48 protein-coding genes (2 of these 48 cut by a window edge) are annotated in these 56,918 nt (G+C 69.0%); 24 read left to right on the top strand and 24 right to left on the bottom strand.

What is annotated here, in order from left to right; translation table 11 throughout:
• Positions 1-675, bottom strand: the 5' portion of a protein-coding gene (locus tag ACIP5T_RS14390) for an electron transfer flavoprotein subunit beta/FixA family protein (protein ID WP_400864501.1). It extends 102 nt beyond the left edge of the window; the window shows 675 of its 777 coding nt (coding positions 1-675); the start codon lies at positions 673-675; its stop codon lies off the left edge, out of view.
• A gap of 131 nt (positions 676-806) precedes the next feature.
• Here ACIP5T_RS14390 and ACIP5T_RS14385 point away from each other — a divergent pair, with 131 nt between their 5' ends.
• From ACIP5T_RS14385 to ACIP5T_RS14375, 3 genes are read left to right on the top strand one after another with little or no spacing between them, the layout of a single operon-like run.
• Positions 807-1,343 (top strand): MarR family winged helix-turn-helix transcriptional regulator, encoded by a 537-nt coding sequence (locus ACIP5T_RS14385; protein ID WP_400864499.1) that lies wholly within the window; start codon positions 807-809, stop codon positions 1,341-1,343.
• A 1-nt stretch (position 1,344) separates the two neighbouring features.
• Positions 1,345-1,815 (top strand): SRPBCC family protein, encoded by a 471-nt coding sequence (locus ACIP5T_RS14380; RefSeq protein ID WP_400864496.1) that lies wholly within the window; start codon positions 1,345-1,347, stop codon positions 1,813-1,815.
• The gene (locus ACIP5T_RS14375) at positions 1,812-2,255 is read left to right on the top strand and encodes a YdeI/OmpD-associated family protein (RefSeq protein WP_400864493.1); all 444 of its coding nucleotides are present in this window, start codon (positions 1,812-1,814) and stop codon (positions 2,253-2,255) included. The genes ACIP5T_RS14380 and ACIP5T_RS14375 overlap by 4 nt, the downstream gene beginning before the upstream one ends.
• Before the next feature lie 43 nt (positions 2,256-2,298).
• Here ACIP5T_RS14375 and ACIP5T_RS14370 read toward each other — a convergent pair whose 3' ends face one another.
• Genes ACIP5T_RS14370 through ACIP5T_RS14355 form a run of 4 tightly spaced genes read right to left on the bottom strand, consistent with a single transcriptional unit; the run spans position 2,299 to position 6,733 of the window.
• A complete protein-coding gene (locus ACIP5T_RS14370) occupies positions 2,299-3,075 on the bottom strand; it encodes an enoyl-CoA hydratase (RefSeq protein WP_400864490.1) in 777 nt (258 codons plus the stop codon).
• 46 nt (positions 3,076-3,121) lie between these two features.
• Positions 3,122-4,024, bottom strand: coding sequence for a 3-hydroxyisobutyrate dehydrogenase (mmsB, locus tag ACIP5T_RS14365; RefSeq protein WP_400864487.1), 903 nt, complete (start codon positions 4,022-4,024; stop codon positions 3,122-3,124).
• A complete protein-coding gene (locus ACIP5T_RS14360; RefSeq protein ID WP_400864484.1) occupies positions 4,021-5,202 on the bottom strand; it encodes an acyl-CoA dehydrogenase family protein in 1,182 nt (393 codons plus the stop codon). Before ACIP5T_RS14360 ends, mmsB begins: the two co-directional genes overlap by 4 nt.
• A gap of 28 nt (positions 5,203-5,230) precedes the next feature.
• Positions 5,231-6,733 carry a CoA-acylating methylmalonate-semialdehyde dehydrogenase gene (locus tag ACIP5T_RS14355; protein ID WP_400864481.1) on the bottom strand — a complete coding sequence of 501 codons (1,503 nt, stop codon included), beginning with the start codon at positions 6,731-6,733 and terminating at the stop codon, positions 5,231-5,233.
• Positions 6,734-6,941: 208 nt separating this feature from the next.
• Here ACIP5T_RS14355 and ACIP5T_RS14350 point away from each other — a divergent pair, with 208 nt between their 5' ends.
• The 9 genes from ACIP5T_RS14350 (at position 6,942) to ACIP5T_RS14310 (ending at position 17,175) form a co-directional block, all read left to right on the top strand.
• Complete coding sequence (locus ACIP5T_RS14350) at positions 6,942-7,751, top strand: ATP-binding cassette domain-containing protein (RefSeq protein ID WP_400864478.1); 810 nt, start codon at positions 6,942-6,944, stop codon at positions 7,749-7,751.
• A gap of 78 nt (positions 7,752-7,829) precedes the next feature.
• Entirely contained in the window at positions 7,830-8,912 is a 1,083-nt protein-coding gene (locus ACIP5T_RS14345) for a sugar ABC transporter substrate-binding protein (RefSeq protein WP_400864475.1), read from the top strand.
• Between the two features lie 40 nt (positions 8,913-8,952).
• Entirely contained in the window at positions 8,953-9,963 is a 1,011-nt protein-coding gene (locus ACIP5T_RS14340) for an ABC transporter permease (RefSeq protein ID WP_400864472.1), read from the top strand.
• On the top strand, positions 9,960-10,964 hold the full coding sequence (locus tag ACIP5T_RS14335) for an ABC transporter permease (protein WP_400864469.1): 1,005 nt from the start codon (positions 9,960-9,962) through the stop codon (positions 10,962-10,964). Before ACIP5T_RS14340 ends, ACIP5T_RS14335 begins: the two co-directional genes overlap by 4 nt.
• Positions 10,961-11,926, top strand: a complete 966-nt coding sequence (locus ACIP5T_RS14330) for an aldo/keto reductase (protein WP_400864466.1) — start codon at positions 10,961-10,963, stop codon at positions 11,924-11,926. The genes ACIP5T_RS14335 and ACIP5T_RS14330 overlap by 4 nt, the downstream gene beginning before the upstream one ends.
• Positions 11,919-13,058: a ThuA domain-containing protein gene (locus tag ACIP5T_RS14325; RefSeq protein ID WP_400864463.1), complete on the top strand. Its 1,140-nt coding sequence runs from the start codon at positions 11,919-11,921 to the stop codon at positions 13,056-13,058. Before ACIP5T_RS14330 ends, ACIP5T_RS14325 begins: the two co-directional genes overlap by 8 nt.
• Positions 13,051-14,052 (top strand): LacI family DNA-binding transcriptional regulator, encoded by a 1,002-nt coding sequence (locus tag ACIP5T_RS14320; protein ID WP_400864461.1) that lies wholly within the window; start codon positions 13,051-13,053, stop codon positions 14,050-14,052. The genes ACIP5T_RS14325 and ACIP5T_RS14320 overlap by 8 nt, the downstream gene beginning before the upstream one ends.
• A 58-nt stretch (positions 14,053-14,110) precedes the next feature.
• Positions 14,111-16,195, top strand: coding sequence for a beta-galactosidase (locus ACIP5T_RS14315; RefSeq protein WP_400864458.1), 2,085 nt, complete (start codon positions 14,111-14,113; stop codon positions 16,193-16,195).
• A gap of 14 nt (positions 16,196-16,209) precedes the next feature.
• The gene (locus tag ACIP5T_RS14310) at positions 16,210-17,175 is read left to right on the top strand and encodes an aldo/keto reductase (RefSeq protein ID WP_400864456.1); all 966 of its coding nucleotides are present in this window, start codon (positions 16,210-16,212) and stop codon (positions 17,173-17,175) included.
• A gap of 59 nt (positions 17,176-17,234) precedes the next feature.
• Here the strand turns inward: ACIP5T_RS14310 and pulA are convergent, their stop codons facing one another.
• Together pulA and ACIP5T_RS14300 are read right to left on the bottom strand one after the other, a co-directional pair.
• Positions 17,235-23,264: a pullulanase-type alpha-1,6-glucosidase gene (pulA, locus tag ACIP5T_RS14305; RefSeq protein WP_400864453.1), complete on the bottom strand. Its 6,030-nt coding sequence runs from the start codon at positions 23,262-23,264 to the stop codon at positions 17,235-17,237.
• Positions 23,265-23,895: 631 nt separating this feature from the next.
• Positions 23,896-25,080, bottom strand: a complete 1,185-nt coding sequence (locus ACIP5T_RS14300) for a thiolase family protein (protein WP_400864450.1) — start codon at positions 25,078-25,080, stop codon at positions 23,896-23,898.
• A 403-nt stretch (positions 25,081-25,483) separates the two neighbouring features.
• On the opposite strand from ACIP5T_RS14300, the gene ACIP5T_RS14295 reads away from it, so the two are divergent.
• Positions 25,484-26,071: an antibiotic biosynthesis monooxygenase gene (locus ACIP5T_RS14295; protein WP_042541421.1), complete on the top strand. Its 588-nt coding sequence runs from the start codon at positions 25,484-25,486 to the stop codon at positions 26,069-26,071.
• A 418-nt stretch (positions 26,072-26,489) separates the two neighbouring features.
• Here the strand turns inward: ACIP5T_RS14295 and ACIP5T_RS14290 are convergent, their stop codons facing one another.
• A complete protein-coding gene (locus tag ACIP5T_RS14290; RefSeq protein WP_400864447.1) occupies positions 26,490-27,389 on the bottom strand; it encodes a LysR family transcriptional regulator in 900 nt (299 codons plus the stop codon).
• 93 nt (positions 27,390-27,482) lie between these two features.
• On the opposite strand from ACIP5T_RS14290, the gene ACIP5T_RS14285 reads away from it, so the two are divergent.
• Entirely contained in the window at positions 27,483-28,148 is a 666-nt protein-coding gene (locus ACIP5T_RS14285) for a type 1 glutamine amidotransferase domain-containing protein (protein WP_400864444.1), read from the top strand.
• A 601-nt stretch (positions 28,149-28,749) separates the two neighbouring features.
• On the opposite strand, the gene ACIP5T_RS14280 is transcribed toward ACIP5T_RS14285, so the two are convergent.
• The 5 genes from ACIP5T_RS14280 to ACIP5T_RS14260 all read right to left on the bottom strand — a co-directional run bounded on the left by ACIP5T_RS14280 (position 28,750) and on the right by ACIP5T_RS14260 (position 34,873).
• Positions 28,750-29,709 (bottom strand): aldose 1-epimerase family protein, encoded by a 960-nt coding sequence (locus tag ACIP5T_RS14280; protein WP_400864441.1) that lies wholly within the window; start codon positions 29,707-29,709, stop codon positions 28,750-28,752.
• Entirely contained in the window at positions 29,709-31,232 is a 1,524-nt protein-coding gene (gene araA, locus ACIP5T_RS14275; RefSeq protein ID WP_400864439.1) for an L-arabinose isomerase, read from the bottom strand. Before araA ends, ACIP5T_RS14280 begins: the two co-directional genes overlap by 1 nt.
• Positions 31,233-31,260: 28 nt before the next feature.
• A complete protein-coding gene (locus tag ACIP5T_RS14270; RefSeq protein ID WP_400864437.1) occupies positions 31,261-32,880 on the bottom strand; it encodes a xylulokinase in 1,620 nt (539 codons plus the stop codon).
• Entirely contained in the window at positions 32,877-33,614 is a 738-nt protein-coding gene (locus ACIP5T_RS14265; RefSeq protein WP_400864434.1) for an L-ribulose-5-phosphate 4-epimerase, read from the bottom strand. Before ACIP5T_RS14265 ends, ACIP5T_RS14270 begins: the two co-directional genes overlap by 4 nt.
• Before the next feature lie 245 nt (positions 33,615-33,859).
• The gene (locus ACIP5T_RS14260) at positions 33,860-34,873 is read right to left on the bottom strand and encodes a LacI family DNA-binding transcriptional regulator (protein ID WP_400864431.1); all 1,014 of its coding nucleotides are present in this window, start codon (positions 34,871-34,873) and stop codon (positions 33,860-33,862) included.
• Positions 34,874-34,930: 57 nt separating this feature from the next.
• On the opposite strand from ACIP5T_RS14260, the gene ACIP5T_RS14255 reads away from it, so the two are divergent.
• Positions 34,931-35,776: an NAD-dependent epimerase/dehydratase family protein gene (locus ACIP5T_RS14255; protein WP_400864428.1), complete on the top strand. Its 846-nt coding sequence runs from the start codon at positions 34,931-34,933 to the stop codon at positions 35,774-35,776.
• 22 nt (positions 35,777-35,798) lie between these two features.
• Here ACIP5T_RS14255 and ACIP5T_RS14250 read toward each other — a convergent pair whose 3' ends face one another.
• Entirely contained in the window at positions 35,799-36,821 is a 1,023-nt protein-coding gene (locus ACIP5T_RS14250) for a LacI family DNA-binding transcriptional regulator (protein ID WP_400864424.1), read from the bottom strand.
• A 188-nt stretch (positions 36,822-37,009) separates the two neighbouring features.
• On the opposite strand from ACIP5T_RS14250, the gene ACIP5T_RS14245 reads away from it, so the two are divergent.
• The 4 genes from ACIP5T_RS14245 (at position 37,010) to ACIP5T_RS14230 (ending at position 42,055) form a co-directional block, all read left to right on the top strand.
• On the top strand, positions 37,010-38,305 hold the full coding sequence (locus tag ACIP5T_RS14245; RefSeq protein ID WP_400864422.1) for an ABC transporter substrate-binding protein: 1,296 nt from the start codon (positions 37,010-37,012) through the stop codon (positions 38,303-38,305).
• Positions 38,306-38,376: 71 nt separating this feature from the next.
• Entirely contained in the window at positions 38,377-39,282 is a 906-nt protein-coding gene (locus tag ACIP5T_RS14240; RefSeq protein WP_400864419.1) for a carbohydrate ABC transporter permease, read from the top strand.
• A 17-nt stretch (positions 39,283-39,299) separates the two neighbouring features.
• A complete protein-coding gene (locus tag ACIP5T_RS14235) occupies positions 39,300-40,190 on the top strand; it encodes a carbohydrate ABC transporter permease (protein ID WP_082477973.1) in 891 nt (296 codons plus the stop codon).
• Positions 40,187-42,055 (top strand): glycoside hydrolase family 127 protein, encoded by a 1,869-nt coding sequence (locus tag ACIP5T_RS14230; RefSeq protein WP_400864417.1) that lies wholly within the window; start codon positions 40,187-40,189, stop codon positions 42,053-42,055. The genes ACIP5T_RS14235 and ACIP5T_RS14230 overlap by 4 nt, the downstream gene beginning before the upstream one ends.
• 23 nt (positions 42,056-42,078) lie before the next feature.
• Here the strand turns inward: ACIP5T_RS14230 and ACIP5T_RS14225 are convergent, their stop codons facing one another.
• On the bottom strand, positions 42,079-42,492 hold the full coding sequence (locus ACIP5T_RS14225; protein ID WP_400864414.1) for a hypothetical protein: 414 nt from the start codon (positions 42,490-42,492) through the stop codon (positions 42,079-42,081).
• Positions 42,489-43,109: a hypothetical protein gene (locus tag ACIP5T_RS14220; protein WP_400864412.1), complete on the bottom strand. Its 621-nt coding sequence runs from the start codon at positions 43,107-43,109 to the stop codon at positions 42,489-42,491. The genes ACIP5T_RS14225 and ACIP5T_RS14220 overlap by 4 nt, the downstream gene beginning before the upstream one ends.
• 117 nt (positions 43,110-43,226) lie before the next feature.
• Between ACIP5T_RS14220 and ACIP5T_RS14215 the strand changes: the two genes are divergently transcribed.
• Positions 43,227-43,565: a hypothetical protein gene (locus ACIP5T_RS14215; RefSeq protein WP_400864410.1), complete on the top strand. Its 339-nt coding sequence runs from the start codon at positions 43,227-43,229 to the stop codon at positions 43,563-43,565.
• Positions 43,566-43,612: 47 nt separating this feature from the next.
• Here ACIP5T_RS14215 and ACIP5T_RS14210 read toward each other — a convergent pair whose 3' ends face one another.
• From ACIP5T_RS14210 to ACIP5T_RS14175, 8 genes are all read right to left on the bottom strand, one after another.
• Complete coding sequence (locus ACIP5T_RS14210) at positions 43,613-43,873, bottom strand: hypothetical protein (protein ID WP_400864408.1); 261 nt, start codon at positions 43,871-43,873, stop codon at positions 43,613-43,615.
• 201 nt (positions 43,874-44,074) lie between these two features.
• Positions 44,075-45,112, bottom strand: a complete 1,038-nt coding sequence (locus ACIP5T_RS14205; RefSeq protein ID WP_400864405.1) for an ABC transporter permease — start codon at positions 45,110-45,112, stop codon at positions 44,075-44,077.
• Positions 45,109-46,176 (bottom strand): ABC transporter permease, encoded by a 1,068-nt coding sequence (locus ACIP5T_RS14200; RefSeq protein WP_400864403.1) that lies wholly within the window; start codon positions 46,174-46,176, stop codon positions 45,109-45,111. Before ACIP5T_RS14200 ends, ACIP5T_RS14205 begins: the two co-directional genes overlap by 4 nt.
• Entirely contained in the window at positions 46,173-47,780 is a 1,608-nt protein-coding gene (locus ACIP5T_RS14195; RefSeq protein ID WP_400864401.1) for a sugar ABC transporter ATP-binding protein, read from the bottom strand. The genes ACIP5T_RS14200 and ACIP5T_RS14195 overlap by 4 nt, the downstream gene beginning before the upstream one ends.
• Positions 47,781-47,875: 95 nt before the next feature.
• The gene (locus tag ACIP5T_RS14190; RefSeq protein WP_400864398.1) at positions 47,876-48,871 is read right to left on the bottom strand and encodes a substrate-binding domain-containing protein; all 996 of its coding nucleotides are present in this window, start codon (positions 48,869-48,871) and stop codon (positions 47,876-47,878) included.
• Positions 48,872-49,051: 180 nt separating this feature from the next.
• Complete coding sequence (locus tag ACIP5T_RS14185) at positions 49,052-50,599, bottom strand: sugar ABC transporter ATP-binding protein (RefSeq protein WP_400864394.1); 1,548 nt, start codon at positions 50,597-50,599, stop codon at positions 49,052-49,054.
• Positions 50,596-51,615 carry a LacI family DNA-binding transcriptional regulator gene (locus ACIP5T_RS14180; protein ID WP_400864392.1) on the bottom strand — a complete coding sequence of 340 codons (1,020 nt, stop codon included), beginning with the start codon at positions 51,613-51,615 and terminating at the stop codon, positions 50,596-50,598. The genes ACIP5T_RS14185 and ACIP5T_RS14180 overlap by 4 nt, the downstream gene beginning before the upstream one ends.
• A 69-nt stretch (positions 51,616-51,684) precedes the next feature.
• Positions 51,685-52,944: a D-arabinono-1,4-lactone oxidase gene (locus ACIP5T_RS14175; protein WP_400864390.1), complete on the bottom strand. Its 1,260-nt coding sequence runs from the start codon at positions 52,942-52,944 to the stop codon at positions 51,685-51,687.
• Positions 52,945-53,023: 79 nt separating this feature from the next.
• On the opposite strand from ACIP5T_RS14175, the gene ACIP5T_RS14170 reads away from it, so the two are divergent.
• The 4 genes from ACIP5T_RS14170 to ACIP5T_RS14155 all read left to right on the top strand — a co-directional run.
• Positions 53,024-54,070, top strand: a complete 1,047-nt coding sequence (locus ACIP5T_RS14170) for a LacI family DNA-binding transcriptional regulator (RefSeq protein WP_400864388.1) — start codon at positions 53,024-53,026, stop codon at positions 54,068-54,070.
• A 98-nt stretch (positions 54,071-54,168) separates the two neighbouring features.
• Positions 54,169-55,506: an extracellular solute-binding protein gene (locus ACIP5T_RS14165; protein ID WP_400864387.1), complete on the top strand. Its 1,338-nt coding sequence runs from the start codon at positions 54,169-54,171 to the stop codon at positions 55,504-55,506.
• A complete protein-coding gene (locus ACIP5T_RS14160) occupies positions 55,503-56,453 on the top strand; it encodes a carbohydrate ABC transporter permease (RefSeq protein WP_400864384.1) in 951 nt (316 codons plus the stop codon). Before ACIP5T_RS14165 ends, ACIP5T_RS14160 begins: the two co-directional genes overlap by 4 nt.
• Positions 56,453-56,918 carry the 5' portion of a carbohydrate ABC transporter permease gene (locus ACIP5T_RS14155; RefSeq protein WP_400864382.1) on the top strand. Its footprint extends 440 nt past the window's final position, so the window shows 466 of its 906 coding nt (coding positions 1-466); it begins with the start codon at positions 56,453-56,455; its stop codon lies off the right edge, out of view. Before ACIP5T_RS14160 ends, ACIP5T_RS14155 begins: the two co-directional genes overlap by 1 nt.

The raw sequence follows: 56,918 nt of genomic DNA, 5'->3' as shown, positions 1-56,918 counted from the left end.
GGAGGTCAGGATCGTGCGGGGAGCCGCAGCGGGGTCGGCCGAGACACCGAGGTCGTCGAGGGTCAGGACCTCGAGCGGCTTCTTCTTCGCCGCCATGATGCCCTTGAAGTTTGGGAAGCGCGCGTCGGGCAGCGCTTCGGTGATCGAGATGACGGCCGGGAGGGATGCCGAGATCGGCTGCGCTCCGGCATCCGCCCCTCGCGTGCCCGTGACGCCCTCGGCCGTGATCTCGACAGAGGTCAGCGCGGTCGCGTGCGCCCAGCCGAGGTGCTCGGCGATCATCGCGGGGATGACGCCGCCCGAGCCGTCGGTCGAGAGGTTGCCGGTGATCACCAGGTCTGGTTCGCCGCGGCGGATCGCGGCGGCCAGCGTCTCGGCCGTGAGCCCGAGGTCAGCGCCCGCGAGCTGCTCGTCGGCGATGTGCAAGGCAGATCCTGCGCCGATCGCCAGCGCCCGTCGCACCGATGCCGTCGAACCGCCGGGAGCCATCGCCACAGCGACGACCTCGGTGCCCTCGTTCTTGTCGGCGTGACTGAGAGCGACCTCGAGTGCTCGCTCGGTGATCTCATCGAGCACCACGTCGCCGGCACCGCGGTCGGCGAGGCCCGTCTCGAGGTTCAGCTTGCGATCGCCATAGGTGTCGGGCACCTCTTTGACCAGGACGAAGATCTTCATCGATTGCTCCTCACGACTGCCTTGATTCTAGTCCCTTGATACTGAGTCCCAACCATCGAGCGACTGAGACCCAGACGCCGTTCCGGTCGGCGCATCCCCGGAGTCCGGACCCGATGCCCTACCGTAGAACCGTGGTCCGACCCCGCCCTCTGCCTGTCGATCCGCTCGCTGAGGCGAAGCGGCAGTGGCTCGCGCACGGCTGGACGGATGCCGCCGACGGCATGACCGTCGTCACCTCGGTGATGCGGGCCCAGCAGCTGCTGCTCGCGAGAGTGGACGCCGCGCTGAAGCCGTTCGCGCTCAGCTTCGCCCGCTACGAGATGCTGCGGCTGCTGGCATTCAGCCGCTCGGGTCGCCTGCCGCTGTCGAGCGTGGTCGCGCGGCTCCAGGTGCACGCGACGACCGTCACCAGCACGGCCGAGCGCCTGGTGCGCGACGGGCTGATCGTGCGCGAGCCGCATCCGCACGACGGCCGTGCGGCCCTGCTCTCTCTGACGGACGCCGGCCGCGAACTCGTCGAACGCGCCACCTCCGCACTCAACGCCGATGTCTTCGCCGACCCCGGCGTGAGCAGGGAGGACGCGACCGAGCTCGTCGCGATCGTGGCGCGGATGCGCAAGGCGGCCGGAGACTTCAGCGACCCGAAGCCGCAGCCGGACGCGCTCTGACGTGGTCGAGTTCGTGCTGGAGCGCGTGATCGCCGCCCCGCGCGCCACGGTCTTCGCTCTGGCGCTCGACCCGGGGCTGCATCTGCGGTCGATGGCTCGATACGGCGAGACGATGGTCGAGGCTCCGGCGGGCGGCGTGTTCACCGAAGGATCGACCGTGACCTGGCGCGCGCGGCACTTCGGCATCCCGTTCCGGCTGCGCACGATCGTGTACGACGTCGACGCTCCACACGGGTTCCGCGATCGGCAGCTCTCAGGGCCCTTCGGCGCGTTCCTGCACGAGCATGTCTTCGAGGAGCATCCGCAGGGGACGCTGGCGCGCGACACGATCGTCTTCCACTCGCCGTTCGGTCCGATCGGGCGCCTCGTCGACCGCGTGTTCATGCGCGAGTACATGCGCACGCTGATCGAAGAGCGCAACGACCACCTGGCATCCGAGGCCGAGGGGCGCGGGCGTACACTGCCCGCATGAGCGAACTGCGCCTGCACACGATCCTCGAAGGCCGCGGCCCCGCCGCCGCGATCATCCTCACCGACGAGCAGGTCTCCTCGTTCGGTGCGGGGAAGACGTTCCCCGTCGCGGTGACGATCGATGGCCGCACCTCCCGTCTGCGCCTCGCCCGCATGGGAGGGCAGAACATGATCGGCTTCAGCAAAGCCGTCCGAGCCGAACTCGGGGTCGAGATCGACCAGGAGGTCGATGCCGCCATCCGTCTGGATTCCGCCGAGCGCGAGGTCGAGATCCCGCCCGCCCTCGCCGAAGCCCTGGGTGCCGACGCCGCACTGCGCACAGCCTTCGACGCCCTCTCGTACTCGGTGCGCAAGGAGCACGCCCGCACCGTGGCCGAGGCCAAGCAGGAGGCGACCCGCGACCGCCGCGTCGAGAAGATCGTCGAGGCGCTGCGCGGCTGAGGCACCCGCGCCGCTCCGGTTCTCCGGAGTTGTGGGGCGGAAGTCAGCGGTGCCGGAAGTCGGGCGCACGCTTCTCCCGGAAGGCCGACATGCCCTCCTTCTGGTCTTCGGTGTCGAACAGCTCGGCGAACGCGCGCTTCTCGTGGGCCAGACCGTCGGCGAGAGTCGTCTCCATCGCGGCATCGAGCGCGGCCTTCGCAGCGAACACCGACGGCAGCGACTTCGATGCGATCGTCTCGGCGAGCTTCGCGGCCTCGTCCAGCAGATCGGACGCCGGCACGACGCGCGATACGAGGCCGGAGCGTTCCGCCTCTTCGGCGCCCATGAACCGGCCGGTCAGCACGAGCTCGGCCGCCTTGTAGTACCCGACCGCTCGGATCAGGCGCTGCGTTCCGCCCATGCCGGGGATGACGCCGAGATTGATCTCGGGCTGACCGAACTTCGCGGTGTCGGCCGCCAGGATGATGTCGCACATCATCGCGAGCTCGCATCCTCCCCCGAGTGCGAAGCCCGAGACGGCGGCGATCAAAGGCGTGCGCACTGCCGCGAACTCGTGCCAGACGCCGAAGTGATCCGTCTCGACCATCTCGGCCGCCGACATGCCCTCCATCTCCTTGATGTCGGCGCCTGCGGCGAACGCCTTCTCGGACCCGGTGACGACGATCGCACCGACCCCGTCATCGAGATCGAAGGCCACGGCCGCGGCGGTGACCTCGTCGGCCAGGCGACTGTTCAGCGCGTTCAGCGCCTCGGGTCGATTGAGCGTGATCCACCCGACTCGTCCGCGCTGCTCGACCAGGATCGTCTCGTACTCGGTCATCGTGAGGGCCTCTCCGTCGTGGTCATCTCAGTATGTCGCGGGTGCGTCACGCGGACCCGTCCCGGATGTCGGTGATGATGCCCGAGAAGTCCCGCGCCGCGCCCTCGCCCGCGGCGAAGTCGGCATAGAGCTGCTGGGCGAGGCGCCCCATCTTCGCGTCGGTGGACGTCTGCTCGATCGCCTGCAGCGCGAGGCCGAGGTCCTTGGCCATCAGAGCCCCGGCGAATCCCGGCTGGTAGTCGCGGTTCGCGGGGCTCGTCGGCACCGGCCCCGGCACCGGGCAGTTCGTCGTGATCGACCAGCACTGACCGGACGCCTGCGAGACGACGTCGAAGAGCGCCTGATGCTCGAGTCCGAGCCGCTCCCCCAGCACGAACGCCTCGGCGACCGCGATCTGCGACACGGCCAGCACCATGTTGTTGCAGACTTTCGCCGCTTGCCCGAGCCCCGGACCGCCGCAGTGCACGATGCGCTTTCCCATGACCTCCAGCAGCGGCAGCGCCGCAGCGAAGTCCTCGTCCGTCCCGCCGACCATGAAGGCGAGTGTGCCGTTCTCCGCGCCCACGACTCCGCCCGAGACGGGGGCGTCGACGTTGCGATGCCCGGCGGCGAGCGCCAGCGCGTGCGCAGCGCGCGCTTCGTCGACCGCGATCGTCGACGACTCGATGAACAGCGTGTCCGGGCGAGCGGCGGCGAGCAGCTCGGTGCGGTACGCGTCGATCACATGCCTGCCCGCGGGGAACATCGTGATCACGACATCGGCCTCGGCGACGGCATCCGCTCCGCTGGCTGCGATCGGGATGCCGGCGGCCTGCGCCGCCTCGATCGCCGCCGGCACGAGGTCGAAGCCGTGCACCTCGTGCCCGGCCGCGACCAGGTTCTTCGCCATCGGCAGACCCATGTGGCCGAGTCCGAGGAACGCGACGCGGGTCTTCAGCGGCTCGGTCATGACGCGCTCCGCATCGACGCCGAGCCTGCCGGTCGCAGCATCTCGCGGCCGACGATCAGTCTCATGATCTCGTTCGTGCCTTCGAGGATCTGATGCACCCGCAGATCGCGGACGACCCGCTCGATGCCGTAGTCCTGCAGGTACCCGTAGCCGCCGTGCAGCTGCAGCGCCCGGTTGGCGACGTCGAATCCGGCATCCGTCGCGAAGCGCTTGGCCATGGCGCAGCGCATCGTCGCATCCGGAGCGTGCTCGTCGACCGCCAGCGCGCCGTCCCTGACCATGAGGCGAGCGGCCTGCAGGTCGGTGCGCATGTCGGCGATCGCGAACAGGATCGACTGCTTCTCGGCCAGCGGCTCGCCGAACGCCACGCGCTCGTGCACGTACTGCACCGCGCGGTCGAGTGCCCACTGAGCGCCGCCGAGCGAGCAGGCGGCGATGTTGAGGCGGCCGCCGTTGAGCGCCGACATCGCGATCGCGAAGCCCCTGCCCTCGTCGCCCAGCATTCCGGATGCCGGGATGCGCACGCCATCGAGGATGACCTGGCGGGTCGGCTGCGCGTGCCAGCCCATCTTCTTCTCGGGGGCGCCGAAACTCAGCCCGTCGGCGTCGCCCGGCACGAGGAACGCGCTGATGCCGCGCGCTCCCGGCTCGCCCGTGCGCGCCATGACCACGTAGACCGCGGCCTCGCCCGCGCCCGAGATGAACTGCTTCACACCCGTGAGCAGGTAGTCGTCTCCGTCCCGCACCGCGCTCGTCGCGACGTTCGCGGCATCCGATCCGACGCCCGGCTCGGTCAGGCAGTATCCGCCGAACTCCTGCATCGCGGTGAGCTCGGGCAGCCAACGGCCGCGCTGCGCGTCATCGCCGTACGTGTCGATCATCCAGACCACCATGTTGTGGATCGAGATGTACGCGGCGACGGCGGGGTCGCCCTTGGCGAGCTCCTCGAAGATCGCGACGGTGTCGGAGCGGCTGAGCCCTGTGCCGCCGAAGTCCTCGCGCACGTAGATGCCGCCGAGCCCGAGTTCGCCGGCCTTGCCGAGCGATTCCCGCGGAAAGATGTGCTTCTCGTCACGCTCGGCAGCGAACGGTGCGAGCTCGGTGTCGGCGAACTCGCGCACCGCGTCGAGAATCGCCTCGCGCTCTTCGGCGGTGGTGGTGACAGTGGTCATGGTCATCATGGTTCCTTGTGGATGTCGCGGCGGATCAGTGCATGGTCGGGATGACGAAGCTCGCGCCGTCACGGATGCCCGCCGACGGCCAGCGGCTCGTGACCGTCTTGGTCTTCGTGTAGAAGCGGAAGGCGTCGGCGCCGTGCTGGTTGAGGTCCCCGAACCCGCTGCGCTTCCACCCGCCGAACGTGTAATACGCGATCGGCACGGGGATCGGCACATTGACGCCGACCATCCCCACCTCGACCCGAGCGGCGAAGTCGCGGGCGGCATCGCCGTCGCGCGTGAAGATCGCCACGCCGTTGCCGTATTCGTGCTCGGATGCCATGCGCAGCGCCTCTTCGTAGTCGGCGGCGCGTGCGATCACGAGCACCGGTCCGAAGATCTCCTCACGGTAGATCGCCATGTCGGTGGTGACGTGGTCGAACAGCGTCGGCCCGAGGTAGAAGCCCTGCTCGTGCCCCTCGACGGTGAACCCGCGGCCGTCGGCGAGCAGCGTCGCGCCCTCGTCGACTCCCTGCTGGATGTATCCCTCGACCCGCTCGACGGCAGCCCGCGTGACCAGCGGCCCGTAGTCGACGTCGGCCGCGAGCGAGGGACCGATCCGCAGCTGTGCCACGCGCTCGGTGAGCTTGGCGGCGAGAGCATCCGCCGTCTCCTGCCCCACCGGCACTGCGACCGAGATCGCCATGCAGCGCTCGCCCGCCGAGCCGTAGCCCGAGCCGATGAGCGCATCGACGGCCAGGTCGAGGTCGGCATCGGGCATGACGATCATGTGGTTCTTGGCCCCGCCGAAGCACTGCGCCCGCTTGCCGTGCGCGGCTGCCGTCGAGTAGATGTACTCGGCGATCGGGGTCGAGCCGACGAAGCCGACGGCGCGGATGCGGTCGTCGGTCAGCAGCGCATCGACGGCCTCCTTGTCTCCGTGCACGACGTTGAGGACGCCGGCCGGAAGCCCTGCCTCGAGGAACAGCTCGGCGATGCGCACCGGCACCGAGGGGTCGCGCTCGCTGGGCTTGAGCACCACGGCGTTGCCGGCGGCGAGCGCGGGGCCCGCCTTCCACAGCGGGATCATGGCGGGGAAGTTGAAGGGGGTGATCGCGGCGACCACTCCGAGCGGCTGACGCATCGAGTAGACGTCGATCCCGGCTCCGGCACCAGTCGAGTACTCGCCCTTGAGCAGGTGCGGAGCGCCGGCGGAGAACTCGATGACCTCGAGTCCGCGCTGGATGTCGCCCTTCGCATCGTCGACGGTCTTGCCGTGCTCGCTCGCGAGCAGTTCGGCGAGCTCGGTCATCTCGCGCTGCACCAGATCGAGGAACCGCAGCAGCACCCGCGCGCGCTTCTGCGGGTTCGTCGCCGCCCACTCGATCTGAGCCGCCTCGGCGTTCGCGACGACCGCCGCGACCTCGTCGGCGGAGGCGAGCGGCACGCGCGCCTGCACCGATCCGGTGCTCGGGTCGAAGACGTCGGCGAAGCGTCCGCCGTCGGGGATGAGGTGCTTTCCGCCTACGAAATGGGGAATGGTACGAGTCATTGTGCGATGTCCCTTCGCGCCGTCGTTGGCACTATGACGATGGTACTTCGCCCCCCGCACATTTACTAGGGCGTCCTTGTAGTTGTCTGATCGGGGCCACGGAGAAAAGTTCTTGCTCGTCGGCGAGATCGCGATGTAGAGTCTGAAACGTTTTAAACACCTGAAACGTTTAAAGTCACGTTTCGGCCCTTCGACAATGAGGTTGATCATGGCACTCGCTGCTGACCAGGATCTGGTTCTCCACGCTCGCAACATCTCGCGCCGGTACGGCGCGGTCACGGCTCTCGCCGACGCATCGCTCACCCTGCGCCGCGGCGAGGTCATGGGTCTGGTCGGCGACAACGGCGCCGGCAAGTCGACACTGCTGAAGGTGCTCTCGGGCGCGGTGGTGCCGGACGGCGGCACCATCGAGGTCGAGGGCAAGCCGGTCGACTTCCGCCGCCCGACCGACGCCCTGGCCGCCGGCATCGAGACGGTCTACCAGGACCTGGCGCTCGTCGACACGATGTCGGCCGTGCAGAACGTGTACCTCGGTCGCGAAGAGCTGTCGAGCAATCCGATCCTCAAGGCGCTGAACATCGTGAACGACCGCGGCATGCGTGCCCGGTCGCGCGAGGTGCTCGCCGAGCTCGGCGTCGGCATCCAGTCGGTCAACGTGTCGGTCAAGGGCATGTCGGGCGGACAGCGGCAGTGCCTCGCGATCGCCCGCGCGCTGCTCTGGGGCCGCAGCATCGTGATCCTCGACGAGCCGACCGCGGCGCTCGGCGTGCGCGAGTCGCAGCAGGTGCTCGATCTCATCGGTCGCCTGCGCGAGCACGGAGTCAGCGTGATCCTCGTCAGCCACAACATGCAGCAGCTGCACACCGTCGCCGACCGCGTCACCGTCATGCGCCTCGGCCGGTCGGTCGCCGTGCGCGACATCGCCGACGTCACCGCGCAGGACATCGTCGGCCTCATCACCGGGGCACTCCCCGCAGACGTCCCCACTCCGGAGGACACCGAGACGCTCGTCAGCTGACGACCAGGCGTCACCACCCGCAAGAACCCGCACCACCCGAACACACCCGCACCACACCCACTCAAGAGGAGCACTGCAATGACGCATCACTCATCCCGCACCGCCCTGCGCCTGCTCGGCGCAGGCGTGGCACTCGTCTCGGCCATCGCGATGGTCGGCTGCGCCGATCAGGCATCCGGCGGATCCGGCGGCGGAGACGACGACACCTTCACCCTCGGCTTCGCCGTCGGCGGTCAGGCCGACGCCGACTGGCAGGACTACCAGGGCGACGTCGCCCAGGCACTCGCCGAGCAGCGCGGCTGGAAGTACGTCGAGCTCAGCAACGACGGCGACGAGGCCACCGCGGTGAAGAACGCCGACCTCTTCGTGCAGCAGGGCGTCGACGCCGTGATGATGTTCAACGGACGCCCCGAGGCGAACCCGGTCATCGCGAAGAAGTACTCGGATGCCGAGATCCCGGTCATCACGTTCGACATCGCCCAGGAGGGCTGGTACTTCGTCGGCATCGACAACGCCGCAGCCGGCACCGAGGGCGGCACGGCTCTCGGTGAGCTCGCCAAGAGCGAGTGGGACTGCGACGTCGACCTCGTCATCTCGGCGCAGGGCACCGCAGCCGGACAGATCGACACCTGGCGCACCGGCAACGCCGCGACGGCGATCGGCGAGGTCTGCCCCGACATCCCCGAGGACGCCTACGTCGCGTACGAGGCCGACGGCAACCTCACCACCTCGCTGCAGAACGCGCCGGGCGTCTTCGCGGCACACCCGGATGCCGAGAACATCCTCGTCGTCGGACTCAACGACCAGGCGGTCGTCGGCGCCCTGCAGGCGGCGACGCAGCTGGGCCGAGACGCCAACATCATGGGCTGGGGCCAGGACGGCGGCCTGATCACGGGCGACAACGTCGACCCGAACCTCGCCGGCAGCGTCATGTACTTCCTCGAGGGGTACGCGGCCTACGCCTTCCAGATCCTGGACGAGATCGCAGCCGGCGATGCGCCCGAGGTCAAGGACACGGGCGACGACGCAGCGGTGAGCGTGCAGCCGTGCGCCGTGACCCAGGAGCAGGCCGCCGCGATCCCCGGCATCGAGGAACGCGTCGCCGAGATCTCCCAGGCCGACGAGGGCACGACCCTCTACGACCTCTACTGCAAGAACTAACCGTTCCTCCCGGATCGGTCTCGAGAAGAACGAGACTCACATGACGACTCCCACCCTCACGGCCGATCCGGCCGCCCCGCGTTCGGGTGCGCGCACAGCGCGCCCGGACGCGGGGAGCCGCACCGCCCTGCGCGATGCGCTCACCATCGCCGCGGTCTGGTTCCTGCTCGCCGCGGCCACCACCATCGTCCGCCCGGACTTCCTCTCGACGCAGTCGCTGCTCGCCGTCACCTTCACGATGGCGATCTCGGGCGTCCTCTCGGTCGCGCAGGGCATCGTCGTCATCGGCGGCGGCCTGCTCGACCTCAGCCTGCCCGTCGCCCTGGTCGTCAGCGCCTGGGCCACCGTCACCCTCCTGGGTGCGGGGGTGCCCGACCTGCTCGCGGTGCTCTGCGGCATCGCCGCCGGCGGCGCCTGGGGCCTGTTGAACGGCCTGATCGTCGTCTACGGCAAGCTCAACCCGATCATCGTCACGCTCGCCACCGGCTTCGGCGGCCTCGCGATCATGATGATCGGATTCAAGTCGGCGCAGATCCCCTCGGGGTCGGCCCTCCGCGCCTTCGGGCTCGGTCAGTTCCTGGGCCTGCCGAACATCTTCTGGCCCATGCTCGTGATCCTCGTGCTCGCAGGACTCGCGATCACCTGGACGCGCTGGGGCCGACGCCTCACCGCCGTGGGCGGCAACGCCCAGGCCGCTCGCGCCCGCGGCGTCTCGCTGCGCCGCGTGCGGCTGGCGACGTTCTCGGGAGCAGGCGCCGTCGCCGGAGTCGCCGGCGTGCTGTTCGCCTCGGTCACCCCGAGCTTCACCCCCAACGCCGGGGCCAGCTATCAGCTCATCGTGATCGCCGCGGTGATCCTCGCGGGCATCAGCCTCTCGGGCGGCAAGGGCAACTTCCTGGTGCTGCTGCTCAGCGTCGGATTCCTCTCGACCATCCCGGTGTCGATCGCCTTCTTCGGGCTCCCGCCGGCGTTCGCGCTGATCTTCCAGGGCGCACTCCTCATCATCGCCGTCGGCATCGACGGCTTCCGCATCAAGAGAGGTGCACGATGACCACGGCATTCGCCCCGGCATCCGACGTGCAGACACCCCAGCCCCTGCTCCCCCGGGTGCTCTCGTACCTCAAAGGTCCCGTCGGCAGCATCGCGCTGATGCTCGCCGCCGTCGTCATCATCGGCGCCGTCGCCGTCGGACCGGCGTTCTTCTCGGCCTCCAACGTGCGCATCGTCGGCGTGGCGGTCGCGATCCCGCTCATCGTCGGCGTGCTCGCCTCGTTCGCCCTGCTCGCCGGCGTCGTCGACCTGTCGATCGGCTCGATGGTGGGCTTCGGCGCCGTGGCCTTCAACCAGCTCGTCGCCTCGGGCATCGACCCGTGGATGGCCGCGGGCGTGACCGTCCTCCTCGGAGTCGTCGTCGGCTCGATCAACGCGTTCGTGATAGTGGGTCTCGGTGCCGAACCGCTCGCCGTCACGCTGGGCATGCTGACGCTGCTGCGTGGAGTGTGCCAGGCGATCGTCGTACAGGCTCCGCCCACGACCCTGATCGAGCCGCTCTACGACGTCACGCAGGGCACCACCTTCGGCATCCCGACCCTGCTGCTCATGGGCGTGGGGCTCACCCTGGTGGCTGCAGGCGTGGTCTCGAAGACGCGCATCGGCCGCAAGGTCCAGGCCGTCGGCGGCGACCCCCGGGCCGCGCAGCGCGCCGGGATCTCGGTCGTCCGGGTGCGCACGGTCGCACTCATCGTGAGCGCGGTCGGTGCGGCGATCGGCGGCATCTTCTACGTGGGGCAGCTCGGCTCTGCATCCAACATCCTCGGCACCGGCCTGGAGTTCCAGATCTACGCGGCGCTGATGATCGGCGGATACTCGATCACACGAGGGGGCGTGGGCAACCCGATCGGCGCACTGCTCGGCCTGCTCGTCGTCGCGGGCATCACGAACATCCTGAACGTGAGCTTCATCGACCCGGACTACCTCGACCTCATCGTCGCGGTGATCCTGCTCGCCGCGGTGCTCGTCGACCGCTTCCGCGGTGGGGACGCGTTCGAGTGAGCGCGCACCCGCAGACGGCTCTCGAGAGCCGGATCCTGGGCCGCACCGGTCTCGCGGTCTCGCCGATCTGCATCGGCACCGCGGCCTGGGGCGTCTCCTCCCCCGTGCACGGTCTGACGGTTCCGGAGGAGGATGCGGTGCAGCTGACCCTCGCCGCCTTCGACAGCCCCGTGACGTTCATCGACACCTCGAACAACTACGGCGACGGCGAGAGTGAGCGCCGCATCGGCCTGGCCGTGCGTCGAGCCGGCGGTGTGCCCGACGGCTTCGTGATCCAGACCAAGCTCGACCGCGATCCCGAGACCGACTCGTTCGACCCCGACCGCATGCGCCGCTCGCTCGACGAGAGCCTCGACCGGCTCGGCATCGACCGGGTGCCGATCCTGCACCTGCACGACCCCGAGCACATCGGTTTCGAGGCCGCGATGGCGCCCGGTGGGCCCATCGAGGTGCTGCAGGCTCTGCGCGACGAGGGATATGCCGACTTCATCGGCATCTCAGGAGGGCCCGCACGGATGCTGACGCAGTTCGTCGAGACCGGCGTCTTCGACGTGCTGATCACGCACAACCGCGCGACGCTCGTCGACCGCACGGCCGATGCCCTGCTCGACGCCGCGGCCGCCGCCGGGATCGGCGTGGTCAACGCGGCGATCTACGGCGGGGGCATCCTGGCGAGCTGGCCCCGCACCTCCGACCGCTACCACTACGCACCCGCCGCGCCCGAGATGCTCGCGGCGATCGATGCGATGGGGGCGGCCTGCGAACGCCACGGGATCCCTCTGATCACCGCCGCCCTGCAGAGCTCGCTGCGCGATCCGCGCATCCACTCGACGGTGTGCGGGCTGGTGACCCCGGCGCAGCTCGACCAGACTGTCGGCATGGCCGAGACCGTCGTTCCCGACGCCCTCTGGGAAGAGCTCGAGGCCCTGCGACCGTCGAAGGAGACCTGGATCGATGACTGACCGCCCGGCCCTCCTCATCACCGGGGTCGGCGCGCACGCCGATCCGTGGCACGGCCTCGCTGCGACCAGCACGGCACTCGCGAGAGTGCTGGCAGAGCGGATGCCGGTGCACCGCATCGACACCGACGAGGTCGCGGGCGGCGCCGCACTGACGGATGCCGCGCTGATCGTCGTCAACATCAGCGGCGATCTCGCGACCGATGCCACTGCGGCGAGCGCGGTGCTCGATCCGCTGCTCGAGGCAGTCGCCTCCGGCATCCCGCTGCTCGCCGTGCACTCGTCGTCTCTCGCGTTCCGCGACGACCCGCGCTGGGCCGAGCTGCTGGGCGGGCGGTGGGTGCCAGGGGTGACGATGCATCCGCAGATCGGATGGAGCCTGGTGCAGCCGACCGCGCCGCTCGCGCCGTTCCGTGTCTACGACGAGCGCTATTCGCATCTCGAGATCGACTCGCGGTCAGAGCTGCGCGCGATCCACACCGACGACGGGATCACCCACCCTCTGGCCTGGTCGAGAGAGGGAACGGCCGGGCGCGGCGGAGTCGCGTATTCGGCACTCGGCCACGGCGTCGAGGCGTACCGCTCGGCGGGCACCCGCGCGCTCGTGCATGCGCTGGTCGACGAGCTGCTCGGTGCCGAGCACGCGCCGACCGAGCCGCGCGACGACGCCACAGCCTCGCACGACCTCGAGGCCACAGCCCTCGACTACGAGCTCATCGCGCTGGCGCCCCTCGGCACCGCCGTCACCTCGACGAGCTTCGCCGATCGCTTCGACGACGGCGAGCTGCTGGCATCCGGCTATCTGCTTCTCGAGCGGCTGCCCACCGGCGGCGGCGCGCTGCACAGCCACGGCCGCGAGGTCGGCCGACTCGCCTCGGTCGACCTCGGGCTGCATGTCGATCTGCCGGGTGCCGAGGTCGACGGACGGATGCTGCGGGCAGCCGATGCCGGCATCGTGCTCGTCGCCGAAGCCGGTGACTGGCAGCGCACGGGCGACGGATCTGCGATCCTGCTCGGGGACGAGTGGCGCGTCGTCGTGGTGCACGGCCCGGCGTCCGCCAAGCTCGACAATCGCGTCCGGCTGCTCGACGACCTGAGGGCACTGCCCGAGACGCAGAAGGAGCAGCATGCCTGACATCGGCCTGCGAGACGTCGCCGAGCGTGCGGGCGTCTCGATCGGCACCGTCTCGAACGCGCTCAACAGACCCGAGCTCGTATCCGAGGCCTCCGCGGCCCGCGTGGCCGCGGCGGTCGACGAGCTCGGCTACGTGCCCAACATCGCCGCCCGCCAGCTCAAGGCGGGCCGCAGCGATGCCATCGGGTTCTCGGTGATCAACATCACCAACCCGTTCTTCGCCGACCTCGCCTTCGGCGCGGAAGAGCAGGCGCTGACCGCCGGCTACTCGGTGATCGTCGGCAACGGCTTCGACTCGGCCGAGCGCGAATCTCGCTACCTCGACCTGTTCGAGCGGCAGCGGGTCGACGGGGTGCTCATCGCGCCCGTCGAGTACCACGAGGAGTATCTCGAGCGCTTCCGCCGCCGGGGGGTGCCGGTCGTGCTCGTCGATCAGCGGCATCCGCGGGGAGAGTTCTCCTCGGTCTCGGTCGACAACCGCCTCGGCGGGCGCATCGCGGCGCAGGCGCTGCTCGACGGCGGATGCCGACACCTGGCCTTCATCGGCGGACCCCGGTCGCGCGAGCAGATGCGCGAGCGTCTCGCGGGGCTGCATGAGGTGGCGGATGCCGCGGGCGTGCGCACCACGCTCATCGAGACGACCACCCTGAACACCGGACTCGGCCGCGAGATCGGCGAGCAGATCGCCGATCTGCCGGAGGCCGACCGCCCCGACGGCGTCTTCGCCGGTAACGACCACCTCGCCCTCGGACTGCTGCAGGGGCTCGTCGGACGGGGCCTGCGGGTGCCCGAGGACATCTCGCTCGTCGGCTACGACGACATCGAGTTCGCCGGCGCGGCGGTCGTGCCCCTGACCTCGGTGCGCCAGCCCGCCCGCGAGATGGGAGCCCGCGCGGTCGAGCTGCTCATGCACCACCTCGCAGGCTCCGACGAACCGATCGAAGCCCGCTTCGTGCCCGAGCTCGTCATGCGCGCCTCGACCCGCACCCGCTGACCTTCCCCACCACCCGGTCATCGACCTCGACGTCATCGACCACCGACCCAGGAGACCCATGCACTACGGCGCCGACTACAACCCCGAGCAGTGGCCACGAGAGGTGTGGCCCGACGACGTCCGGCTCATGCGTGAAGCGGGTGTCACGCTCGTGAGTCTCGGCATCTTCTCGTGGTCGCGCATCCAGCCGGCCGAGGGCGAGTTCGACTGGGAGTGGCTCGACGAGATCATCGGGCTGCTGCACGAGGGCGGTATCCAGGTCGACCTCGCCACCGCCACCGCCTCCCCTCCGCCGTGGGCCACGACCGCCTACCCCGAGATGCTTCCTCAGGATGCCGACGGCTCGACGTTCTGGCCGGGCAGCCGACAGGCGTTCGCCCCCTCGTCGCCCGTCTACCGCCGCCTGGCTTCGGAGCTGGTCACTGCTCTCGCGGAGCGCTATGCGCAGCATCCGGCCGTTGTGCTGTGGCACGTCAACAACGAGTACGGCTGCCACCTGCACTACGACTACTCCGACGCGGCGCGTGATGCCTTCCGGCTGTGGCTGCAGCGCAAGTACCAGACGATCGACGCCCTCAATCATGCGTGGGGCACCGACTTCTGGTCGCAGAGGTACACCGCGTTCGAGCAGATCGTGCCGCCGCGCAAGGCGCCGTACAGCATCAACCCGACGAGCGTGCTCGACTTCAAGCGCTTCACCTCCGACACCCTGCTCGAGCTCTATGTGATGGAGCGCGACATCATCCGCGCCTCGGGGGCGACCCAGCCGATCACCACGAACTTCATGGGTGCGTTCCCCCCGGCCGACTACTGGAAGTGGGCTGCGGAGGTCGACGTGATCAGCGACGACAACTACCCCGACCCCAACGACCCGGAGTCGTTCCGTGGGGCGGCCTTCGCTCGCGAGCTGATGCGCGGCCTCAAGCCCGGTGTGCCGTGGATCCTCACCGAGCAGTCGACGAACGCCCTGAACTGGCGACCGACCAACGCCCCGAAGGCGCCGGGCCAGATGGCGGCGATCAGCGCCCAGGCGGTGGGTCGAGGCGCCGACGGCATCATGTTCTTCCAGTGGCGCCAGTCGCGCCGCGGCAGCGAGAAGTTCCACTCGGCGATGGTGCCGCAGGCAGGGCTCGAGACGCGCACGTGGCGAGAGGTCGTCGAGCTCGGCGGACAGCTCGCCCAGCTTCCCGACCTCCCGGATGTCAGCTCGGGAGCCCGGATCGCCCTCGTGTTCGACTGGGAGAACTGGTGGGCCATCGACGGGCGCGACCACCCGATCGTGCTCGACTACCTCACACTCGCGCACCGCTGGTTCGCGGCGCTGCACCGTCAGAACCTCGCCGTCGACATCGTGAACACCACCAGCGACCTGAGCGCCTACTCGCTCGTCGTCGCGCCGCAGCAGTATCTGCTCAGCGACGAGGGCGCGGCGAACCTGACGTCGTACGTGCACCAGGGCGGCCACCTGTTCGTCTCCGCGTTCAGCGACGTCGTCGATCAGGACGACGCGTTCCGTGACGGCGGGTTCATCGTCTCGCTGCGCGACGCGGTCGGGGTCGCGCTCGAGGACTTCGGGGCACTCGTTCCTCCTGAGTCCGTGCGCTCGGCCGACTCGGCCGGAGAGGTCGCGAGCCACGCGGTGCCAGACGGCCCCGGCCAGTCGGAGGCTCCGCTCGACGGCCCCGCCGGCCGCATCGTCGGCCAGTACTTCGCCGAGGAGCTGCTCGTGCAGGATGCCGAGGTGCTCGGTCGCTTCACCGAGGGGCGCACCGCAGGTCGGGCGGCCTTCACCCGCAAGGCCTTCGGCGCAGGGCACGGCTACTACCTCGCCACGATCCCCGACGATTCCGGCATGACCGCGGTGCTGCGCTGGCTCGCGGCCGAGGCCGGAGTGACGGCCGAGATCGACGGGCTGCCCGAACACGTCGAGATCGCGCGCCGCGGCAGCATCCTCACCGTGATCAACCACAGCGCGGAGCCGTTCGCGGTCGAGGTGCCGGGCATCGATCTGCTCACGGCGTCGGCCGAGGCCCGTCGCGCGCTCGGCGCCTACGGGTGGGCATTCATCGACACGAGCGCGTCGCCGGACGCGCCCGATTCGCAGGATTCGGATTCGGATTCGCACTATTCGCAGGACTCGTAGAAGGAGAACAGCTGATGCAGTACACACGTCTCGGACGAGCTGGGGCGCGCGTGAGCCGCCTGGCTCTCGGCACCATGAACTTCGGTCCGGTGATCGACGAGGAGGCCTCGCGCGCCATCCTGGATCGCGCGGTCGAGGCCGGCATCGACTTCATCGACACCGCCGACGTGTACGGCGGCGGTCGGTGGGGCGACCACCCCGGACAGTCGGAGGAGATCCTCGGACGCTGGATGAAGGAGCGTGGCAACCGGGACGACCTGATCGTCGCGACCAAGGTGTTCGGCGTGATGGGCCCTCGATCGAACGATAGGGGCCTGTCGGCGGTGCATATCCGCGCGTCGGTCGACGACTCGCTGCGGCGGCTCGGCACCGACCACATCGACCTGTACCAGATGCACCACATCGATCGCGACGTGCCGCTCGACGAGACGCTCAGCGCCTTCGCGACGCTGCGCGAACAGGGCAAGATCGTCTACCTCGGCAGCTCGAACTTCGCCGGGTGGCACCTCGCGCGCGTGCACGAGATCGCCGCGGCCGCCGGCTACCCGGCCCCTGTCACAGAGCAGTCGCTGTACAACCTCACCGAGCGCACCGTCGAGCTCGAGGTCGTGCCCGCCGCGGAGCAGTACGGCATGGGACTGCTGCCCTGGTCGCCGCTCGCCAGCGGGCAGCTCGGCGGCGTGCTGCAGAAGACCGATCGCTCCCGCTCGAGCCTCGACGCGCTCGGCGACCGACGTCCTGCGATCGAACGCTACGAGGAGTTCTGCGCCGAGCTCGGCATCCGCCCCGGCGTCGTCGCGATCGCCTGGCTGCTGCACCAGCCGGTGGTGACCGCGCCCGTGATCGGCCCGCGGACGATCGATCAGCTCGACTCCGCCGTCGAGGCGCTCGACGTCGTGCTCGATGCCGACACCCTCGCCGAGCTCGACCGCATCTGGTCGGGTCCCGGCGGCACCGCCCCCGAGGCCTACGCCTGGTAGCACGCCCACACGAAGACCGGATGCCGAGGACATGCGCCCCGGCATCCGGTCTCGTCGTTCTAGTGCACGATCACGGGAAGGGGGAGTCGCATTCGTGAGTCCTGCCACGGTTCCGCGCCATCGAATCGCACCGTCAGCAGGTGGATCCCGCGATTGAGCTTCGGCACCGAGACAGTGACCCTGCCCCTGTCCGCCGCCGTCAGCTCGACCGTAGCGACGACCTTGCCGCGGTCGTGCACCGTCACCGTGCCCACCGGGGCGCTGTCGTCGTCGGCGGTGACCGTCACCTTCACCGTGGCACTCTTGCCCGCCTTCACCAGCACATCGGACGTGGCGCGCACCCGGGTGTCGATCGGCTGCACCTGGTCGTCGACGAGCACGGCGACCGAGCGAGCAGGGATCGTCACGGTGCCGGTCGCGGCATCCCATGTCGTGGTCTTGACCACCGCATCCGCTCCGTTCACCTGCGCCGGCGTCAGGGCGAACGACCGCCCAGCCAGGCCGGTCACCGACTGGGTGACGGGCGAGGGCGAGGAGTTGAACGCGACGAGTGCTCCGTCGAGCTCTGCATCGGCATCGGGACCCGCGAGGTCGTCGATCTGCATGAGGATCACGCCCGGCGTTGCGGCCGTGCCGCCATTCGGAAAGGTGACCTTCTGCTGGATCAGCTCGGCGGAGCCGAGGCGCAGCAGGTCGACCTCCTCGCGGACCCGCAGCAGATCGAGAGCGGATGCCTCGGCTGCCTCCATGTCGGCGGCAGCCGGCTTGAGCGCGGGATCGGCGAGCAGCGGGGCCATGATCGGCCACTTCTCTTCGTTGTCGGCTGCGGTCGGGAGTCCTGAGCCGAACGTCGAATCCTGCCCCGTCCAGTCGATGCGGTTGAACCAGTCGCCCGAGTTGTAGCTGTTGCGATCGAGGGACTTCGACCGCAGCAGCTCGGTGCCGGCGTGCCAGAACGACGGCGACTGAGAGAGCGTCACTGTCGCGAGCTCGAGCGTGTTCATGCGCACGCGGTCGGCCATCGGGGTGTCCACCGGCAGCTTGAGCACCGAGAGGTCGTAGAGCGTCTCGTTGTCGTGCGCGTCGACGTAGTTGATGACCTCGTCCGGCTGGTCGGCGTAGCCTGCCGCCGAGCCGCGATAGTCGATGGCCTCGCCTGCCGTGACCGCGCCGTCGCTCGTCGTGAACGAGAAGTCGCGCAGGTTGCCCGCGAGCCCGAGCTTGACCAGATCGGTCTCGTGCCCGAGGTCGGCGAGAGCCTGCTCGACGGTGCCGTTGATCGGATCGCCGTTCGGATCGGTGCCGAGACCGGTGCCGAAGCCCTGGCGGAACGTCGAGGAGGCGTCGACCGGGCTGCCGCCGTGCACGGCATCACGCAGCCGGTCATTGAACGTCCCGATGCCGGTGCCGCCGAGCTGGCCCTGCGTGGCCTGCTCGAACAGGGCGTTGTCGGCGACCTCGCCGAAGTCCCAGCCCTCGCCGTACAGATGGATCGCGGTTCCGTCGATGCCGTCCTTCTTCACCGTCAGCGCATCGAGCGCGTCACGGATCGCCTGCATGTTCGCTGTCGAGTGGTGCCCCATGAGGTCGAACCGGAAGCCGTCGACCTTGTAGTCGCGCGCCCAGGTCACGATCGAGTCGACCATCAGCTTCTGCGCGGCGAGGTGCTCGGTCGCGACGTTCTGGCAGCACGTCGAGGTCTCGACGCCGCCTGCCGCATTGAGCCGGTGGTAGTAGCCCGGAACCACCTGGTCGAGCACGGACTTCTCGGCCTGACCGGATGCCGCGGTGTGGTTGAACACCTCGTCGAGCACGACCTGCAGGTCCATGTCGTGCAGCGCACCGACCATCGAGCGGAACTCGCTGACCCTGGCCCCGCCGTCGGCGTCGACCGCATACGAGCCCTCGGGCGTCGAGTAGTGATACGGGTCGTAGCCCCAGTTGAATCCGTCGGCATCGGCGACCGCCTGTATGCACGCCTGCTGCGCCGGATCAGCGGGACCGAACGAGGCGAGGTCGCAGTCGGGCACCACCTGCGCCGCTCTGTCTTCCTCGATCGACGCGATGTCGAACGAGGGCAGCAGGTGCACGGTGTTGATTCCGGCATCCGCGAGCTGCTTCAGCTGGTCGGTTCCCGCGCTGTCGCGGGTGAAGGCCAGATAGGTGCCGCGCTCCGCGGCCGGAACCGTCTCGTCGCTGATCGAGAAGTCCCGGATGTGCAGCTCGTAGATCGCGCGGTCGACCGCGCGCTCGACGACCGGCGACTCGGCCTTCTGCCACTGCTTCGGCTGCCAGGCCTTGTCATCGAGATCGACGGCGACCGAACGCTGCGAGTTCAGCGTGAGGGCGGTCGAGTACGGGTCGGTGACCCGGTTGGTCTCGATCGCACCAGTGGTCGGGGCGTAGACGACGACCTCCCAGAGGTATTCGTCGCCCTTGAGGTCCTTCTTGCCCGTGACCGACCAGACACCGGATGCGGCATCCCACGTCGCCTCATGGCGCACGGGGTCACCCTCGGCACCGTCGTTCCAGGTGAGCAGCGTCGCGCTCTGCGCGGTCGGCGCCCACAACCGGAACGTCGGGTTCTTGCCCGAGAACGTCACACCCAGATCGACGTCGTCGAGTGCAGCGGCATAGATGTCGTCGAGCACTCCCGCGATCTGCACGCCGGTGAACGCCGTGAGCGTGCCCGCGGCGTCGCGCTGCGCGACCGCGAGCTGCGTGCGCAGCAGCGCGGCAGCATCGGCATCCGTCACCCGCAGGGCGAGGTAGCCGTCGAGCGCCGGGAATCGGGCGAGCTGCTCGTCGGTCAGGCCGCCCTCGATCACGTCGAGCGCGATCGGCTCTGCTCCTGCGACCTCGCCGTCGGCCACGGCGAGCGAGGCGTCTGCGGAGGAGTACAGCTGATAGGCCGCCTGGTCGACGGATCCGAGCGTGGCCGGCCACGCGATCGTCTCGGCATCGACCCAGTGCGCGCGCTGCTCACCGGCGCCGGGGAGCTGCGGGGTGTCGCTGACCTCGAGGACGTGCGTCGCCAGCGTGTAGCGGAACGCCGTCACCGTGCCCTCGGTGGCGCTGAACGAGATGTTCGCGCCGCCCGGTACTCCGTCGGCGCCGTAGTTCTCGGTCCAGCTCAGGCCGTGTGCGACCTTGAGCTCATAGGCGCCGGTCGGCAGATCCGCCGTCGAGAACTCGTAGACGCCGTCGCGATCGCCGTCTGCCATGAGGGTGCCGAGGCAGTCGGGCGACCAGTCGGCCGCGCAGCCGAGCTCGTCCTGCAGGGAGCCGGGCAGCGTCACGATGGGGCCGTCGGCCGTGGACTGCACGATGTTGGTGCGCGGGTCGAAGTAGAAGGTGATCGGCCCGCCCGGGTGGGTGAGCGTGACGTTCGCGCCGTCCGGAACGCCGTTCGCTCCGTAGTTGATCGCCCAGCTGCCGTTCACCGCGGCCTTGTACTCATAGTCGCCGGCCGGCAGATCGAACGTGCCGGCCCACACTCCGTCGGCGCGCAGGGTCAGCTTGGCCTTCTCGCATGCCGGGTCCCAGTCGCCCGCGCACCCCATCTCGGAGTTGAGGCTGCCGGGCACAGTCACCATGTCGATCGGCGACTCCGGCTCCTCGCCTGCCTCCAGCGTCACGGCGTTGCCGACCGACGCGTAGGTCGAGGCGGCGGCGTGATTGCCGGCGGCATCCGTCGTCACCGCCCGATACTCGAGGAGCGTGCCGTTCGCGAGATCGCGGATGTCGTGGAAGACGCGCGGATCCGTGTCCTCCGCCGTGCCGAGCGCCTGCCACTCGTCAGAGCCGACGACGCGCCAGGCGAAGCTGGTCTGCGCCCACTGGTCGGCGATGTCGGCCTGCACCGCGGACTGTCCGGTGACTCCGCCTCCGGCGGTCGGCGCGGACACCGAGACGGACGCCGCCTCGGCCGGCGCCGTGACGGTGGAGTCCGCCTTCCAGACCACGGCCGACAGCGCGGGCACCGTGATCGAGACGGCGGCACCGGCATCCGTGGTGAGCGGAGCGGCATCGCCGTAGAGCACCTCGTAGGACGCATCCGCGGTCAACGTCGCGAGGTCGACGGTCTGCGCGGTCGCAGCGTTGTTCACCGCGACCAGGTACTCGACCTTGTCGTCGGCATCGACCCGCGAGAAGGCGTAGACACCGGCGCCGGACGCCGCGTAGCGCTCGATCTGTGCGCCCTCGCCGAGAGCAGGGTTCGACTCACGGAGCTGGGACAGCGCGGCGATGTGCTCGTAGAGCGTGGCATCCGTCGCGAAGCGGTCGACGGAGCCGGCCTGCTCGCCGGTGATGAGGTTCTGGTTCGCGTACTCGGCGACCTGCGTGGCGAAGAGCGACTGCCGGGCGTCCTTGTCGCCGCCGGGACCGGTGAAGCCCTGCTCGTCGCCGTAGTAGATGACGGGCTGACCGCGGGTGAGGAACATGAGCTCATGCGCCAGCTCGTCGCGCGCCAGCGGAGCATCCGTCGACTGCAGGAAGGACCCGACCCTGCCCATGTCGTGGTTGCCGAGGAAGGTGGGCAGCGCCGTGGCCGACGAATCGGGGGTCGTGTAGCGGTCGTCGCCCGCGAACAGGGACTGCAGGCCCTTGGCCGAGTTGCCCGACGCATAGCTGACGGCGGACGACTGGAAGGTGAAGTCGAGGATCGAGTTCATGTCGGTGTCGCGCACGTAGGGGGCGAGCTTCACCGGGTCGGCGTCGTAGACCTCGCCGAACATGAAGAAGTCCTCGTTGCCCTGCTCATGCGCGTAGTCGAGGACGTCGGCGGTCCACTTCTCCCAGAACTCGAAGTTCACGTGCTTCACGGTGTCGATGCGGAAGCCGTCGATGCCGAGGTCGATCCACTTGTCGTACACCTCGACGAAGCCGTTGACGACCGTCGGGTGCTCGGTCATCAGGTCGTCGAGCCCGCTGAAGTCGCCGTATGTGACCGACTCCCCCGACCAGGTCGAGTCTCCGCGGTTGTGGTACAGCGTCGGGTCGTTCAGCCAGGCCGGCACCTTGACGTCGGCTTCGCTGTCGGCGACCACCGGCGTGTAGGGGAAGCTCGTCGCCGGGTCGAGCTCGGGGAAGCCGTCGGTGCCCGCGTGGTCGGCCGGATCGAACGCCGTGCCCGCGGCATCGGTGTAGGGGCTCGTCGCCTGGTCGATGTAGGAGTACTGGCCCTCGGCGTAGTCGATGACGTCGGCGGTGTGGTTCGTGATGATGTCGAAGTACACCTTGATGCCGCGGGCGTGCGCGTCGGCGATCAGCGCCTGCAGCTCCTCATTGGTGCCGAGGTGCGGGTCGATGCGCGTGAAGTCGGTGATCCAGTAGCCGTGGTACCCGGCCGAGGCGTTCGCCCCCTCGCCCTGCACCGGCTTGTTGGCGAAGCTCGGTGTCAGCCAGATCGCCGATGTGCCCAGCCCCTCGATGTAGTCGAGGTTGTCACGGATGCCCGCGATGTCGCCGCCCTGGTAGAAGCCCTTGTCCGTGGGGTCGAACCCGGTCGTGAGCCGGTCGCCCTCGAGGCCGCCCGTGTCGTTCGAGGTGTCGCCGTTCGCGAAGCGATCCGTCATCACGAAGTAGAACTGCTCGCCGGCACCGGCCTGGCGCGCCGGGCTCTTGATCAGCGCGTCGTCGTCGGCCGTGTAGCCGCCGCGCAGATCGGTCGCCTCGAGCCCCACCCGCTTGAGCGTGTCGTCGAAGGTGAAGCGGAGGGTCGTGGGGCCTGCGATCGTGAGGGGGATGTCGTCGGCGCCGCCGTCGAGCCCGTACGCCTCGTCCCAGCCGTCGTTCACGGCGACCTTGTACTGCCAGGTGCCGGCGGGGACCTCGAACTCGGCGGAGTAGATGCCCTCGGCGCCCGTGGGATCGAGCTCGGTCTCGGCGCAGTCGGGGGCCCAGTCGGCAGCGCAGCCGAGCTCGGACTGCAGCGAGCCGACAAGCGCAACCGTGCGGTCGGCAGCGGAGGCGGGCGAGCCGCCGAGGGCGCCGACCGCACCGAACCCCGAGACGACGAGGGCGGTGGCGGCGAGAAGGGCGAGCGGACGTGAGGCGGTCGTCTTCGACCGAGCCGGCTTGAACAAGTGATGCTCCCTGGGTGGCGGGCGGACACGACGACGTGTCCGAAGGCTTGCGAGTGAAGCTAGCAGGGCGTCGGGGCGAACTGCAAGCGCTTGCAGTAGTGCTTTAGCGAAAAGTCAGGGGTGTGCGAAACGCTGTTGGCCGAAAGTCGCAAGCGCTTCCAACACCGCGAACCTCGGGGGATGCGGATTTCTCGCCGCGTTCACCGCCCGGACACCTTCGCCGACTACAACTGCACATGCGCGGACACAGACTCAGACCGGATCGGGTAGTCACGTCATCCGCGCATACGGTGAGCGTCTGCTCCCGAAGAGACCCCCGCCGAATCGGGTCGGCGGGGGTCTTCTCTGTCTTGTGGGGGTGCGCCCCGTCATGCGGGGGTCTTCCCTGTCATGCGGGGGTCTTCCCTGTCATGCGGGGGTCTTCCCTGTCATGCGGGGGTCTTACCTGTCATGCGGGGGTGTGCCCTCGGTCGGCCGAACGCACGAGCTTCGGCCCGATTCCGCGCAGACGGCCGACGCAGGCGCGGGTGGCCGACGCAGCGCCGGACGCCGGGCCGAACGCGACCGCGCAACGGGCCGGATGCCGACTGCCGGATGCCGGGGGCCGGATGCCGGGGGCCGGATGCCGGGGCTACAGCCGCTCGATGATCGTGGCGTTCGCCATGCCGCCGCCCTCGCACATGGTCTGCAGTCCGAATCGCCCGTCCACCGCGTCGAGCTGGTCGATGAGGGTGCCGAGCAGGCGGGTGCCCGACGAGCCGAGGGCGTGCCCAAGGGCGATCGCTCCTCCCCTGGGGTTGAGCTTGGCGGCATCCGCCCCGAGCTCGGCGGCCCATGCGAGCGGCACCGATGCGAAAGCCTCATTGACCTCGTAGGCGTCGAGGTCGTCGATCGTGAGGCCAGTGCGCTCGAGGATTCGCCGGGTGGCGGGAATCGGCCCGGTGAGCATCATCAGTGGGTCGTCTCCGACCACCGTGAAGGCATGGAACCTCGCCCGCGGCGTGAGCCCCAGCGCCGCGGCGCGCTCGGCGCTCATCAGCAGCGCGGCCGAGGCGCCGTCGGTGAGCGGTGAGGAGTTGCCTGGCGTGATGCACCAGTCGACCTCGGGGAAGCGGGCGGCGAGCGCATCCGTGCGGAATGCCGGGTTCAGCCCCGCCAGCCCCTCGGCCGTCGTCCCGGCACGGACAGTCTCGTCGGCCACGGCATCCGGGGCCTCTGAGACCGGAAGGATCGTGCGGTCGAAGAAGCCGCCAGCCCAGGCCGCAGCCGCGCGTCGGTGCGATTCTGCCGCGTAGGCGTCGAGTGCGGCACGGTCGAGGTTCCAGTGCTGGGCGATGAGCTCGGCCGAGACGCCCTGGTTGACGAGCCCCTCGGGGTATCGCTCCCGCAGCCGGGGCGACATCGGGCTTCCGCCGACTGCGGACGACCCGAGCGGCACACGGCTCATCGACTCGACACCGCCGACGATGACCGCGTCGTACGCCCCGGCGATGATCCCCTGCGCGGCGAAATGCACCGCCTGCTGACTCGACCCGCACTGGCGGTCGATCGTCGTGGCGGGGATCGCCTCGTCGAAGCCCGCGGCGAGCACGGCCTGTCGGGCGATGTTCGACGACTGATCGCCCACCTGGCTCACGCAGCCGAGCAGCACGTCGTCGATCTGCCGCGATTCGAGGCCGCTGCGCTCGAGGATCGCGGCGAGCGCGCCCGCCGCCAGATCCACGGGATGCACACCCGACAGGGCACCGCCCGGCTTGCCCCGGCCTACGGGGGTGCGGACGACATCGATCAGGACGGCTTCGCTGCGCGTGCTCATGCCTCCTATTGTCACCCTGTCGCGGGGTGAGGGGCGGATGCCGCTTCGCTGCCCTGCACCAGCCTCGGCCATGCGCGCCCGCGACGGCCGAATTCCCGGCATCCGGCCTTCGCAGGCGCATTTGGCCTTCCGACGCACCCGGCCCGGCGTTCGGCCCTCCGGCATCCGGCATCCGGCATCCGGCACCCGCAGGCGCATTCGGCTTCCGACGCACCCAACACCCGGCATCCGGCACCCGGCCTCGCGCACCGTCAGAACCTCGGGATGCCGTCTTCGCGCGCGGCGAAACACGGCGGCCACCCCCGGCATCCGAAATACAATCGTTGGTGCGCCCGCACCCTGGCGCATCCCCCACCGTCGAGGCGCCCGTGATCCGGGCGGCCGCAGTCTCCGAGGACCCACCATGTCCAGTGAACCCATCACCGTCTCCATCCGCCGCGAACTCGACCCCGAGCATGTGGCCGAGGCCACCGCCTGGGTGCAGACCGGCGTGAATCTCGCCCATCGGTATCCGGGGTTCCTCGGATCCGGATGGGTGCGCGACGGCGAGGACTCGCACGTCTGGCACATGCTCTACCGGTTCTCCGACGAGAAGTCGCTCGTCGCCTGGGAGCAGTCCGGCGAGCGCGAGTGGTGGAAGTCGACCGGCGAGCAATTCGTGCGGAGCGAGCGCGTGCGGCGCCGGAGCGGCATCGAGGGCTGGTTCGACGAGCCGACCACCGACACCATCACCCTCCCCCGGGCCGACGGCTCGACGACCACCGTCGCGATGGTCAGCACTCCCCCGCGGTGGAAGCAGGCCGTATCGATCTGGCTCGGCTTCTTCCCCCTCAACCTCGCGTTCACCTATGCGATGAGCCCGATCCCCGGCTGGAACGAGCTGCCGATCTGGCTGCGGGTGCTCGCCACGACGGTCGTGCTGACGCCGATCATGACCTATTGGGTACTGCCGTGGGTCACTCGCACGCTGCGCCACTGGCTCAACCGCTGAGACGCCGGCTCTGCCGCATCGGGTCTGCCGCGCCTGCCGTGTGCGTGCGTGAGGTGCGTGCGTCCGTGAGGTGCGTGCGTCCCGTGAGTCGCGGCATCCGTCCGTCGCATCCGTCCGTCGCATCCGTCCGTCGCGTGCGTGCGTGGGTCGCGTGCGACCGTGAGGTGCAGCATCCGTCCGTCGCGTGCGTCCGTGCGGTGCGGCATCCGTCCGTCCGTCGCGTCCGTCGCGTGCGTCCGCCGCGCGAGCCGCTGCACATCTGTGAGGCCGCGGCAGTGCATCTGTGCGGGGTCAATACCGCACCTGAATCGCGGGATCCCGATGCGAAAGTGGCCCCGCACCGGCTTCCGGATGCGAAAGTGGCCCCGCACCGGAGTCCCGATGCGCACCTGACCCCGCCCCCGCCCCGCCCCACCGTTCAGAGGTCGGCGACGGCGACGCGCAGCGCACGCTCGACGACCGCGATGCCGTCGGACAATGGCCCCGGCCGCCGCACGAGGTGCAGGGTGTTGATCGGCGGATCCTCGGTCGGTCGCAGGTCGACGAGCCTCCCATCGGCGAGTTCGTCGGCGATCAGATAGGTCGGCAGGGCCGTGACGCCGGCACCAGCCACCGCAGCGGCAGCGAGCGCCCGCAGGTCCGGGAAGACGAGACCCGGTTCCCGGTCGAGACGGATGCCGAACACATGCCGCCAGTACCGTCGCACGATCGGCACATCCCGGTCGTACGCCAGCAGCGGCACCTGATCGAGCGCGTTCGGGGTGAGAGTCGGCGACGGTTCGATGCCTCGCGACGGAGAGGCCACGAGCGCGAACTCCTCATCGAAGAGCGGCATGCTGGGCAGTGTGCGCCCTCGAGGACGCACTGCCGAGACCACGAGGTCGAGGCTGCCGACCCTGAGCTGGTCGAGCAGATCATCGGCCAGGCCGGTCGTGACCGAGAGCGGCAGCCCGGCGGCGACCGCACTTGCGAGAGCGGGAGCCGCGATGCTGGCCAGGAACTCCCCCGCACCGCCGAGGCGCACGACCGGCGGTTCGACCGCCGGGTGAGAGCCGAGAGCATCCGCCAACGCGTCGAGCGGGCCGGCGAGCCGCGCGGCGAGCTCATCCGCGCGAGGCGTGGGCCGGATGCCGCGAGCATGGCGCACGAACAGCGGCTCACCGACGGTGGTCTCGAGCGACTGCAGCTGAGCGGTCACCGACGACTGTGCGAGTCCGAGAGCGCGCGCCGCCCCCGACACGGAGCCCGACCGGTGCGCGACGAGGAAGGTCCGCCACAGGGCGAGGTCCTGCAGCCCATCGAGATTCCGATTGCTCATATCGGCAATGTATCGGAATCGTTCCCCTGAGCTCACGGTTGTCCCGGATATCGCATCCGCACGGCATCCGCCGTCCGATCATTGGGAGCATTCATGTCATCCGTCCTCTTCGTCGTCACCGGCGCCCGCACCTGGACCCTGTCCGACGGCACAGAGCACCCCACCGGCTACTGGGCCGAAGAGCTGCTCGCCCCCTACCGTCTACTCACCGCCGCAGGGCACGAGGTCGTCTTTGCGACCCCGGGCGGTGTCGAGCCGGTCGCCGACGCGTCGAGCCTCGGCGAGGGCGATGCCGCGGCGCTCGCGCAGATTCCCGGGCTCAGCACTCCTCTGGTGCTCGCCGACGTCGACGGCGCCGACTACGCGGCGGTCTACTACCCCGGCGGCCACGGCCCCATGCAGGATCTCGCGGTGGACGCCGATTCGGCGGCACTCATCTCGGCGACCGTCGCCGCGGGACGTCCGCTCGCCGCGGTGTGCCACGGGCTCGCGGCTCTGTTGCCCGCCCGCGATGCCGCCGGCAAGTCGCTGGTCGCCGGACGGCGCATCACCGGCTTCTCCGACGAGGAGGAGCGCCTCGGAGGCCTCGCGGACCGCGCGCCATTCCTCCTCGAGACCTCGCTGCGCGACTTCGGTGCCGACGTCGAGGTCACGGACCCGTGGAGCGATCACACGATCGTCGACGGGCTGCTCATCACCGGCCAGAACCCGCAGTCCTCGGCATCCGCGGCCCGCGCTCTGCTCGCTGCTCTGGCCTGATCGGAGGGGCGCGGTCCGCACCCGCGCCGTCCGGCACCCGCACCCGCTCTCTCCTCCACGCGTGCGGGGTCAGTTGCGCACCGGAAACGCCCCATTCGGATGCCGAACTGACCCCGCATCCGATCCCTGGTGCCGAACTGACCCCGCATACGACCCCGGATGCCGAACTGACCCCACATCGGGGAGCGGATGCACTATCGACCCCGCACGCGACAGCATCCGCCCGCTCTCGCACGGCAGCACGCGTGCGGGGCCAGTTGCGCACCGGAAACGCCCCATTCGGATGCCGAACTGGCCCCGCATCCGATCCCCGGATGCCGGATGCCGAACTGACCCCGCATCGGGGAGCGGATGCACTATCGACCCCGCACGCGACAGCATCCGCCCGCTCTCGCACGACAGCACGCGTGCGGGGCCAGTTGCGCACCGGAAACGCCCTTTCCGGATGCCGAACTGACCCCACATCGGGTCCCGGATGCGAAACTGGCCCCGCATCGGGTCCCGGATGCCGAACTGGCCCCGCACAGGATCCCCGATGCCGAACTGACCCCGCATCGGCGCCACGACCGTGCCGCGAGCGACTCAGGCCGGCCGCCAAGACTCAGACGGCGGCGATACTCCAGGATGCCGCGTGCGTCGCGCCCGGTTCGAGCACGACAAGGTCGGTCCCGGAGTTGAACGCGTCGGGCGGGCAGGTCATGGGCTCGACCGCCAGGCCGATGCGATGGATCGCGTCGATCCCCGGGTTGTCGGCCGTGTGCACCTGCACCCACGGGCAGCGCTCGTCGAACGTCATCGCGACGCCGGTGCCGGCATCCGTCACCAGCCGCACCTCGGCGACACCGCCATCGCGGGCGAGCCCCGTGAAGGCGTGGTCGATGAACACGTCGCCGATCGGGCGCGCAGCGCGGAAGTCCCACTGCGGATGCTCGGCCACATCTTCGAGCGCCACGGGGCTCAACCGGTCATCCGTCACGGTCAGCACCTCGGATGCCGGCAGGGTGAGCGTCCAGTCATCCACCCGGCCGTCGGGACCGGCGACGAGATACGGATGCGGTCCGGTGCCCCAGGGCGCAGCATCCGCCCCGAGGTTGTGCGCCGTGACGGTCTGATGCAGGCCGTCGGCGTCGATGCGGTACTCGGTCTCGACCTCGACGCGGAACGGGTACCCCGTCTGCGGCTCGATCACGGCCGCGAGCACGACCCGGTCGTCGAGCACGAGGCGATCCTCGAACTCGGCCCACGAGAGCAGGCCGTGCAGCGCCTGGCCACGGGCCGGCTCGGTGAGTGCCAGCTGATGCTCGGCGCCACCGAACGTGTAGCGACCGTCGACGATGCGGTTGGGCCACGGCGCCAGGGTGGTGCCGCGGTATCCGGGCCGCACCTCGTCGGCCTCGAACGGCACGACCAGGTCGCGCCCGTCGAAGGTCAGCATGCGCAGCGAGGCTCCGACGCTCGCGATGACCGCCTCATAGCCGTGACCGGTGATGCGCAGCTGTCGGCCGGAGCGCGCACGCGCCGCGGTCGCGAGATCGACGGTGGCCGACGAGACGTCGGTCATCACAGCCCCTGTGCGAGTCGGTAGTACGCCTGGTTCCAGCGGACCTGCTTCTGGAACTCGGGGAGCGTCGTCTCGTCGTCGATCACGAGCAGCTCGACCTCTGCCATCTCGGCGAAGTCGCGGAAGGCCTCGAGCCCGACGGCGGTCGACATCACCGTGTGGTGCGCGGCACCCGCGGTCAGCCAGGCGGCGGCAGAGGTGTTGAAGTCGGGCTGCGGCTTCCAGACGGCGCGGCCGACAGGCAGCTTCGGCAGCGACTGGCGCGGCGGAACGTTCTCGACGACGTTCGCGGTGAGGCGGAACCGGTCGCGCATGTCGCTGAGGGCGACGACGATCGCGGGACCGGGGTCGGCGGTGAAGACCAGGCGCACCGGGTCGTCCTTGCCGCCGATGCCGAGCGGGTGGATCTCGAGCGTCGGCTTGGCAGTCGTGAGCGAGGGCGAGACCTCGAGCATGTGCGCCCCGAGGATCAGCTCATCGCCGGGAGTCATGTCGTAGGTGTAGTCCTCCATGAGGCTCGCGCCGCCGGGCAGTCCCGCGCCCATCACGTTGGCGACGCGCACGAGGATCGCCGTCTTCCAGTCGCCCTCGGCACCGAAGCCGTAGCCCTCGGCCATCAGACGCTGCACCGCGAGACCGGGCAGCTGCTTCAGCGCACCGAGGTCTTCGAACGAGGTGGTGAAGGCGCCGAAGCCGCCCTCCTCGAGGAACGTCCGCAGACCGATCTCGATCGCGGCCCCGTCGCGCAGCGACTGGTGGCGGTCGCCTCCGCGGCGCAGCTCCGGCACGACCTCGTAGAGCTCTTCGTACTCTGCCACGAGGGCGTCGATCTCGGAGTCGGATGCCGCGGCGACCGCATCCGCCAGATCGTTCACGCCCCAGGTGTTGACCTGCACGCCGAAGCGCAGCTCGGCCTCGGTCTTGTCGCCCTCGGTGACGGCGACGAAGCGCATGTTGTCGCCGAAGCGGGCGAGCTTGAGCGAACGGGATGCCGCGAGACCGGCGGCGGCCCGCTGCCAGGTCGCGATCTCCTGGCGAACGCGCGGGTCGCTCGCGTGGCCGACGACGGTCTTGCGGGGCACGCCGAGACGGGTCTGGATGTAGCCGAACTCGCGGTCGCCGTGCGCGGCCTGGTTCAGGTTCATGAAGTCGAAGTCGATGTCGGCCCACGGCAGTTCGACGTTCGCCTGCGTGTGCAGGTGGGCGAGCGGCTTCTGCAGCGCGTCGAGACCGGCGATCCACATCTTCGCGGGGCTGAACGTGTGCATCCACGCGATCAGACCGATGACCCTGTCGTCGGCGTTGGCCTCGAGCGCCGTGCGCTTGATGGCGGCGGCATCCGTCAGCACCGGCTTCCAGACGATGGTGACCGGAACCTCGCCGGCCTCGTCGAGGATGCGGGCGATCTCCTGCGACTGCTCGGCGACCTGCGCGAGCGTCTCGGGGCCGTAGAGGTGCTGGCTGCCGGTGAGGAACCAGACCTCGTAGCCGTCGAGCGAGGCGGAGAGCGGAGTGCGAGTCATGAGTGGTCCTTCGGTGTGGCGGGGAGAGTCAGAGGGAATCGACGGCGGCGGCTTCGACGGCGAGGCCTGCGCGGTAGCGGTCGAGGTAGGTGGTGAAGCCGGCGACGTCGGCGGGGTCGGGGTCGGCGACCGCGAGCGATGCCGAGGCGAAGACGTCGCGCTCGAGGTACTCGCCCAGCGACACCGAGTCGGCGTGGGCGAGGTACGACGCGAGCACCGCGATGCCCCACGCGCCGCCTTCCGAGGCGAGTTCGCCGACCGCGACCGGAGCGCCGAGGGCGCCAGCGAGGAATCGCTGCGCGACCCCGGCGGTGCGGAACATGCCACCGTGCGCGAACATGCGGTCGAGCTCGACGCCCTCGGCGGCGAGCACCTGCATCCCCAGTGCGAGCGTGCCGAACACGCCGTAGAGCTGCGAGCGCATGAAGTTCGCCAGCGTGAAGGCGCTGTCGGGCGTGCGCACGAACAGCGGTCGCCCCTCGGTGAGACCGGCGATCGGCTCGCCGGCGAGGTGGTTGTAGGCCAGCAGGCCCCCGGCATCCGCTTCTCCATCGAGAGCCTCGCGGAAGAGCGTGTCGAAGACGGCGTCATCGCTCAACGGCTGTCCGGCGGCGGCCGAGAACCGGGTGAAGAGCCCTGCCCAGGCGGCGAGCTCGCTGGCGCCGTTGTTGCAGTGCACCATCGCGACGGCGTCGCCCGCAGGAGTCGTCACGAGGTCGAGTTCGTGGTGCACCTCCGCCAGCGGGCGCTCGAGCACGACCATCGCGAAGATGCTCGTGCCCGCCGAGACGTTGCCGGTGCGCGGAGACACCGAGTTCGTCGCCACCATGCCGGTGCCGGCATCGCCCTCGGGCGGGCAGAGCGGGATGCCGGGCTTCAGCGCACCGGTCGGATCGAGGAGCGCCGCACCCTCGGCCGTGAGCGTTCCTGCCGCGGAGCCGGCGGGGAGGACTGTCGGGAGCAGCTCTCGTGCGCTCGCGGGAAGACGGTGTGCAGCGAGGGCGTCGTACGCCTGCAGCATCCGCTCGTCGTAGTCGCCGGACGCCGAGTCGATCGGGAACATGCCCGAGGCGTCGCCGACTCCGAGCACACGCTCGCCGGTCAGGCGCGTGTGCACGTAACCCGCGAGCGTGGTGACGAAGTCGAGCTGCGGCACATGCTCCTCGCCGTCGAGCACCGCCTGGTGCAGGTGGGCGATCGACCACCGCAGCGGGATGTTCACCCCGAGCAGATCGGTCAGCTCCGCCGCCGCAGCCCCCGTGTTGGTGTTGCGCCAGGTGCGGAACGGCGTGAGCAGCTCGCCCTGCGCGTCGAACGCGAGATACCCGTGCATCATGGCCGAGATGCCGATGGCGCCGAACGTCTCGGGGCGCACGCCATGACGCTCGTGCGCGTCCGCGACGAGACCGGCGTATGCCGCCTGCAGTCCGTTCCAGACCTCGTCGATCGCGTAGGTCCAGAGTCCGTCCTCGAGCCGGTTCTCCCACGCGAACGATCCGGTGGCGAGCACGTCGGTGGCGTTCGGACCGATCAGGCAGGCCTTGATGCGCGTCGAGCCGAGCTCGATGCCGAGGCTCGTGCGGCCGGCGGCGATGTCGTCGCGGGCGGTGGTCGCCTCGTTGCTCGGGGTGGGGGTCGTGTCGCTCATCGTCGGGCGTCCGAGTTCTGTCCGTAGACGTTCTGGTAGCGGGTGAAGAGGCTGTCGATCGCCTCCTGCGGAATCGGGATCAGCGGGCCGGCCTCACGGGCGTAGTGCACGGTGCGGGCCACGTCTTCGACCATGACGGCGGCCTTGACGGCATCCTTCGCGTCCACCCCGATGGTGAAGGGGCCATGGTTCTGCATCAGCACCGCGCGGCTGCGGTGGCCGGCGAGGGTCTGCACGATGCCGCGGCCGATCGAGTCGTCGCCGATGATCGCAAAGGGACCGACCGGGATCGGACCGCCGAACTCGTCGGCCATGGCCGTGATGACGCAGGGGATCTCCTCCCCGCGGGCGGCCCACGCGACGGCGAACGTCGAGTGCGTGTGCACGACTCCGCCGACCTCGGGCATGTGGCGGTAGACGTAGGCGTGGGCGGCAGTGTCGCTCGAGGGCGAGCGGTCGCTGCCGGGGGTTCCGGGGATCACGGCGCCGTCGAGGTCGCACAGGATCATGTTCTCGGGCGTGAGGTCGTCGTAGCTCACACCCGACGGCTTGATCACGAACAGGTCGGCGCCGGGCACGCGACCCGAGACGTTGCCGCCGGTCCAGACGATGAGTCCGTAGCGGACCAGTTCGCCGTGCAGACGGGCGACATCCTCGCGGACGGCCTGGATGGATGCGTCGATCTCAGGGGGGAAGACGTTCTCGTCAGAGAAAGCGGGGGCTTCGTTGCTCACGGGTACCTCAGGGTCGGCGGTGGTCACTGTGACCGGTCACAGAAGTGTGTCACGGAGGTCGGCGGACCGTCAAGACGCCGGCGCCCGCTCGGCGCCGCGGTGTGCGGGGCCACTTTCGCATCTCCCGTCTCCTGCGGGGTCACTTTCGCATCGGATACGGCGTATTCACATGCAGAACTGACCCCGCAGCGCGCCGCACGTGCAGAACTGACCCCGCAGCGTGCCGGCACGCACCGTGGCGCCGTTCAGCGCGGCGGCGCCACCGAGTCCCGCGTCACGAGCACGGGTGCCACCGGCGCGAGATCGGATGCCGCGGCTCCGGCACTGCCCGCCAGCACCGCCGCCACTGCACGACGCGCCAGCTCGCTGAAGTCCTGCCGCACGGTCGTGAGCTTCGGCCAGTAGTACGCGGCGTCGGGAGTGTCGTCGAAACCGACCACGCTGATGTCGCCCGGCACCGAGAGTCCGGCCTCCTGCAGACCACCGAGCAGCCCGAGCGCCATCTGGTCGTTCGCCGCGAAGACCGCCGTCACACCCGAGTCCCGCACGGCGCCAGCCGCCGCATAGCCCGATCCGGCGGTCCAGTCGCCCTCGATCACGGGGCCGGCGACGAGTCCACGGGCGGCGAGCTCGGCGGCGAACCCCTGCCTACGGGACTCGGCTTCGAGCCAGTCGGCCGGTCCGGCAAGGTGCGCGATGCGCGTGTGTCCGGCATCGGCGAGCGCTGAGACGGCGAGCCTGGCTCCGGCAGCCTGGTCGACCGAGAGGCCACGCGCACCCCGGTCGGCTGCATGGAGGGTCACGACGGGAACGCCGATGCGCACCTCGTCGAGTGCGTCGAGGGTGTGGGCGTGGGGCGCGACGACGACGATGCCCTCGACACCCTGCATCACGAGGTGGTCGACCGCGGCGACCACGGCATCCGCATCCCCCGCGTCCGCGAAGGCGGCGCTCAGCCAATAGCCGACCTCGCGGGCCGACGCCTCGAGCGCGGCGATACTGCGCGAGGGTCCGTAGTGCAGCGCGTCGGTGGCCAGCACTCCGAGGGTGCGGGAGCGCCGGGTGCCCAGCGCCCTCGCGGCGTTGTTCATGCGGTAGCCGAGCTCGGACATCGCGGCGAGCACCCGTTCGCGGGTCTCGGCAGCGACCTCGGGGTGGTCGTTCAGCACCCGCGACACCGTCTGGCGTGACACCCCCGCGCGCACGGCGACGTCGCGCACGCCGACGGTGCGGCGGGGCTCGCTGCTCGTGTCACTCACGCCGACGAGTGTATGCCGAGCGGCCCCGGCGCCTCGCCTTCGTGCCACTCTGGTGACATGCGCATCGCACTCACCGGATCATCGGGCAAGCTCGGCAGCGTCGTCGCGCGGGAACTCCGCGCCCACGGATACGAGGTCATCGGCATGGACGTCGCGGGCACTCGCGGCCCCGATTTCGTGCAGGTCGACCTCACGGATTACGGCCAGGTCGTGGATGCTTTCACCGCGGTCGGCGACCGACACGAGGGCATCGACGCCGTCGTGCATCTCGGTGCGATCCCCGCCCCCGGCATCCGCAGCGACGTGGCGACCTTCCACAACAACATGCCCGCCACGTTCAACGTCTTCTGGGCGGCGGTGCGACTCGGCATCCGCCGCATCGTCTACGCGTCGAGCGAGACCGTCCTCGGTCTGCCGTTCGATGTGCCGCCGCCCTACGTGCCGGTCGACGAGGACTACCCGGCGCGCCCCGAATCGGTCTACTCGCTGGTCAAGACGCTGGAGGAGCAGCTGGCGAGGGAGCTCGTGCGCTGGCACCCCGACCTGTCGATCACGGCGCTGCGGTTCTCGAACGTGATGAACCCCGAGGATTACGCCGAGTTCCCCGACTTCGACGCCGACGCTCTGCGCCGCAAGTGGAACCTGTGGGGGTACATCGACGCCCGCGACGGTGCGCAGGCGGTGGAGCGTGCGCTCGAGGTGGCGGCACCCGGGTTCGACAACTTCATCGTCGCGGCGGCCGACACGGTCATGTCGCGGCCGAACGCCGAGCTGCTCGCCGAGGTCTTCCCCGATGTGCCGGTCGCCCGCGAGTTCGGACCGAACGAGACGCTGCTGTCGATCGACAAGGCCCGCCGCATCCTGGGGTTCGACCCACAGCACTCCTGGCGCGACCACGCCTGACCCGACGACGACAGGGTGAGCGTCAGCGCCGGGCGATGGTCGATCCGCGGATCACGAGGCGCACCGGCAGGTGGTGCGTCCCCTCGCCGATGTCGATGCCGTCGATGGCGTCGAACACCCGCAACGCGGCTTGACGCCCGAGCTGCTGCAGGTTGGCGTCGATGCTGGTGAGCTCGGGTCGCGCGTTCGTGGCCAGCACTTCCCAGTTGTCGTAGCCGATCACCGCGAGGTCGTCCGGCACAGTGCGCCCGAGATCACGGGCGGAGTCGAGCACACCGCGAGCGATCTGGTCGGATCCGCAGAACACGGCGTCGATGTCCGGATGCCGCTGCAGCAGCATCGCTGCGGCGTCCCGACCCCAGTGCTCGGTCCACTCCGAGAACATCGGTTCGCCCACGAGTTCGAGCCCCGCCTCGCCGAGAGCTGCTCTGGCGCCGGCGAGACGATCTTGAGCTGCGGCATAGGTCGGGTCGCCCGAGATGTGCGCGATGCGCCGACGCCCGCAGGCGAGCAGGTGCTCGATCGCGAGACGCCCGCCGGCATAGTTGTCGGGAGTCAATGAGAGGTCGCGCGGGTCATCCGACGGGGCATACGCGTAGACCACGGGCACGGGGATCTCCTGCCCGAGCGAGGGGCGCGGATCCGTCTGACGGCCGACGACGATGATGCCGTCGACGCGACGGCTCAGCAGCTCGCGCAAGTGGTGCTGCTCCCGGATCGCATCACCTCGCGCATCGCAGAGGAACACGTTGATGCGGCCGGCGCCGAAGGCGTCTTCGGCCCCCATCAGGATCGGCAGCATGAAGCGGCCCTCGAGGTCACTCGTGAGCAGACCCACCGTGCCGGTGCGTCCGGCGAGCAGGCCTCGGGCCATGGCGTTGGGGGTGAAGGAGAGCTCGTCGGCGATCGCCCTCACCTTGGCTCGGGTCGCCGCCGACACATCGCCCCGATCGTTCAGCGCCTTCGAGGCGGTCGAGATCGACACCCCCGCGCGCGCGGCGACGTCGCTGAGGGTCACAGCCCGTGCTCCAGTCGTGTCGGTCATCCCACTCCCTGTTGCTGAAAGGTTATCGGAACAAGGGTTGACGACCCCGTCACAACCACGCTATACCTTTTCGAAAGGGTTTTCGTAGATTTCGAAAAGCCGATCGCACACCACTCCACTCCCGGCGCTGCACTGTCGAAGCGCCACACCGCACCCGCTCGAGGACGAGCCCAGAGGAGCCCCCGCCCATGAACACCACCCGCACACACGCCGCACGCCGGGCAGCAGCCGCCGTCATCGCTGCCGGCCTGCTCGTCGGCGGCCTCGCCGCCTGCGCACCGGCCGCCGACGAGGCGTCGAACGAACCCATTCCCGCCGAAGGCACGGATGACGGCACCACGCTGACGCTGTGGACCCGCGCGCCCATCGAGCGCCAGGCCAAGCTGCTCGTCGACGCCTACAACGACAGCCACGAGAACCAGGTCGAGCTGACAGTCGTGCCCAACGACGACTACGTCGCGAAGGTCGGCGCCGCCGCCGGATCCGACGGTCTGCCCGACCTCTTCGCCGCCGACATCGTCTACGTGCCCAACTGGGCGCAGCAGGGCCTGTTCCAGGACATGTCCGAGCAGATCGACGGTCTCGACTTCAAGGACGAGATCAACCCCGGGCACCTGTCGGCCGGCACGGTCGACGGCGCCGAGTACGTGCTGCCCTTCGCCCTCGACCTCTCGATGCTCTTCTGGAACAAGGAGCTGTTCGCCGAGGCGGGCCTCGACCCCGAGAAGGCACCCGCGACGCTCGAGGAGTTCGCCGAGGCGGCCATGGCCGTGCAGGCGTTGAACAAGCCCGACACCTACGGCACCGCGACGGGCCTCAACTGCGGTGGCTGCCTGGTCTTCACCTGGTTCCCCTCCATCTGGGCATCGGGCGACGAGGTCATGAGCGATGACGGCACCGAGTCCCTGCTCGACGGCGACTCGGCTCAGGCGGTCTACGACACGTGGGCAGAGCTGCAGGATGCCGGCGCGATCCTCCCCTCCTCGACGGATGAGGCCGGACCCACCTGGACCGCAGCATTCAGCGAGGGCAAGGTCGGTGTGATGCCGTTCCCTGCGACCCTGCTTCCCTCCCTCGAGTTCGACGCGGGAGTCGCCGGCATCCCCGGGGTGGACGGCGGCGCCTCGACGTTCGTCGGCGGCGACGGCATCGGCATCTCGAAGGACTCGAAGAAGGCGGCGCAGGCCTGGAACTTCCTCAACTGGATGATGTCCGAGGACGCTCAGGTCGAGGTGCTCGCCAAGGACGGCAACGCCGTGTCACGCGGTGACCTCGCCGACAACGAGTACGCGGCCGCCGACCCTCGGCTGGTCACGATCAACGAGGTCGCAGCCCAGGGCGACACCCCGGTGGCGCTGAACTTCCAGCAGGCGTTCAACGCTCCGGGCAGCCCGTGGCTCACGCTGGTCCGCAACGCGGTGCTGAACGGCGACGACTCCGTGCCGGCCGACAACGAGGAGATCACCGCGATCCTGTCGCAGTGATCCATCGCGGGGGCGGTGCCGCGCACCGCCCCCGCATCCGCTCATCAGTCCCCCGATCGAAAGAGAATCTGATGACCCAGGCCGCACCCCCGCTGCGTCGCCGCAGACCGCGCACCGCGTTCGGCGGCCCGGTGCAGGGCTGGCTCTACGCCGCCCCCACCGCGATCTTCGTCGCCCTGCTCTTCATCGTCCCGCTGGTGCTGGTGGTGCAGATGTCGGCATCCGACTGGCCGCTGCTGAGCGGCAATCAGGGCATCAACTTCCCCGAGAACTACGCGGATGCCGTCACGCACCGCCTCTTCTGGGACTCGATCCGCTTCACCCTGCTGTACACCCTCATCACGACCGTCATCCTGATCGGTCTCGGCCTCGGCCTGGCCCTGCTGGTGCAGGAGTCGACCCGATGGAAGGGGTTCCTGCGCACCGCGTTCCTGATCCCCAGTGCGCTCGGTCTGGCATCCGCCTCGCTGCTGTTCTACGTGCTCTACTCCCCCATCGCCGGGCCTTTCGCCGAGCTGATGAAGTCCTGGGGCATCACGTTCCTCGGCACACCGGAGGGCGCACTGTGGTCGACGATCTTCCTGATCGTCTGGCGCTATGCGGGCTTCTACATGCTGCTGATGCTGGTCGGCCTGCAGGGCATTCCGGACGACGTCTACGAAGCCGCCCGCATCGACGGCGCGAACCGGTGGCAGACGTTCCGCGACATCACGGTGCCGCTGCTCAAGCCGACGTTCGCCCTCACCACCGTGATGTGCGTGACCGGATCGCTGCTCGCGTTCGAGCAGTTCTACATCCTCACCAAGGGCGGCCCCGACAACAGCACCATGACCGTCGTGCAGCTGATCTACAACGTCGCGTTCCAGGGGCAGAACAGCCTCGGCATCGCCGGCGCCCTCTCGGTGATCGTGCTGCTCGCGCTCATCGTCATCAACGTCTTCCAGCTGCGCGCGTTCCGCCGCACGGATGAGAACTGAGCTGAGAGCTGAGAACCATGTCCCAGACCCTGACGCGCACCATCGTCGCGCCGAACCATCAGCCCACCGCGCCGCGGTACCGCTCGAAGGCCGCTCGCGTCGTCTTCGGCATCCCCTACTGGGTGTTCACCACCGCCCTCGCGGTGATCTTCCTCTACCCGCTCATCTGGACCGGCGTCTCATCCGTGAGCCCGATGGCGGGCACGAGCCAGACCGACGGCTGGGGCTTCGGCAACTACGCCGCCCTCGGCGAATACCAGGCCGGAATCTGGGTGTACCTCGGCAACTCGCTCTTCGTCTCGGTGCTCACCGTGGCTCTGACGCTGTTCATCTCACTGCTGGGCGGATACGCGTTCGCGCGCTTCTCATTCCCCGGCAAGAACGCGCTGTTCCTGCTGACCCTCGCGATCCTGATGGTGCCGTACGCGACGCTGCTCATCCCGCTCTACGTGATCCTCAACGCGGTCGGCCTGCAGAACTCGCTCGTCGGCGTCGCGCTCGTGATCACCATGTTCCAGCTGCCGTTCTCGATGTTCATGATGCGCATCTCATTCGAGTCGATCCCGAAGGAGATGGACGAGGCCGCGATGGTCGACGGATGCTCCAGCTGGGGCGCCCTGTGGCGGGTGCTGCTCCCGGCGGTCAAGCCGGGACTCGTCACGGTCGGGCTGTTCGCGTTCCTCACGGCGTGGAACGACTTCATGGCTCCGCTGATCCTCATCAACGACACCAATCGCATGACTCTGCCGCTCGCGGTGGCCAACCTCCGAGGGCAGGTGCAGGGCGTCGTCGACTACGGCGCCACCGAGGCGGGGGTCGTCGTGCTGGCGCTCCCCTGCATCCTGCTCTTCCTGATTCTGCAACGACACTACGTGCGGGGCTTCATGTCCGGCGCCTTCAAGGGATGACCATGTTCGACACCACCACACCTGCCGCTCCCGTGGTCCCCACCCGCGGCCGTCTGCGCCCCCTCGGACTCGACGAGGTGCGCATCACCGGAGGATTCTGGGGCGACCGCCAGGCCGTCAACGGCACTGCCACGCTCACGCACATCGAGTCGCGGCTCGAGTCGGAGGGGTGGCTGCCGAACTTCGACCTCGCCGCTGCCGGCACGCTTCCCGCCGGGCGCCGCGGGCGCGAGTTCGCCGATTCAGAGATCTACAAGTACCTCGAGGCGCTCGCGTGGGAGATCGGACGGACGGATGCCGCCGGCGACAGCGACCTCGAGCAGCGCTTCCGCCGCGTCGTCGACCGGGTCGCCGCCGCGCAGGAGCCCGACGGGTACCTCAACACGATGTTCGGCCGCGAGGGCCAGGACGAACGCTGGTCGGCGCTGCAGTGGGGGCACGAGCTCTACTGCCTCGGACACCTGTTCCAGGCGGCCGTCGCCCGGGTGCGCACGAGGCCGGAGGCCGACGACGGGCTGATCGACGTCGCCCGCCGCGCCGCAGACCTCGTCTGCCGCGAGTTCGGCCGCGACGGCCGGGACGCGATCTGCGGGCATGCCGAGGTCGAGGTCGGTCTCGCGGAGCTCGGCCGAGCGCTCAGCGAGCAGCGCTACATCGATCAGGCAGCGTTGTTCGTCGAACGGCACGGGCATGGGTCGCTGGGCGAGATCGAATGGGGGCGCAGCTACTTCCAGGACGACGTGTCGGTGCGCGAGGCCGAAGCGCTGCGCGGGCACTCCGTGCGGGCGAACTACCTCTCCTCAGCAGCGGCAGACGTGGCCGCCGAGCTGTCGGACGAGTCGCTGCTCGACTCCCTGCGCGCGCAGTGGGATCGCACGGTCGAGCGGCGCACCTATGTCACCGGCGGCCAGGGGTCGCATCACCAGGACGAGGCGTTCGGCGACGACTGGGAGCTGCCGCCGGATCGCGCCTACTCCGAGACCTGCGCCGGCATCGGGTCGATCATGTTCTCGTGGCGGCTGCTGCTCGCGACCGGTGAGGCGCAGTACGCCGATCTGATCGAGCGGACGCTCTTCAACGTCGTCGCGACCTCGCCGGGGTCGGATGGCCGCTCGTTCTTCTACGCCAACACGCTGCATCAGCGCACACCCGGTCTCCCGGCGGATCCGGATGCCACGTCGCCGCGTGCCTCGTCATCGCTGCGTGCGCCCTGGTTCGAGGTGTCATGCTGCCCGCCGAACGTGGCGCGCACCTTCGCCAGTCTCGCCGCCTATGTGGCCACCGCCGACGACGACGGCGTGCAGCTGCATCAGTACGCGCCGTCGACGGTGCGGACGACGCTGCCCGACGGGCGGGTCGTCGCGTTCGACGTGTCGACGAACTACCCCGCCGAGGGCGATGTGCGGGTCACGATCACCGAGGATGCCGAGTTCACGCTGACACTGCGCGTGCCGTCGTGGGCGTCAGGAGCGACGGTGCGCGTGCACAGCGGAGGCGAGGTCGCGGAGTCCCCTGCACCTGCGGGTGCGGTCGAGGTCACTCGTGCGTTCCGCGCAGGCGACATCGCCGAGCTGCACCTGCCGATCGTCGCGCGGGCCACGGCACCGCATCCGATGGTGGATGCCGTGCGGGGCAGCGTCGTGATCGAGCGCGGCCCCGAGGTGCTGGCGCTCGAGTCGATCGATCTCGGAGCCGATGTCGGTGACGCGATCGTTGCGGGCGAGCCCGTCGAGCGCGAGGGTCACGTGGTGCTGCCGGTGCGACACCGCTCGACCGGCGAGACACTCGACGCGCCCTTGATCGCCTATCACGACTGGGCTCGACGCGGTCCGTCGACCATGCGGGTCTGGATCCCGACGGTGTGATCAATCCGACTACAGTTCCATCGTCATTCGGCTGAATCCTCGATACGGAACTCGATGCCGACGGTCTCGTCCGGATCGGTGAAGCGGATCACTCCTGACGTGAACGCTCGTGAAAGAGAGGCGGGCTCCACACGGAAGCCGTCGTATGCAGCCTGCGAGAAGCGAAGCACGACTTCGGGATCATCAGGGTACGTGTCCCAGGTACCGATGCCAGCGAAGCCACCGGCATCGACATAGTCCAGCGGATTGAACGAAGCTCCGTGCATGACGAAGGTTCCATTCTCGTAGACAGTGAGCGTGCCGGTGTCCTCACCTACCGCCCGCCAGGTGCCGACGGGAGACGATATCTGCGGCGCGCACCCGGTGAGCGTAAGAACCACAGCGACGACTCCCCCAATAACAGCGATCATCCGCGGCGTTCGCAAGAGGGCACTCATGGATACACCGTTTCTGTCCACACGATCGTCTGGTGCTGCGACGCCCATTCGCCGCTGTCGGCTTCCGCGGCGAGCATCGAGGGGTGGACTATCGGGAGGTGCCCTCCTCCTGTGCCGGGGATGCGCGTCGCAGAGTCTATGGTCGTGTCGTTGTTGATCACATAGGTCACGTCGACACTTCCGTCGATGAGGGACTCGTCGACGAAAACCCTGAGTGTGTATGACCCGAGGAAGGATTCCGGCAGATTCCGGTCCCCCAGATGGAGATCGGCCACAGGGCCTGACATCGAACTCGTCGCGAGGTTGACGCCGTCGTTGATGAGAGTTGAAAAATTGTTGCTGATCTCTCTGTTGTAGTCCAGACCCGTGTCCGTGTTGAGGGAGAACTTCCCACTACGTAGGTCAGCCAGCACCTGCTCCCGCACGCTTTCGATGTGATCGCTCCTCATCAACGTCGACACGAACGGGTCGTCGGGACCGAGGGCCGCACCTCGGCCGAGGTCGCCTTTCCAGAATTGACCGAGCATCTCCATCACGCGCCTGTTGGCCCTGTCACGACGGGACCCCTCCGGACTCTCGGCGACGCAGCGCAGACCTCCCCATGCGACCGATGCCACGCGGCCCAGCAGACTCGCGAGGGTCTGATCCGCGGTCGCTCTATTCTCAGCGAGGCCGGTGAGTGCTTCCGTCGCGATCTTCGCATCCTTCTTCGCCTGCTGTTCCGCCTGGAGCCGATGCTCCATACCCGCGGCATCATTGTCGAACAGCCCGCCTTCACTCACCATGTCGAGGATCAGCTGCGCCGCCGCGAGGTCCTGTTTCAGCGGCTCGGCCCGCGCCGCGATCTCGGCGACAGCGTCGCCGTATTGGGTGACGGCTCGGCGGGCCGCATCCATCGCCTCAGCGGAATCCTCGAGGTCTCGCCGCAGACCAGCCACCCGCCCGCGGAAGGCGTCGGCACTCTCGCCTGTCCACGACGCATCGAGATCGCGCAGGATCGTGGTCACTGCACCGCGCGCGTCGGACAGATCGGAGGCCCGCAGTTCGGCCCATCGAGCGGCGAGCCCGCATGATCCGACATCGCCCGCGCCCGGATCAGACCACGTCCAGTTGGACGGCATCAGTCGTCCAGCGCGGCGACGTAGGCGGCGAGCGCATCGATGTGAGCCTGCTCGGCAGCGACGAAGTCGGAGGCGGTCTCGTCGACGGCGCCGGCGAGACCACGCGCGGCCCATTCGAGCGCGGTGACGGCGTCGCCCCAGCCGCGCGAGAACATCGATGCCGCCGACGTCACGAGATCGCTCCTCATCGGCGAGAGTTCCACGGCACTCGCCGATCCGCCGACAGCAAGGCCCTTCAGCGTTCTGGCCGTGCCCTGCATACCTTCATAGTCCACATGGATTGGTTGGCGCACGTTCCCCCCAAAGATCACCTGCCCTCACACTAGTGTCCTCATATGAGGCGAATACCGCTTCCCACGTGTTGTATTCCGATAAGCAAAACGAGGTTGCAGACCCTTCCCGGCACGCGAATGGCCGCCTGCCCATCGGACAGGCGGCCATCCACTCGATTTGGATGCGAACTACTCCCGTTTGCGCGTCACAGCGCGCTGCAGCAGCACGAACACGAGCAGGATGCCGCCGGTGATGATCGTGGTCATCTCGGGAGGGATGCCGCCGTCGCGGGTGATCAGCACGTTCATGAGACCGAGCACCAGCGCGCCGATGACCGACCCGAGCACGTAGCCGTACGCACCGGTCAGCACAGTGCCGCCGATCACCGCCGCGGCGATCGCGTCGAGCTCCCATCCGATGCCGGTGATGTTCTGCGCGGTGCCGAGTCGTGCGGTGTACAGCACGGCGGCGAGACCGGCCAGGCCACCGCTGATGACGTAGACGAGAACCTTGGTGCGCTGCACGGGAAGCCCCATCAGCAGCGCGGAGCTCTCGGATCCGCCGATCGCATAGACCGTCCGCCCCGTACGTGTGCGGTGCAGCACGAAGAACGCGGCAGCCACGACGATCACCGCGACGAGCACGGCGGGGGTGATCACGAGGTCGTTGACCTTGGGTCCGTCGATGATCTTCAGCTGTGTGCCGATCCATCGGATCGGCGATTCCTCGCCGAGTCGCTCGGGCTTGGTGCTGAGCAGCGAGGCCAGGCCGCGGCCCAGGAACATCATCGCCAACGTCGCGATGAACGGCTGCACGTCGAAGTACCTGATCAGCACGCCCGAGACGATGCCGAAGAGCACGCCGATGCCGATCATCGCGACGATCACGGCGAACGCATTCCATCCTTCGTTCGAGAGCATCACGCCGGCGACCGAGGAGACGGCGATGATCGACCCCACCGAGAGGTCGATGCCGCCCGTGAGGATCACGAAGGTCAGTGCGACGGCGAGCACGATGAGGTGCGCGTTGTTGATCAGCAGGTTCGACAGCGTGTTGAACTGCAGGATGCGGCCGTAGGCCACCTCGCCGAAGATCACCATGCCGACGAAGATGACGACCGAGGCGATCGTCGGCAGCACCGACGGATTCGCCGTGATCATGCGTCGCACGCGGTCGACGACGGTCTCGGTCGCCTGCGGAGCGGGGGTGGCGGTCACGACGCTCATGCGGACACCTCTTCCTTGGCGATGATCTGTTCGACCGGTCGAGCCTTGCGACGTGAACGGAACCAGCTGCGCACCCGCTGCGACTGCAGCAGGCACAGCACGACGATCACGATGGCCTTGAACGCCGGGGTCGCCGACGACGAGACCCCGAGGTACAGCACCGTCTTGTCGAGCGTGGCGATGAGCAGCGCTCCGACGAACGCGCCGCTGAGCGAGAACTTGCCGCCGGCGAGCGATGCACCGCCGATGACGACGGCGAGGATCGCGTCGAGTTCGAGCTGATACCCGGTGCGCGAGATGTCGACGGTCATGACGCTGCCGACCGACATGATGCCCGCGACGCCCGCGAGGATGCCGCTCATGATGTACGCCGTGAGCAGCAGACCCTTCGGCTTGATGCCCGCCATGCGGCTGGCCCGGGGGTTGATGCCGATCGCCTCGATCATGAGCCCGAGCGCACTGCGCCTGACGACCCAGCCGACGGCGATCACGATGAGCACGGCGAGAATGAACACCACCGGGATGCCGATCACGAAGCCGTTCGCGATCCAGCGGAACGCATCGTTCGACGCCGTGGTGTTCTGCCCTCCCGTGATCACCTTGGCGATGCCGCGACCCGCGAGCATCAGCACGAGGGTGGCGATGAACGGCTGCAGCCCGACATAGGCGACGAGCAGACCGTTGACCGCCCCGAGGATGCCGGTGATGACCAGCGCGAGTCCGACCGCGGCGAGCGCTGCGCCGAAGGAATCTCCTGCGGCGCTGAGGAACTCCATCGAGACGGCCCCGGCGACCGCCATGAGCGAACCGACCGACAGGTCGATGCCACCGGTGGCGATCACGAGCGACATCCCGATGGCGATCATCATGATCGGCGCCGCCTGGCGGAGGATGTCGATGAGGTTGCCGACGAGGTTGCCGTTGTTGGGGTTGATCGAGAGCGCGAGGTAGGTCGGGTCCTTGATCACGTTCAGGGCGAGCAGCGCGAAGATCGCGACGATTCCCCAGAAGAACGGCTTGTGGATCAGATCCCGCCAGATGGTGGTGCCGGCTGACGCGGTCATCGCGCTGCCTCCTTGTCGGTCGTGGGGGCGATGCTATCGGGCACGGCGCCGTCGGTGTCGTCGAGCGTCTCGGCGGCGGCCTCCACTCCGTGAGCGGCGATCACATCGACGATCACCTGCGCGGTGACATCGGGGCCGTTCTGGATCTCGCCGATCTTGCGGTGGTCCTTGAGCACGACGATCCGCTCGGAGAGACGGACGACCTCCTCGAGCTCGGAGGAGATGAACACCACGGCGACGCCGTCTTCGGCGAGCTCGGCCACCGCCTCCTGGATCTCGGCCTTCGCACCCACGTCGATGCCGCGTGTCGGCTCATCGAGGATCAGCAACTCGGGCTGTGTGGCGAGCCAGCGCCCGAGCAGCACCTTCTGCTGGTTGCCGCCCGAGAGGTTCTTGATCATCCGGTCGGGGTCGGCCGGTCGGACGTTGAACTGCGCGATGTAGCGGTCGACGATCGCATCCTGCTCCTTGCGGCTCATGGGACGCGCCCATCCGCGCTCCGCCTGCACGGCGAGGATGATGTTCTCGCGCACGGTCAGGTCTCCGATGATCCCCTCGTCGCGGCGGTTCTCGGTCGAGAAGGCGATCCGGCGAGGCAGCGCATCGGCGGGTGACCTGAGGTCGACCCGGCGTCCGTGCAGCTCGATCGTGCCTTCGTCGGTGCGGTCGGCACCATAGAGCAGTCGGGCGAGCTCGGTGCGCCCGGAGCCGAGCAGCCCGGCGAAGCCGATCACCTCGCCGGGGCGGATGTCGAGGTCGGTCGACTCGACCGCTCCGCGGCGTGCGATGCCGGATGCCGCGAGCAGCGGCTTCTCATCGGCCTCGCGCGGCGCGCGGCGGCGGTTGCCTCCGAGCGACGTGAGCGCATCGAGGTCCTTGCCGATCATCTTCGAGATGAGAGCGTGGCGGTCGAGGTCTCGGGTGAGGTACTCACCCTCGTACAGTCCGTTGCGCAGCACCGTCAGGCGGTCGCTGATCGCGTAGACCTGATCGAGGAAGTGCGAGACGAAGAGGATCGCGACCCCCTGGTCGCGCAGCGCGCGGATCACGGTGAAGAGGCCCTCGACCTCGGCGGCGTCGAGGCTGGAGGTCGGCTCGTCGAGGATGAGCACCTTGGCCTTGATCGCCATCGCGCGACTGATGGCGACGAGCTGCTGCAGCGCGATCGAGAGGGTCGAGAGCGGCCGGCGGGTGTCGAGGTGCCCCAGGCCGAGTCGGGAGAGGGCGTCGGTGGCGGCGCGGTGGGTGGCCGTCCAGTTGATGCCGAACACACCTCGCGTCTCATGACCGAGCATCACGTTCTCGCCGATCGAGAGGTTGGGGGCGAGGTTGACCTCCTGGTACACCGTCGAGATCCCGGCATCCTGCGCGTCGCCGGCGCCGCCGAAGCTGCGTTCCTGCCCGGCGACGACGATCGAGCCGGAGTCGATCCGGTAGACGCCCGTCAGGGCTTTGATCAGGGTCGACTTCCCTGCGCCGTTCTCACCCATGAGCGCGTGGACCTCGCCCTGGAACAGTCGGAAATCGACCTTGTCGAGGGCTTTCACGCCCGGGAACTCGATTGAGATCCCGCGCATCTCGACGATGGGCAGTGCTTCGTTCATCGCTGTCTCTCCGTCTGCAGAGCCCGGGTGGCGCAGTGCTCCTGCCCCACCCGGGCTCGCTGCCGGATCACTCCGGCGTCGGGTTCGGTGCTCGGTCAGTACTTGCGGTCGGCGAGCACGGCCTGGGCCGCCTCTGCCGAGTCGAACGCCTCACTGGGGACGACGATGTACGACTCGACGTCCTCGCCGGCGAGTGTCTTCTCGACGACCTCCATCGCGGTCTCCCCGAACAGCGGGTTGTACTCGTGCACGTAGCTGAGCTGACCGTCGGCGAGCGCCTGCATGGCATTCTTCGTGCCGTCGATCGTGGCGATCTTGACGTCTTCACCGACGACGAGTCCGGCCTCTTCCGCAGCCTGCGCGGCGCCGAGTCCCATCTCGTCGTTCTGGGCGAACACGAGCTGGATGTCGTTGTTCGAGGACTTCAGCATCGTCTCGAACACGCTCTTGCCCTCTTCCGCCGACCAGTTCGCGGTCTGCGCGTCGAGCTTCGTGAGCGACGAGTCGCCGAGGCCCTCGTCGAAGCCCGTGTTGCGCTCGTTCACGACGCCGACTCCGGCCGGCCCCTCGAGCACGACGTAGTTGCCGCCGTCGGGGAACGTGGCCGCAGCCCACGTGCCGACCTCCTTGGCGACCTCGACGTTGTCGGGCGCGATGCGGGTGACGTACAGGCTGTCGTCGTCGGGCTCGATGCCGCGGTCGAGCAGGATCACGGGGATCTCCGCCTCCTGCGCACGCTTGAGCGAGTCCTCCCAGCCCGAGGCCTCGGTCGCCGACAGCAGGATCACGTCGACGCCCTCATCGACGAACGACGTGAACGCGTCGATCTGCGACTTCTGGTCGAGGTTGGTGGCGGGGGCGTACTTGAGCTCGTATCCGGCTTCCTCCGTGAAGGTGTCCTGGATGTTCTGCTCGTTCGCCTCGCGCCAGGCGCCTTCAGGGCCGACGGCCACGAAGCCGACGGTGGTGACGTCATCGGACCCGCCGCTCCCCTCGCCCGAGTCACCGGACGAGCAGGCCGCCAGGCCGATGGTGAGTGCGCCGACTGCTGCCAGGCCGAACGCGACGCGGATGCGCTTCTTCGCGGACATTTCTTCTCCTCTTTGAGATGCCGGTGGTCACTCCGGCAGTGGCGGACCAGTCATGGTCCTGTCGTGATTGCAGGACAGCTGCTTCGCATGTCCTGCGGTGATGTTACCGGGAACAATTTGCGGAACACAAGACTTCGTTACCAAATCGCGCAGTTCAGAGTCGGGCGATGTTGTTACCGATCACAGTTCGGCGCTGTGACTCAGTTCGGCGGCGATCATCTCGACCACCGTGTCGACGGTCACGCCCGGACCGTTGCTGAGCTCGCCGATCTTCTCGCGGTCCTTCAGCACGATGATGCGATCGCTCAGCCGCACGACCTCTTCGAGCTCCGACGAGATGAACACGACTGCCACTCCGTCTCCGGCGAGCTGACTGATGCGGCGCTGCACGTCGACCTTCGCCGCGATGTCGATCCCGCGGGTGGGCTCGTCGAGGATCAGCACGTGCGGGCGCACGGCCAGCGCACGAGCGAGAAGCACCTTCTGCTGCGTTCCCCCCGACAGGAGGCCGACCGGACGGTCGAGATCCGCAGGGTCGAGATGCAGGGCCTCGACGTAGGTCTCCACGAGCCCTCTCGATTCTGCGTGCGACAGAGGACGAGTCCATCCGCGCAGCGCCTGCAGCGAGAGGATGATGTTCTCGCGAGCCGAGAGTTCGCCGATGATGCCCTGGGTGCCGCGATTCTCGGCCGACAGCGCGATGCGATGCCGCAGCGCCGCCGACGGACTCCGCAGCTGCACCCGTTCGCCGTCGACCCAGAGCTCCCCGCTGTCGGTGCGGACCGAACCGCTGAGCAGCGAGGCGAGCTCGGTGCGGCCCGACCCCCGGAGCCCCGCCAGCCCCACGATCTCACCCCTCTGGATCTCGACGTCCATCCGCTCCAGCTCGCCGCGTCGACCGACGCCGGACGCCTGCATCGCCGGTTCCCCGTCGTATGCATAGTGATGGGCCTTGCGCTCCGAGCCGAGTGCTCTCAGGCTGTCGATGTCCTTGCCGAGCATCTGGGAGATCAGGTCTGCACGATCGAGGTCGCGGGTCGCGTACTCCCCCACGCGTCGACCGCTGCGCAGCACGGTCATGCGGTCGCTGATCGCGAACGCCTGTTCGAGGAAGTGCGAGATGAACAGGATCGCGACCCCCCGCTGCCGCAGACCCCGGATGACCCGCATCAGGGTGGCGACCTCTGCGACGTCGAGGCTCGACGTGGGTTCGTCGAGGATCAGCACCCTCGGGTCGTCGACGACCGCCCGAGCGAGCGCGACCAGCTGCTTCTGCGCCGGCGTCAGCAGCGCCAGCGGGGTCTTCGGGTCGAGATCGTCGAGCCCGAGCCTCGCCAGTGCCTCGGCGGCATCCGCTCTGGTCCTGCGCCAGTCGATGCCGAACCGGCCGCGACGCTCTCGCCCGAGCATCACGTTCTCGGCCACGCTGAGGTTGGGACTCAGCTGCGCCTCCTGGAACACCGTCGCGATGCCGGCCGCTCTGCTGTCGGCCACTCCGGAGAAGCGCCGCGGCTCGCCGTCGACGACCACCACGCCCACATCGGGCGAGAGCGTGCCGGTGATCACCGCGACGAGTGTCGACTTGCCCGCGGCGTTCTCCCCCATCACGGCGTGCACCTCGCCGGGGAACAAGCGGAAGTCGACGCCGTCGAGCGCGCGCACACCGGGGAACTCGACCGTGATGCCCTCGAGCCGCACCACCGGCTCGGGACCACGGTCGGGTGTCATCGCACCTCCCTGGGTGCGGCGGACGATGCGCGGGCGACGAGCTCGGTCGGGATCCGGGTGAGCGTGGGGATGTCGCGACCCTCGATGGCCGCGCGCAGCATCTCGACCACCGCGACCCCCAGCGCTCCGAAGTCCTGACGGACCGTCGTGAGCGGAGGAATGAAGTGGCGCGCGAGCGGGATGTCGTCGAACCCGACCACGCTGAGGTCTCTGGGCACCTCGAAGCCCCTGTCGTGCAGCCCGTGGATCAGCCCCATCGCCATGTCGTCGTTGGCGGCGAAGATCGCCGTGTAGTCCGGCAGCCGCGTGAGACCCTTCGCGAAGTCGTAGGCGAAGTCGGCCGACCAGTCTCCGACGACGATGGGCCGCTCACGGATGCCCCACGACTTGGCCCTCGTGTGGAAGGCGCGCTCCCTGGCTCGCGCGTCGAGCCAGTCCAGCGGACCGGAGAGATGCAGGATGTCGCGATGCCCGAGAGCGACGAGGTGGTCGACCACCGACGTCGTGCCGGCGTGCTGGTCGATCGACACCGTCAGGAACGTCGGATCAGCGTCGGCCTTGACGACGAGCATGGGAACCGTGATGGCGATGCGTCGCAGAGCCGCGACGGACGACGAACGGGGCGCGATCACGCAGAGCGCGTCGACCCCCTGCGTCACGAGGTGGTCGACCGCCTCCTGCGGAGACAGCGGGTCGCCTTCGTGCAGAGCGATCGGTGTGACCGAGTACCCGGTCGCACGCGCGGAGAGCTCTACGGCCCGCAGGATGCTGGTCGGACCGTGCGCCACGGCACTCTCGACGATCACGCCGATGCGCCGGGTGCGCTGGGTCGCGAGGGCCCTGGCGACGAGATTCGGGCGGTAGTCGAGCTCTTCGATCGCCTCGAGGACGCGGCGCTTCGTGTCGGGCTTGATGTTCGGGTGATCGTTGAGAACACGCGACACCGTCATGTGCGAGACGCCAGCGATGGTCGCGACCTGACGGATGTTGGGCTTGTCTGAGCCGACGTTCGCCATGCACACCTCCGTCGGCCGAGCCTCGGAGAATGTTACCGAGAACAACCGGGGTGGTGCAATGGATCCTCTCTAGAGCCCGAGGCGCTCGAGGTACGGGTTGACCAGCCGGCGCTCGGGGTCGAACCGGGCGGCGAGCGCGGCGAAGTCGTCCCACCGCGAGTAGCGCGAACGCACCTCGGCGGCGTCGAGGGTGAACACCTTGCCCCAGTGCGGGCGGGCTGTCTCGGGCAGCGCAGCCTCGAGCGTGGGCAGGAACTCTCGCACCGCCGCCTCGTCGGGCTTCCAGGTGAAGTGGATGCCGACGGCATCCGTGCCTTGCGATGAGCTGAGCCAGAGGTAGTCGGGGGCGACCGTGCGGATCTCGTTCACGAGCAGCAGCGGCGCGATCTGGCCCGCGAGTGTACGGACGGCCTGGATCGCGGCGACCGCATCGGCCCGTGGCACGAGGTATTCGCTCTGGATCTCGGCGCCGGCCGAGGGCGTGAACTCGAGCTTGAAGTGCGCGAGCCGCTCGAACCAGGGCCCGGGCACGCCGAGCTGCTCGGTGCAGGCGACAGGATCGACGCCGATGATCGGATGCCGCTTCGTCGTCGCCGGCTCCGCACCCAGCCGGGCGAACAGGTCGGCGCGAGTGTTCTCCCGCGCCTCCGGCTGGCGCTGCTTGACCCAGATCTGGTCGGCGAAGTCGGTGTGCTCCCAACGCGAGAAGATGCTGACGCTCGTGCCGATGCTCGTGACCTCGTCGAAGTCGGCGAGGATCGCATCCCACGAGGGGCGCTCGAACACGTGCTGGGCGACGTCGTAGGCGGGCTCGACGTCGAGCGTGACGTCGACCACCGCTCCCAGAGCGCCGAGGCTGACGACCGCGCCGTCGAAGTCGTCGTCGCCGCGGGAGAGCGTGCGTGTCTCGCCTGCCGGGGTGATGATGGTCAGAGCGCGCACGGCGGAGGCCAGCGACCCCGTGGCGTCGCCGGAGCCGTGCGTGCCCGTCGCGACCGCGCCGGCGATCGAGATGTGAGGCAGCGAGGCGAGGTTCGCGAGCGCGAGGCCCTCCGCGTCGAGCAGCGGAGCGAGGTCACCGTAGCGCAGCCCTCCCGAGACACGCACCGCGTCGCGCGCCTCGGCGACCTCGAAGACGACGGGCAGCCGGTCGAGGGCGATGAGCACCCCGTCGGTGTCGGCGATGTCGTTGAAGCAGTGCCGCGATCCGAGGATCCGCACGGCGCCGCCCCGGGCGAGCAGCTCGCGCAGCTCGCCGATCGAGGCGGGGTGCTCGACGGCGGATGCGCGGTAGGTGAGGTTGCCGGCCCAGTTGCGTTCGATGGTCATCGGGCCATAGTAGCCAGCGGGTGCGGACATGCGCCGACGCCGCGACGCGCCCGAGCGGAGCCATGGATAGGCTGACCGGATGACAGCGATGCCGCCGCCGCGCGCGACGATGAAGGACGTCGCCGCGCTCGCGGGCGTCTCGCCCAAGACCGTCTCGAACGTCGTCACCGGCACCGTCGCCGTGCGCGAGGAGACCAGGCTCAGGGTCGAGGCGGCGATGACGCAGCTCGACTTCGTGCCGAACCTGAACGCCCGGGGGCTCCGCAAAGGCCGCTCGAACATCATCGCGGTGGCCCTGCCCGATCTCGCCACCGCGTTCTCGGCCGAGCTCATGCACCGCATCGTCGACGCCGCGCATGAACGCGGCCTGGCCGTGCAGATCGAGGAGACCGCGACCGACCCCGAGCGAGAGAGGGAGCTCGTGTCCCGCGCTCGGGCGCACCTGGTCGACGGTCTGATCCTGAACCCGATCCGTCTGGAAGACAGCGTGCTGAAGTACGCCGACCGGCTGCCCCCTCTCGTCGTGCTCGGCGAGGTCGAGCAGAACAGGGCCGACCATGTGCGCATCGACAGCCGGCGAGCCGCAGCCGATGTGACCCGGCACGTGCTGTCTCGCGGGGCGACGCGCATCGCCGTGATCGGCGCCGACGACGACCCGTCGGACGCGACGGCGACGGGCCGCCTGCGCCTCGAGGGCGTGCACGACGCGCTGCGAGAGGCGGGCATCCCCCGCGACACCGCCAGGGAGATCAATCCGATGCCGTGGTCGATGACCGGCGGGGCGGATGGCGTGCAGATCCTGTTCCGGCGGGGCGTCGCGTTCGACGCGATCATCGCCTTCACCGACTCTCTCGCGCTCGGCGCGCTGCACGCGCTGCACGACCACGGGGTGAGCGTGCCGGACGACGTGATCGTGACGGGCTTCGACGACGTGGAGTTCTCGCGCTACACGTCTCCGTCGCTCACGACGATCGCCTTCGACCGTCGCGCTTTCGCCGACGCGGCCCTCACGCTGCTCGAGTCGCGCATGGACGACCGCACCGCTCCCCCGCGAGCGCTCACCCTCTCGCATCATCTGCTCGAGCGCGACAGCACCCGCGGCCGACCGCGCGGCCACCGCCCCTGACTCTCCCTCTCGCCCACGGCAGCAGAGTCGCTCTTGCGCCGACGATTACATCGATGTAATGATGGGCCGACCCCGCCCGCTGTCACGAAGGAGTGACGATGACGCCCCCGCTCGATCTGTCTCGGCGGCAGTTCCTGACTGCCGCCTCCGTCACAGCCGCCGCGGCGCTGCTCGCGGGCTGCGCCCCCGGCACCGTCCCCGGTTCGAACGCCACGACCCTGCAGTTCTGGCACCTGCTCTCCGGTGGCGACGGCGTGACCATGTCGCAGCTGCTCGACACCGCGAACGCGGCGCAGAGCGACTACCGCATCCGCCCCACCGTGCTCGCCTGGGGCACTCCGTACTACACGAAGCTCGCCATGGCAGGCGCCGGCGGTCGTGCCCCCGACGTCGCGATCATGCACGCGACGCGCACGGTCGGCTGGGCGCCGGGCGGCCTGCTCGACACCTGGGACCTCGACCGGCTCGCCGATCTCGGCGTCGACGCGTCGACGTTCCCGAAGCCGATCTGGGAGAAGGGCTTCGTCGGCAAGGACATGTACAGCGTCGCGCTCGACGCGCATCCCTTCGTCGCGATGTTCAACACCGACATCTGCGACGCCGCCGGCGTGCTCGACAGCGACGGACGCCTGCAGGAGACGTCGTCTCCTGACGAGTTCCTCGACCAGCTGCGCGCCATCGGCGGCCAGGCCGAAGGGCACGCGCTCTCGTACGGCTACCTCGGCGACGGCGCCCAGATGTGGCGCCTCTTCTATACGTTCTATTCGCAGCACGGCAGTGCGATGGAGCTGCCGGCCGGCGGCAAGGCAGTGATCGACAAGGACGCCGCGGTCGAGTCGCTCACCCTCATGCGCACGCTGCTCGACGGGGAGATCGCGCTCGCGCAGGCCGATTACGGCAGCGCGGTGGCCGAGTTCGCCACCGGCAAGAGCGGGATGCTGTTCACCGGCGTCTGGGAGCTGCGCACCATGCAGGCGGCCGAGCTGCCGCTGGACGCGACGATGATCCCCACCCTGTTCGGCACGCCGGCGGTCTACGCCGACTCGCACTCGTTCGTGCTGCCGCACCAGACCAACGCCGATCCCGCCAAGCGCGACCTGACCTACCGGTTCGTCGCCGACATGCTCAAGGGCTCGTTCGGCTGGGCCGAGGCCGGGCACATCCCCGCATTCCTGCCGGTCACCGAGTCGCCCGAGTACGCCGACCTGATTCCCCAGGCCAACTACGCCGAGGCCGCGCAGCACGTCGTCTACGACCCCACCGCGTGGTTCACCGGCTCAGGATCGAGTTTCCAGGGCGAGTTCGGCGCCGCCGTGCAGGGAGTGCTGCTCTCGGGCGACGATCCAGCCGCGGCCATCGACCGGTTCGAGGCTCGCGTCAACACACTCCTCCGGCAGCCCAACCCGGCAGACCCCGAGGGGACGTTCGCATCATGACCACCGCAACGGACTCCACCCGCACCATCGTCACCGGCTCGAAGTCGGCCGTTCCCGCTCGACGCGCCGGCTCCCGCAACCGAGAGCAGCTCATCAGCTGGGCGTTCCTCGCTCCCTTCCTTCTCGCGTTCGTGCTGTTCCTCGCCTGGCCGATCGTGCATGGCATCATCCTCAGCTTCACCGACCAGTCCCTCACGGGAGCAGGCGGATCGTTCATCGGCTTCGCGAACTACGCCGAGGCACTCACCGATCCCAAGATGTGGCAGTCGATGGGCAACACGGTGTGGTTCACGCTGCTGTCGACCGTGCCGCTCGTCGTGATCGCGCTGCTCATGGCGGCACTCGTCGACCGCGGCCTCCCCGGCCAGTGGCTGTGGCGGCTGTCGTTCTTCATGCCCTATCTGCTCGCCTCGACCGTGATCTCGCAGATCTGGGTCTGGATCTTCAACCCGCAGATCGGCGCGGCGAACAACATCCTCGAGTTCTTCGGTCTAGAGCCGCTCGCCTGGCTGCAGAACCCCGACACCAACATGCTGTCGATCGTCATCGCCACCATCTGGTGGACGGTCGGATTCAACTTCCTGCTCTATCTCGCCGCGATGCAGAACATCCCACCGCAGCAGTACGAGGCCGCCTCGCTCGACGGCGCGGGCCCGTGGCGGCAGTTCTGGTCGATCACGCTCCCCCAGCTCGGCCCCGCGACCGTGCTGATCCTGATCCTGCAGATCCTGGCGTCTCTGAAGCTCTTCGATCAGGCATACCAGATGCTCGGCGGCGTCGCGAGCGACACCACCCGCTCGATCGTCCAGTACATCTACGAAGCAGGATTCGTCAGCTACCGATTCGGCTACTCGGCCGCGATCTCCTATGTGTTCTTCGCTCTCATCGTCATCATCGGCGTCGCGCAGGCTCTGATCATGCGCCGCCGGAAGGAGTCGCAGCTGTGATGTCCACCGCCACACTCACCGAGACCATCACCACGACCAAGCCGGCGCGCGCCCGCCGCTCGCACCTGCCGGGTCAGAAGCCGTTCGGAGCGCTGCGAATCAGCGCCCTCGTCGTCCTGATCATCCTCGCGATCGGCTGGCTGCTGCCGTTCCTCTGGGCGGTCGCGACGGCGTTCAAGACCGAGACGGATGCCGCCAGCGGCGACCCGTCATGGATCGGCGCCTCGGGCCCGACCGTCGAGGCCTTCACGGCGATCCTGTCGCAGGGGAACGTCTACACGTGGGCGTTCAACAGCCTCTGGACGTCGGTCGCGGTGACCCTGATCACCCTTACGATCTCCGCGCTGGCCGCCTACGCGTTCTCCCGGCTCGACTTCACCGGCCGCAAGTGGCTGTTCGTCGCGATCATCGCCTCGATCGTCGTGCCACCGCAGGTGCTCATCATCCCGCTGTTCTACGAGATGC

The organism is Microbacterium sp. NPDC088619, assembly GCF_044752825.1.
GTDB lineage: Bacteria > Actinomycetota > Actinomycetes > Actinomycetales > Microbacteriaceae > Microbacterium.
This window is presented reverse-complemented; position numbering and strand designations above follow the sequence as displayed.

What these genes read in the sequence shown, in the direction of transcription:
- ACIP5T_RS14375 (WP_400864493.1), top strand. Translation starts at nt 1,812, where the DNA reads ATGAGCGAACTGCGCCTGCACACGATCCTCGAAGGCCGCGGCCCCGCC.
- ACIP5T_RS14370 (WP_400864490.1), bottom strand. Translation starts at nt 3,075, where the DNA reads ATGACCGAGTACGAGACGATCCTGGTCGAGCAGCGCGGACGAGTCGGG.
- mmsB (WP_400864487.1), bottom strand. Translation starts at nt 4,024, where the DNA reads ATGACCGAGCCGCTGAAGACCCGCGTCGCGTTCCTCGGACTCGGCCAC.
- ACIP5T_RS14360 (WP_400864484.1), bottom strand. Translation starts at nt 5,202, where the DNA reads ATGACCATGACCACTGTCACCACCACCGCCGAAGAGCGCGAGGCGATT.
- ACIP5T_RS14355 (WP_400864481.1), bottom strand. Translation starts at nt 6,733, where the DNA reads ATGACTCGTACCATTCCCCATTTCGTAGGCGGAAAGCACCTCATCCCC.
- ACIP5T_RS14350 (WP_400864478.1), top strand. Translation starts at nt 6,942, where the DNA reads ATGGCACTCGCTGCTGACCAGGATCTGGTTCTCCACGCTCGCAACATC.
- ACIP5T_RS14345 (WP_400864475.1), top strand. Translation starts at nt 7,830, where the DNA reads ATGACGCATCACTCATCCCGCACCGCCCTGCGCCTGCTCGGCGCAGGC.
- ACIP5T_RS14340 (WP_400864472.1), top strand. Translation starts at nt 8,953, where the DNA reads ATGACGACTCCCACCCTCACGGCCGATCCGGCCGCCCCGCGTTCGGGT.
- ACIP5T_RS14335 (WP_400864469.1), top strand. Translation starts at nt 9,960, where the DNA reads ATGACCACGGCATTCGCCCCGGCATCCGACGTGCAGACACCCCAGCCC.
- ACIP5T_RS14325 (WP_400864463.1), top strand. Translation starts at nt 11,919, where the DNA reads ATGACTGACCGCCCGGCCCTCCTCATCACCGGGGTCGGCGCGCACGCC.
- ACIP5T_RS14320 (WP_400864461.1), top strand. Translation starts at nt 13,051, where the DNA reads ATGCCTGACATCGGCCTGCGAGACGTCGCCGAGCGTGCGGGCGTCTCG.
- ACIP5T_RS14315 (WP_400864458.1), top strand. Translation starts at nt 14,111, where the DNA reads ATGCACTACGGCGCCGACTACAACCCCGAGCAGTGGCCACGAGAGGTG.
- ACIP5T_RS14310 (WP_400864456.1), top strand. Translation starts at nt 16,210, where the DNA reads ATGCAGTACACACGTCTCGGACGAGCTGGGGCGCGCGTGAGCCGCCTG.
- ACIP5T_RS14300 (WP_400864450.1), bottom strand. Translation starts at nt 25,080, where the DNA reads ATGAGCACGCGCAGCGAAGCCGTCCTGATCGATGTCGTCCGCACCCCC.
- ACIP5T_RS14295 (WP_042541421.1), top strand. Translation starts at nt 25,484, where the DNA reads ATGTCCAGTGAACCCATCACCGTCTCCATCCGCCGCGAACTCGACCCC.
- ACIP5T_RS14290 (WP_400864447.1), bottom strand. Translation starts at nt 27,389, where the DNA reads ATGAGCAATCGGAATCTCGATGGGCTGCAGGACCTCGCCCTGTGGCGG.
- ACIP5T_RS14285 (WP_400864444.1), top strand. Translation starts at nt 27,483, where the DNA reads ATGTCATCCGTCCTCTTCGTCGTCACCGGCGCCCGCACCTGGACCCTG.
- ACIP5T_RS14280 (WP_400864441.1), bottom strand. Translation starts at nt 29,709, where the DNA reads ATGACCGACGTCTCGTCGGCCACCGTCGATCTCGCGACCGCGGCGCGT.
- araA (WP_400864439.1), bottom strand. Translation starts at nt 31,232, where the DNA reads ATGACTCGCACTCCGCTCTCCGCCTCGCTCGACGGCTACGAGGTCTGG.
- ACIP5T_RS14270 (WP_400864437.1), bottom strand. Translation starts at nt 32,880, where the DNA reads ATGAGCGACACGACCCCCACCCCGAGCAACGAGGCGACCACCGCCCGC.
- ACIP5T_RS14255 (WP_400864428.1), top strand. Translation starts at nt 34,931, where the DNA reads ATGCGCATCGCACTCACCGGATCATCGGGCAAGCTCGGCAGCGTCGTC.
- ACIP5T_RS14250 (WP_400864424.1), bottom strand. Translation starts at nt 36,821, where the DNA reads ATGACCGACACGACTGGAGCACGGGCTGTGACCCTCAGCGACGTCGCC.
- ACIP5T_RS14245 (WP_400864422.1), top strand. Translation starts at nt 37,010, where the DNA reads ATGAACACCACCCGCACACACGCCGCACGCCGGGCAGCAGCCGCCGTC.
- ACIP5T_RS14240 (WP_400864419.1), top strand. Translation starts at nt 38,377, where the DNA reads ATGACCCAGGCCGCACCCCCGCTGCGTCGCCGCAGACCGCGCACCGCG.
- ACIP5T_RS14235 (WP_082477973.1), top strand. Translation starts at nt 39,300, where the DNA reads ATGTCCCAGACCCTGACGCGCACCATCGTCGCGCCGAACCATCAGCCC.
- ACIP5T_RS14230 (WP_400864417.1), top strand. Translation starts at nt 40,187, where the DNA reads ATGACCATGTTCGACACCACCACACCTGCCGCTCCCGTGGTCCCCACC.
- ACIP5T_RS14225 (WP_400864414.1), bottom strand. Translation starts at nt 42,492, where the DNA reads ATGAGTGCCCTCTTGCGAACGCCGCGGATGATCGCTGTTATTGGGGGA.
- ACIP5T_RS14215 (WP_400864410.1), top strand. Translation starts at nt 43,227, where the DNA reads ATGCTCCATACCCGCGGCATCATTGTCGAACAGCCCGCCTTCACTCAC.
- ACIP5T_RS14210 (WP_400864408.1), bottom strand. Translation starts at nt 43,873, where the DNA reads ATGCAGGGCACGGCCAGAACGCTGAAGGGCCTTGCTGTCGGCGGATCG.
- ACIP5T_RS14205 (WP_400864405.1), bottom strand. Translation starts at nt 45,112, where the DNA reads ATGAGCGTCGTGACCGCCACCCCCGCTCCGCAGGCGACCGAGACCGTC.
- ACIP5T_RS14200 (WP_400864403.1), bottom strand. Translation starts at nt 46,176, where the DNA reads ATGACCGCGTCAGCCGGCACCACCATCTGGCGGGATCTGATCCACAAG.
- ACIP5T_RS14195 (WP_400864401.1), bottom strand. Translation starts at nt 47,780, where the DNA reads ATGAACGAAGCACTGCCCATCGTCGAGATGCGCGGGATCTCAATCGAG.
- ACIP5T_RS14190 (WP_400864398.1), bottom strand. Translation starts at nt 48,871, where the DNA reads ATGTCCGCGAAGAAGCGCATCCGCGTCGCGTTCGGCCTGGCAGCAGTC.
- ACIP5T_RS14185 (WP_400864394.1), bottom strand. Translation starts at nt 50,599, where the DNA reads ATGACACCCGACCGTGGTCCCGAGCCGGTGGTGCGGCTCGAGGGCATC.
- ACIP5T_RS14180 (WP_400864392.1), bottom strand. Translation starts at nt 51,615, where the DNA reads ATGGCGAACGTCGGCTCAGACAAGCCCAACATCCGTCAGGTCGCGACC.
- ACIP5T_RS14175 (WP_400864390.1), bottom strand. Translation starts at nt 52,944, where the DNA reads ATGACCATCGAACGCAACTGGGCCGGCAACCTCACCTACCGCGCATCC.
- ACIP5T_RS14170 (WP_400864388.1), top strand. Translation starts at nt 53,024, where the DNA reads ATGACAGCGATGCCGCCGCCGCGCGCGACGATGAAGGACGTCGCCGCG.
- ACIP5T_RS14165 (WP_400864387.1), top strand. Translation starts at nt 54,169, where the DNA reads ATGACGCCCCCGCTCGATCTGTCTCGGCGGCAGTTCCTGACTGCCGCC.
- ACIP5T_RS14160 (WP_400864384.1), top strand. Translation starts at nt 55,503, where the DNA reads ATGACCACCGCAACGGACTCCACCCGCACCATCGTCACCGGCTCGAAG.